Origin of the sequence: Agromyces mediolanus (assembly GCF_014648575.1) — a bacterium.
GTDB lineage: Bacteria > Actinomycetota > Actinomycetes > Actinomycetales > Microbacteriaceae > Agromyces > Agromyces mediolanus.
The window spans coordinates 346,927-402,336 of the sequence record NZ_BMRJ01000001.1; the positions used below are offsets into that span (position 1 = coordinate 346,927).

Below are 55,410 nucleotides of genomic sequence, written 5' to 3' on the forward strand. Positions count from 1 at the left end.
GATTGCCCGGGGGCGGATCCATCCGTGCGGCATGACCCGATTCGAGTGCGGCCGCCAGCAGCGTTCCGCCTCGGCCCCCGCGGGGCATCCGCGGAGCGCGACGACCGGTCCGGTCGCCTGCGCAGGGCGGGCACGAGCCGCCCATAGGCACGAACGAAGGAAACACAGCATGGCAACCGGAACCGTCAAGTGGTTCAACGCCGAAAAGGGCTACGGCTTCATCTCCCCGGACGACGGCAGCGCTGACGTCTTCGCGCACTTCAGCGCGATCGACGGCAACGGCTACCGCTCGCTCGACGAGGGGCAGAAGGTCGAGTTCGACGTCGCGCAGGGTCAGAAGGGCCCGCAGGCGGAGAAGATCCGCGCGATCTGATCTCGGCACCGAACGATCTGGACGCCGCGGGGTGGATTCCCCGCGGCGTTCGTCGTTCCCGGCTGCGACACCCGAGCGCCCCAGCGTCAGCACAGCTTGGGCCAATACGCTCGCGGGAATCGGATCGCCCGGTCCGGCGACACGCACCTGGGAGGAACCAGTCTGATGCAGTGCCCCGTTGACGGCGCCGTGCTCGTGATGAGCGAGCGCAGCGGAATCGAGATCGACTACTGCCCCACCTGCCGCGGCGTCTGGCTCGACCGCGGCGAGCTCGACAAGATCCTCGAGCGCGCTGGCCGCGAACTGGGCGCGCAGGCCGCGCCGCAGCAGGCCCCGCAGCAGCCGGCGCCGCCGCAGCAGCCGCAGTACCAGCAGCCCCAGTACCAGCAGCCCGCCCAGCAAGGCGGCCAGAACCCGATGGACCTGCTGCGCCAGATGACGGGTCAGGGGCAGGGCTACGATCAGCGCGGTTCCGACTACGACCGCCGCGGCTACGAGCAGGGCCACTACCGCAAGAAGAAGAAGGAGAACTGGCTCTCCGAGCTCTTCGACTGAGCCGCTCCAACCCTTCGGCTCCACACCGACGAGAGGGTCGCATTCCGACACTGGGATGCCCAAGATGGGCACCGGATGTCGGAATGCGACCCTTTCGCCGCGGGAGCGCGGGAGCGCGGGAGCGCGGGAGCGGGCGCTACGCCTGCGCGCTGCCCGAGATGTTCACGACCCAGCTGATCCCGAAGCGGTCGACCAGCATGCCGAACGCGTCGCCCCAGGGCGCGACGACGAGCGGCTCGACGACCGTGCCGCCGTCGACGAGCCGGTCGTAGTAGCCGCGGAGCACCGCGTCGTCGTCGCCCGACACGGAGACGGCGAACCCCGCGGCGGGCCGGTACTCCAGGTGCGAGGGCGTGTCGGCGGCCATGATCGTGACGCCGTGGTCGCCGTCGATCTGGCCGTGCATGATCTTGTCGGCATCGGCAGGGTCGGCCTGGCCGAAGTCGGCGAACGTCGAGACGTTCAGCGTGCCGCCGAACACCGAGTGGTAGAACTCGAGCGCCTGCCGCGCGTCGTGGTGAAAGTGCAGATACGGGTTCAGTGTGACGGTCATCACTGCTCCTTCGATCGGATCGGACTTCGCGCCGATTCTGCTCCCCTCGTGGGCCGCGCGCGAGGGGCGCGTGCGAATTCGGTCCGGCGAGTTCGGAAGATCGCTTGACGTGCAGGATGCCTCGGCGTATCTTAATCAACTACAAGGTTGATCAATGAAAAGGTTGATCATGCGAGCTGGACGAACGAGAGGAGGCGCGAGATGATCCTGGACCCGTCGTCCGACGACCGCCTCGACCGCGCTTTCCTCGCCCTCGCCGACCCGGTGCGCCGCCGCATCGTCGCCCGCCTGAGCCGCGGGCCGGCGACGGTCAACGAGCTCGCCGAGCCGTTCTCCATCAGCAAGCAGGCGGTGTCGAAGCACATCCAGGTGCTCGAGCACGCCGGGCTCGTCACGCGCTCGCGCGACGCGCAACGCCGGCCCGTGCACCTCGACCCCGCCGCCCTCGAAGCCCTCACCGCGTGGATCGACCGCTACCGGCTGATCCACGAGCAGCGGTTCCGTTCGCTCGACGCGCTGCTCGCCGACGACTCGCCATCGGGCGGGTCGACTCCACTCACGCGGGATGCCTCGGCCGAGGCATCCGACCAGGGCGCCGGCTCCGCCGGCCCCGCACTTGAATCGAGACCATCATGACGAACCCCGTCACCATCACCGCCCCGGAGGGCCTGCCCTTCATCGACATCGTGCGCGAGTTCGACGCTCCGGTCGAGCGCCTCTTCCGCGCGCACCGCGAGCCCGAGCTCGTGAAGCAGTGGCTCGGACCGAACGGCTACGAGATGCAGATCGAGCAGTGGGACTTCGTGAGCCACGGCGGCTACCGCTACGTGCACGTCGACGGGCAGGGCGAGCGGTACGCGTTCAACGGCAGCTTCCACTCCGTGCGCGAGAACGAGCTCGCCGTGCAGACCTTCGAGTTCGAGGGCTACCCCGACGTCGTCGCCATCGAGACGATCCGGTTCGAGGACCTCGGCGACGGCCGCACCCGGCTCGTCATCCACTCGGTCTACCCGAGCGTCGAGTCCCGCGACGGCATGATCGCGAGCGACATGGAGCGCGGCCTCACCGAGGGCTACGCCCGCCTCGACGGTGTCGTCGCCTGACCCCGTCGGAGCAGCGCCGCTGGGGCCCCTGAAGGGGTCTCAGCGGCGCACTCGTCTCCGCTTCGGCGGTGCCCGGCACCCCCGTTCGCGTCACCCGGCGACCAACCTCGCTCAGGGCATTGCGCGCCGCCCCCCGACGGGGTCATCATGTCCCGGGGAGGGTTGCGATGGGGTGGGACTCGAACGCGGAGCGATCGGCGGTGCGCCTCGTCGGAGCGCCGCCTCCGCCGCCCGGCGAGTTCGACGTCGCAGAGGATGCCTCGGTGTCCGTGCTGGGCCGACTCCCCGTGGATTCCCTCGTCGACGCGCTCGCCGATTCGCCCAGGGTGGTCCCCTGGGAGGCCGACGTGGTCGTCGCGGTCGTCGACGACGAGCGATCGCTGCACGGCCTGCCGGGATGGCTCCGCGAGTGCGGTGTGGTCGCCCCGGTCTGGGTCGTGCACGGCGGCGTGCAGGGCCCGGCGCCCGGTGCCGACGCGGTGCGCGGCGTCATGCGCGACGCCGGCTACGGGGCGCTCGCGGTGAGCCGCGTCACCGCGGCCTGGTCGGCGACGCGCTTCGCGATGCCCGCCTGAGCCCGCCCGGTCGCGTGATCGCGCGCGATCGCATGCGGCGCGCATCCCGTCAAGCCCGTGCGGCGCGGGCGGAGGCGGGGTAGACCGGACGGTGGGGGTCCATCGCCGCGGCTCCCGTGACCGAACGGAGTCGCCGATGACCGGGTTCGACCCAGCGCCCACGGAAGCCTCCGCGTGGACGGCGCCCCCGGCGCCGCGGCTCGGCATCGAGGAGGAGTTCGCCCTCGTCGTGCCACGCACCCTCGAGCCCGCGAACGCCGCGGCGGCCGTCCGCGAGCGGCTGGACGAGGTGAGCCTGCCCGGATCCCCCCGCATCGAGGGGGAGTTCCTCGCGCACCAGCTCGAGTACGCCACCCCGGTCTGCGACGACGCGAGGGCCGCGGCGCCCCTGCTGCTGCGCGCCCGGCGCGAACTCGCCGCCGCGGCCGCCGGACTCGGCCTCGGGGTCGCCTCGAGCGGCACGCTGCTGCACGAGGCGGACTCGCCGGAGCCCGCCGACGGCGCCAGGTACCGCCGCATCGCAGCCGACATCCGCGGCATCCTCGACGACCATCAGGTGTGCGGCATGCACGTCCACCTCGGCTACGACGACCCTGAGCAGCGGGTCGAGGCGCTGAACCGCCTGCGCGGCTGGGTGCCGCTGCTGACCGCGCTCGCCGCGAACTCGCCGTTCTGGCGCGGCCGCGACACCGGCTTCGCCAGCTGGCGCACCATCCTCCTGCGGCGCTGGATCTCGATCGGCGTGCCGGCGCCGTTCGCCGATTTCGCTGACTACACGGGCCGCCGCACGCAGGTGCTCGCCGCCGTCGGCGACGACGACGCGGCCCTCGTCACCTGGACGGTGCGCCTCTCGCACCACCTGCCCACGATCGAGCTGCGCTTCGGCGACGCGCAGCTCGAGGTGCGGGACACGGTCGCGGTCTGCGGCTTCGTCCGGCTCATCGCGGCACGGATGATGCGGATGCCGCAGCCGCCGCCCGCGATCGACTCCGACGTCCTGAACACGGCGGTGTGGACGGCGGCGCGCGACGGGCACGCGGCGCTCGTCCCGCATCCGCTCGGCGAGGGCGTCGCCCCGCTCCCCGCGCTCGTGGAGTGGGCGCTCGACTGGTGCGGATCGCCGGGCTCCGTGGCACGCGACATCCGCTCCCTGCTGGCCCGGGGATCGGGGGCCGAGCGGCAGCGCCGCGCCTACGCCTCCGGCGGGCTGGCCGCGCTCGGCGCGACCGTCGCCGCCCACCACGGGCCGCTTCGCACGTCCGGGCTAGCACCGGCCGCCGATGGGGTCAAGCCCGATGCGGCCGGGGCGGCGGTGGAGTAGCTTCATTCTGCCGAGGGCGGCGTGGGGCGTCGTGCTCGGATCGGGGATCACCACATCGGGGAACAAGGGGAGCGCCATGACCATCGAGGCACCGCAGCCCATCAGCGCGAGACGCGCAGAGCTTCCGACCATCGGCGCGAGGCGCGCCGAGCTTCCACCGATCGGCATCTGGTGGCCGATGCTCGAGCCCACCCTGCAGCGCGAGATCCTGGAGCACCCCAGCGCCCCGCTGCGCCGAGCGGTGGTCCGCCGGATCTACGAGCTCTGCGAGCTCGAACGCTTCCCGATGCGCGACTTCGTGCGACTGAACGAGAACGAGCGCGCCTACCTCGCCGGCTGGACGCACACCGCGGCCTGGGAGTGATGACGGCCCATCCGAGCGGCGCCGGAACCGATCCGGATGTCGACGCTGATCCAGCCGACGGCCGTTCCGAGACGGCCACCGAGCGGTACGACCGCAACTGGAACGAGCTGCTGCAAGAGCTCAGGGCGGTGCAGACGGGGACGCAGATCCTCTCGGGGTTCCTGCTCGCGGTCGCGTTCCAGCCGCGCTTCGAAGAGCTCGACCCGTACGCCCACACGCTCTACCTCTGCCTCGTCATCGCCGCGGGCCTCGCGACGCTGCTGGGGCTCGCGCCCGTGATGCTGCATCGCGCGCTGTTCCGGCAGCACGCGAAGCAGCGCCTCGTGCGCACGGCGAACCGCCTGCTGATCGCCCAGATCGCCGTCGTGTCCTTCATCGCGGCGGGCGTGACGGGGCTCATCTTCGATGTCGCCGCGGGCCGCGAGATCGGGGTGCTCGCGCTCTGCATCGCGGCGGTCGTCGTCGTCGGATTCTGGTCGATCATGACGTGGACGGGATGGCGCGCACGGCTCGACCCGTAGGCTCGGCGTGTGGATGACCCGACGGGACCGGCCGCATGATCGGCGTGCTCACCGGCTTCGTCGTCATCGCGCTCGCGGTCGTCGTCGGCTGGATCACCGCGCGGTCGGGCCTGTTCGGACCCGAGGCCCGGCCGGTGCTCGCGAAGCTCACCTTCAACGTGCTCGCGCCGTTCCTGCTGTTCTCGGTGCTCGCGACCGCGAACATCCAGCAGCTGTTCTCGACCCTGCTGCCGGTCTCCGCGATCGCGGCTGCGACGATGATGCTCCTGTTCGGCCTCGTGTCGATGCTCCTGCTCCGCCGCCGGCTCGCCGACACGGTGATCGGCTCGCTCGCCTCCGGCTACGTCAACGGCAACAACATCGGCATCCCGATCGCGGTGTACATGCTGGGCGACGCGGCGCTCTCGGTGCCGATCGTGCTGCTGCAGCTCCTGCTCTTCGCGCCGGTCGCCCTCGCGGTGCTCGGCGCGGTCGTCGAGCAGCGCACCTCGGTCGCCGCGATCGTGCGGGGCACCCTCACCAACCCGATCATCGTGGGTTCGCTCGCGGGAGTGCTCGTCGCCGTCAGCGGCATCGAGCTGCCGCCGATCGTGCTCGACCCGATCGAGCTCATCGGGCACGCGGCCGTGCCGCTCATGCTCATCTCCTACGGCATGTCGCTGCACGGCCGACGCCTCCTCGCGCCGGGCGGCGCCCGTGTCGAGGTGTTCATCGCGGCCGGGCTGAAGCTCCTCGTCATGCCGGTCGTGGCGTGGGCGCTCGGCCGCTTCGTCTTCGGCCTCGACGACGCCGCCCTCTACGCGGTCACGGTGCTCGCGGCGCTGCCGACCGCGCAGAACGTCTTCAACTACGCGCAGCGCTACGAGACCGCGGAGGTGCTCGCGCGCGACACGATCTTTCTGACCACGGTGGGAGCGGTGCCGGTGCTCACCGTCATCGCGCTGCTGCTCGGCACCTGAGGCTCAGCCGGCCTCGTCGTCGCCCGAGTCTCAGCCCGAGTCTCAGCCCCGCCAGCCGTGGAGCACGCGGGCCCAGAACCGCGACCACGCCGTCGTCGGCGTGAGCAGGCGGCGGCGCGCGGCGAGCTCGTCCTGGTAGGCGGAGCTCGTGAGCGCCCGGCCGATCGTCATCGGCGGCGGCAGCTCGGCGGTCGCGCTCGCGCCCGGGGCGACGCGGCGGGCGGGGACGACCACGGGCGAGGGGGCGAAGCGCGGCTCGGCGATGACGAACGCGGCGACGAGCCCGATGCCGAGCCCCCAGGCCCACAGCGCCGTCGCGGGAAGCGGCGGCGTCGTCCAGGCGGCGATCGCGCACCAGACGGTGACCGCGGCGGCCGCGACGTAGCCGACGCGGGGGAGCGCGGTCAGCACGAGCCACCGCCGCGCCTCCATGGGGCAGCGCTGCCAGACGAGCGAGCGCTGGGTGAGGCCGTTCAGCAGCTGGTTCAGCCAGATCAGCAGGGCCGCGACGAGGGCGGCCGCGATGAGCCACCCCCAGTCCGTCAGCCGGCCGTCGTCGACGAGCCAGGCGAGCGAGCTCAGGGCGTCCTCCGCCGGCGCGCCCGTGAAGACGCCCGCGACGGCGCCGACCGCGAGGGTGACGGTCCGGACGAGCCACGCGAAGGCGGCGGATGCCGCGGGCAGCCCGGGCAGGATCGCGGCCGTGACGAGGGCCGCGAGCAGGTTGGTGCCGAGCGACTTCTTGTCGATCACCGCGAGCCGGTTCTCGAGGTACTCCACCTCGGCGGGCCGGGCGGCGAGCGCGGGGCCGAGCAGGTGCCTGGCGGTCGGATCGACGACCTGCACGACGTTGCGGTAGTACTCGCTGTGATCGAGGAACGGCTGGCTCGTGTTGTGCACCGCGTGCTCCTCGGGGCCGAGCGCGGCGTCGCCCGGTCTGGGGAAGTACGCGGCGCGCCACCGTTCGCGCGCCGCGCGCCGGCTGTCGGCGATCGGCCCGGCGGAGAAGGGGTCCCAGACGGCCCAGTGGTTCGCCCAGGCGACCGGGCGCTCGGGAGATGCGCCGATCCAGTTGGCGACGGGGGCGTAGCGGTCGCTGCGGCCGCGCCAGTTCTCGCGGCCGAGCAGCACGACGGCCGCGCCGACGGTGGTCAGCCGGCGCACGTTGAACGCCGCGGGGTCGAGCTCCTCGAACAGTGCGAACGTCGCCACCGCGGCGCCCTGCGAATGCGCGAAGAGGTGCACGTCCCCGTCGTCGCCGACGAGCTCGCGGGCCCTGGCGAGGGCGTCGCGCACGACGAGCCGCATCGCGGAGGCCCGTACCGGCCGTTCCTTCCACGCCGCCACGTCGCCGATCGAGCCGACCAAGGCGTCGAGCACGCCCTGGGCGAGTTCCTTGAACCAGGGGATCAGCAGCAGCGGGCTGAGCAACGGCAGGACCGGGGTGAGCACCACGCCGAGCAGGACCACGCCGAGCCAGACGGCCGCGAACACCACGGTGAGCACTGCGACCCGGACGACGTCGACGATCGCGGTGAGGGTGCGGCCGAGCAGCAGTCGATCGTGCGGCGGGCGCTGATGTTCGACGAGCGTCAGCCAGGGCAGCATGACGAGGGTCTGCCGGAAGAGCCCGAGCATGCGGGTGAGCGCGCGCCACATGAACGGCACCGCCCAGCGGAACACCTGCGCGCGCGACATCGGCACGAAGGACTCCGACCAGCGCGCCTCGACGATCGCGATGCGGCGCAGGGTGGTCTCGGCATCCACCACGGCGCCGTCCTCGACCCGACCGGTGCCCCGCGTCGGGAACGCGACCGTCGCCGTCACGATCGGCACGTCGCCCGTGAGCTCCGAGTCGACGATCGTCACCCCGTGCTCGTCGCGGCCGCCGATGATCCGGTCGCGGGCGATCCAGTCCATCCGCTCGAGGAGCGGCTCGGCCCACTCGAGCAGGATCTGGCTGGTGTACGCGCTGCCCATGCCGTGCACGACGACGAGCGCGCTGTCGAACGCACCGGGCTCCGGCGACTTCGCCGACTCGCGGCCGGCGTCTTCGGCGATGAGCATCGCGGTCTCCTCTCGGGCAGGCGGGCTGAGCGAACGCTACTGGCGGGGCGGATGAACCGGCAAGCACGTCGTCCCGGGCGCCGCCTCAGGGGCGACTTCAGGGCCACCCCTGAGGCGGTGCGCTCGCGGCCGGCCCTAACGTGTGCACTGGACCGCACCCCGCCGTGACTGCAGGGGGAACTGATTCCGGCGGGTGGTCCGCTGAGAGCCGGCCCGATCGCGACCCGAACCGCGGTCATGGGCCGGCTCCCCCCGTTCCGGCACGGAGGGGGCCAAGCCGGGACGGGGCAGCGCCGTCCGGCCACCGGTCGTCGTGACAGACTCGACGGGTGACCGACGCGCTCCTCGACCTCGTCCCGCGGCCCTACGACGCGGACGCGATGTACGACGCCTTCGTCGGCTGGGCCGAGTCGCGCGGCTTCGCGCTCTACCCCGCGCAGGACGAGGCGGTCATCGAGATCGTGTCCGGCGCGAACGTCATCCTGTCCACGCCCACCGGGACCGGCAAGTCCCTCGTCGCGGTCGCGGCGCATGCGACCGCGGTCGCGAAGGGCGGGCGCAGCTACTACACGGCGCCGATCAAGGCGCTCGTCTCCGAGAAGTTCTTCCAGCTCGTCGAGGTGTTCGGCGCGGCGAACGTCGGCATGGTCACCGGCGACAGCTCGGTGAACGCCGACGCGCCGATCGTGTGCTGCACGGCGGAGATCCTCGCGAACCTCGCGCTCCGCCGCGGCGCGGAGGCCGACGTCGACCAGGTCGTGATGGACGAGTTCCACTACTACGGCGACCCCGAGCGCGGTTGGGCCTGGCAGGTGCCGCTGCTGCTGCTCACGAAGGCGCAGTTCGTGCTCATGTCGGCGACGCTCGGTGATGTCACGGCGATCGCCGAGGACCTGTCGGCGCGCACCGCCCGGCCGACCGCCGAGGTCACCGGCGTCGAGCGTCCGGTGCCGCTCAGCTTCTCGTACGCGAAGACGCCCGTGCAGGAGACGGTCGAGGAGCTGCTCGAGACCCGGCAGGCGCCCGTCTACATCGTGCACTTCTCGCAGGCCCAGGCGATGGAACGGGCGCAGGCGCTGTCGTCGATCCGCGTCGTCACCCGCGAGCAACGGGATGAGATCGCCGAGGCGATCGGCGGCTTCCGCTTCACGACGAGCTTCGGCAAGACGCTGTCGCGGCTCGTGCGATCGGGCATCGGCGTGCACCACGCCGGGATGCTCCCGCGCTATCGCCGCCTCGTCGAGACCCTCGCCCAGCGGGGACTGCTGCGCGTCATCTGCGGCACCGACACCCTCGGCGTCGGCATCAACGTGCCCATTCGCAGCGTGCTCATCACCGCGCTCGCGAAGTACGACGGCCAGCGCATGCGGCACCTGAGCGCCCGCGAGTTCCACCAGATCGCTGGGCGCGCCGGGCGCGCCGGCTACGACACCGCGGGCACCGTCGTCGTCCTCGCGCCCGAGCACGAGATCGAGAACGAGCAGGCCGTGCGCAAGGCCGGCGATGATCCGAAGAAGCTCAAGAAGGTCGTGCGCAAGAAGCCGCCCGCCGGACAGATCAGCTGGGGCGAGGGCGCCTTCGAGCGCCTCGTCGCCGCGCAGCCGGAGCCGCTCGTGCCGCAGCTGCAGCTCACCGCCGCGATGCTCATCAACGTCATCGCCCGTGGGGGCGACGTGGCCGCGAACGTCGCCGCGCTCGTGTTCGACAATCACCAGCCGCGGGCCCGGCGATACGAGCTCGCCCGCCGCGCCCTCGGCATCCTGCGCACCCTGCGGGACGCCGGGGTCGTGACGCTCTCACCGGATCCCGCCGGGACGGCCCTCGGCGTCGAGATCCGCCTCGAGGTGGAACTCCAGCCGAACTTCGCTCTGAACCAGCCCCTCTCGCCGTTCGCGCTCGCCGCGATCGAACTGCTCGACCCCGAGACGAGCGAGCAGGGCACCGGCCACTACGCCCTCGACGTGGTCTCGATCATCGAGTCGACGCTCGACGACCCACGGCCGATCCTCTCCCAGCAGGAGTTCCGCGCGCGCGGCGAGGCCGTCGCGGCGATGAAGCAGGAGGGGATCGAGTACGAGGAGCGGATGGCGCGCCTCGAGGACGTCACCTGGCCGAAGCCGCTCGAGGAGCTGCTCACGCACGCCTTCGAACGCTTCGCGGCGAGCCAGCCCTGGGTGCGCGACTTCGAGCTGCGGCCGAAGACCGTGGTGCGGGACATGTTCGAGCGCAGCATGTCGTTCGGGGAATACGTCGCGCTGTACCAGCTCGCCCGGAGCGAGGGTCTCGTGCTCCGGTACCTCTCCGACGCGTTCCGTGCCATCCGGCAGACCGTGCCGGAGGAGGCGAAGAACGAGGAGCTGCTCGACCTCATCGAATGGCTCGGCGAGCTCGTGCGCCAGGTGGACTCGAGCCTCGTCGACGAGTGGGCCGAGCTGATCGACCCCGCTGCGCACCTGCCCGAGGACGAGGCGCCCGTCGTGCCGCCCGCGCCGCCCTCGGTCGTCACGAACCGGCGGGCGTTCACGGTGCTCGTGCGGAACGAGCTGTTCCGGCGCGTGCAGCTCGCCGCCCTCGATCGGGAGGAGGAGCTCGTCGAGCTCGACCCCGACGCCGGCTGGCCGGACGCCCTCGACGCCTACTACGCCGAGCACGACGCCATCGGCACTGGACCCACCGCGCGCTCGCCTCGACTCGTCACGATCGACGAATCGGATGCCTCGGCCGGGATCTGGCGCGCCGAGCAGACCGTGGACGACCCTGCGGGCCACCACGACTGGCGGATTCGCGCCGTGGTCGACCTCGAGGCGTCGGCCGAAGCAGGCACGGCCGTGCTCGGCGACGTGGAGTTCGTGCGGTTGTAGCCGTGGCGGTCGTGCGTGGGCGTGCGATCGTGCCTGGGGGCGGTCGTCATGGGCGTGCGGTCGTGCCCGGGCGTGCAGCCGTGCCTGCGGCTGAAGCCTTGACTGGACGCGCATCACGGCTTGCCGTTCGCTGCACAGTCCCGCGCTCGCCCTTCCATCCCTCCTTCGCTCGCGCCTAGCGTCAGGACATGGCGCGCATCGACGAACTCCTGAACACGACCCTCCCGCTGCTCGACGTCGTCTGGACCGACGAAGGCGAAGCCGCCGGAATCCCCGACCCGGACAACATCGGCGAGGGGTTCGAGCTCGTCGGCCGACTGACGCAGGCCGAGAGCACGATTCACATGACGCACGTCTGGATCACCGAGGTCGATCAGGAGACGCCGTGGGTGCGCGAGCACGTGCACGACTACGACGAGGTGCTCACTTGGACGGGCAGCGACCCCGGGAACCCCCGGGATCTCGGCGCCGAGATCTATCTCGAGATCGAGGGTGAGCGCCGCATCATCACGACGTCCGGCTCCGCCTTCATCCCCGCGGGCGTCAAGCACTGTCCGCTCGGATTCATCCGCGTCGACCGCCCGTTCACGTTCAGTGCGTTGTCGCTCGCGCCGGAGTACGCCTCGCGCCGGGGGTAGGCGGTGGGCGCGCCCTCCCCTGGGCTCGGCTGGGGGAGTTCTGCATGTTCGGCGCCCTTCTCTCAGCTGTCTGGATGGTGTCCGGGGCGGCGTCGCGCGGTGATCGGTCGCTTCGTCACCCCGGTGCGTGCGAGACAGCCTCGCTGACTCGCTCGCCCGCGCCTAGCCCGAAGTGGCGCGATCTCGAAGTGGCGCGATCGTCGAACAGAGCTTCGAATCTCGTGGCCGGTTTGGGACGATGGAGGCATGACGAACTCCAGCACCGCTCCGGCGGCACTCGCCGCGTTCAGTGCGGCCGCCTCCGCCGTCGAGGCGGTGTGGCAGGGTGCGCTCACGCGTGCGAGCTCGCAGCCCGAGGGCGATGTGCGAGCGATGAGCGACGACGGATTGGTGCGGGTGGCCGCGACGATCGCGGGCCTTTCCCGGCTCGCGGAGTCGCTGCAGGCGAGGGTGGCGGCCGAGCTCGACGATCGCTGCAGCGGCATCGCCGGCGACGACCTCGCGAAGGCGCGAGGCTTCACCACGCCCGAGCGGCTGATCGCACACCTCACTGCTGGTCGATACGTCGAGGCGGCCCGGCTCGTCGCGGTCGGCCGCGCCACGGCGACGCGCTCCTCCTTCACGGCCGAGCTGCTGCCGCCGAAGCGGCCTTCGCTGGCGCGTGCACTTCACGCCGGTGTCGTGGGCATCGAGGCGGCCGACGTGATCCGTCGGTTCCTCGACCGGGTCGAAGTGCGAGCCGACCCCGAGGAGCTCGCGGCATCCGAGGCGTTTCTCGTCGAGCGCGCCCCGGTCGTCGGGGTCGACGGCCTGGGCCTGCTCGTGAAGCGGCTCGAAGCGCGGCTCGATCCCGATGGCGTCAAGCCGCGCGAAGACGAGCTGCGGGCCAGGCGCGGGCTCCGCATCTGGCAGGACCGAGCGGGCATGGTCAACGTGCGCGGCGCATTCGACCCAGTGAACGGCGCCCTCGTGAAGTCTGCGATCGACGCGCTCGTCAGCGCCGAGCTGCACCGCGCGCGCGACGCCCGGGCTCCACGGCCAGCCGAGACGGAGGGCGATCAGGCGACGTCGGAGACACGCACGGTCGCGCAGCTGAATGCCGATGCGCTCACTGATCTCGCCCGCCACGCCCTGGGCTGCTCCAACGTTCCGACGCTCCGCTCCGTGACGGTCGTGGTCCGTGCCGATGCCGAGGCGCTCGCCGCCGGGCGGGGCGCCGCATCCATCGACGGCATCGAGCAGCCGGTCTCATTGGAGACGGTCCGAGAGCTCATCAGCTCGGCGGGCATCTCGCCCATGCTGATCGGTCGAGGGGAACTGCCCCTCAAGCTCGGCCGCTCCGCCAGACTCTTCACACCCGCGCAGAAAGTCGCACTCGCCGAGCGTGACGGCGGATGCGCCTGGCCCGGATGCATGCGGCCGCCGAGCCAGACCGAAGCGCACCACATCGCCTGGTGGAACCGCGACAGCGGACCGACCGACCTCGACAACGGCATCCTGCTCTGCAGCCACCACCATCATCGGGTGCACGACGACGGCTGGATCATCCGAGTCCGCGACGGGCGCAGCTGGTTCGTTCCGCCCGCGCACCTCGACCCCGAACAGCGACCAAGGCCGGGCAATCGCGCAGTGGTCCCTGTGTTCAGTCGCCGTCGGCCACTGCGTGCATCGGCGGCGGCGTGAGATGCGTGCGCGGCTAGCTCGTCCCGGCGGCCGCGGCGGGGAGCGGTGCGAAGACTGCCGGGCGGCGCTGCCACTCGGTCACGATCGGGCGGTACCCGTTCCGCGACCAGAAGGGCCCCGAGCGCGGGTTGGCGACCGCATAGCTGAGCACGACATACGGCGTGTCGGCCGCGTCCAGCGCATCGTGCGCGAGCTGCAGGAACGCCGCGCCGACACCCGCGCCACGCTCGGTCTCGTCGAGGTACATCACGACGAGATACTGTCCGCCGGTCGCGGCGAGGAGCCGCGAATCCGGTTCCGGCGAGTCGGCGTCGGGCACGACGTGGATGAACCCGGCGACCTCGCCGTCCCGTTCGAGCACCCACGTCGTGTCCGGTGCTCGCCGCAGTCGCTCGCGATAGGCGGCCGCGAATCCGGCGCCGGCGTTCTCTCGCATCGTGACGCCGGCGAAGTGCGCGTCGAGGGCGAGCAGTCGAGCGTCGAGCTCGCCGAGGCGGTCGGCATCGTCGAGTCTGGCGAGCCGCACGAGCGCCCCGTCGAGCAGCGCGGGCAGACTCGGGGCCTGCCAGGCGCCGCCATCGGGGCGGAACCGCACCGCACGCACGCCGGTCGGTCCGAAGCCGCGGGCGTAGAGCGCGTTCACGAGGGCGATGTCCCTGGTCGGCAGCGAGATCCTGGCGCTGCTGTCGAAGTCGCCCGGCACCTCAGACGAGGCGATGCGCGCCAACCAGGCGTCGAGCACCTGCTCGACGGCCGCGGTGCGCTCAGCGTCGGGACCGGAGCTCCGCAGCTCGAGCGAGTGCTGCCGCAAGGCGCCCCAGACCGCATCCGGCGAGTCGGCTTCAAGGCTGCTGAAGCGGGCGAGCGCCGCTGCCGACCCGGCTCCGACCGTGGCCGAGAGGGCGCCCGGTGCGGTCGGATCGATCGGCTCGGATGCCGCGAGCGCGGGATCGAGCAGCCGGAGTCGGTCGTCGTGGTCCACCCGGTCAGCGTAGGGGTGGTGGCCGATCCGCGGGTTGACTCTCCGAGCACCGGGCTTGGTCGCGGCGGCACACCGCTGGCCAGGTGCGCATTCGAGCGCCCCATCCGGGGGCCACCGCTCATTTGCGCGCGCGGGCGTGAACGAGACGTGAAATCACTGGGAGCGCCGCATGAAATCAAGCAAGTCGGGGGTGGATCGCCTCTTGGCAGCGTCGCCGGGCGCTCCTAAGCTCTGGTCCAGTGCGTCCCCCGAGCGGGGGCGACTCGGAGGGAGAACTCATGCAACGCCGCACCATCCGCAGGTGGCCGGCTGTCGCGGTCGTCGCCGCCGGCACGCTCGCCACGGGCCTGCTCGCCGCGACACCGGCTCAGGCAGCCGAGATCACGCATTCCATCGCCGAGGTGCAGGGGACCGGCGCCGCCACCCCGCTGCCCTCGAACGCCGATGTCACCGTCGAGGGCGTGATCACCGCCGATCACCGCACCGGTGGCTATCGCGGCATCTACATCCAGACGCAGGGGTCCGGCGGCGTCGACGACGCGACGCCCGGGGCGTCCGACGCCGTCTTCGTGTACCTCGGCAACGCCGCAGCGACGACGCCCGGCGCGATCGGCGACCTCGTGCGCGTCACCGGCAAGCCGAACGAGTTCAGCGGGCAGACGCAGATCTCGGTCGCGAACGCCGCCGCCGTCGAGCTCGTGCAGGCCGGTGTCGGCGTCCCGGAGGCGACCCCGCTGCCCGACGATGTGCGCGGCGCCGCCCGCGAGGCGTACGAGGGCATGTACGTCGCACCGAGCGGCGAGTACCGCCTCGTCTCGAGCCACTCCCTCTACAGCTTCGGCGAGCTCTGGCTGAACGCCGGCGACGAGCTGCCGGTCAAGAGCACTGAGCAGGTCGACGCGACCGACCCGGCCAACGCGACGATCGCACAGGCGAACCGCGACTCGCGGCTCCTGCTCGACGACGGCTGGTCGACGCGCGTCGACAACTCGGCCCACCCGAACGACCAGCCGTACTTCACGGCCGACACCGTCGTGCGCAACGGCGACCGCATCGTCTTCCCCGACACCGGCTACGTGCTCGGCTACGGCTTCAACGAGTGGCGCCTCCAGCCGACGACTCCGATCGACTCGACGAGCGACGCCTCGCTGAAGCCGACCTTCGAGTCGCTGAACCCGCGTCCCGAGACGGCCCCCGAGGTCGGCGGCGACGTGCAGGTCGGGGCGTTCAACGTCTACAACTACTTCACGACCTTCACCTCGGTGAACTCGCAGGCGCGCGGCGCGGCCGACGCCGAGGAGTTCGCGATCCAGAAGTCGAAGATCGTCGCGGCGATCTCGGGTCTCGGCGCCGACGTCGTCGCGCTGCAGGAGATCGAGAACTCCGTCAAGCTCGGCGAGGCGCCCGACGAGGCGCTCGCCGATCTCGTGGCCGGCCTCAACGAGGCCGCGGGCGCCGAGGTCTGGTCGTACGTGCCGACCCCGGCCGCGCTGCACGACGCCGCGATCACCGACTTCATCACGAGTGCGATCATCTACCGCAACGACCTGGTGAGCCCCGTCGGCGACAGCCTCACGGTCGTCGACGAGACGGTGTGGGACATCGCCCGCGAGCCGATCGCCCAGGCGTTCCGCCTCGACAGCGGCAAGGTGTTCTCGGTCGTCGCGAACCACTTCAAGTCGAAGAGCGCGCCCTCGGGCAACCCGCCCGAGCCGGCCGACGGCCAGGGCTTCTTCAACGCCGAGCGCGTCGAGCAGGCGCAGTCGCTCCTCGCCTTCACCGACACGGTGGCCGAGGCATCCGGCAGCGACGCGATGTTCCTCATCGGCGACTTCAACTCCTACGCCCACGAAGACCCGATCGACGTCTTCACCGGCGCCGGCTGGACCGACCTCGTTCCGTCGCAGACCGAGCAGTTCACGTACTCGTTCAACGGTGAGCTCGGCTCGCTCGACCACGTGCTGGCGAGCCCCTCGGTCGCGTCCGAGGTCACGGGCGTCGGGGTGTGGAACATCAACTCGCCCGAGTGGGGCGACCGCGGGTACGCCTTCGGCGCGACCGAGGCCGGCACGCCCTACCGCTCGAGCGACCACGACCCGATCGTGCTCGGCCTCTCGGCCGAGGTCGCCCCGGTGGACATCGACATCGTGACGATCAACGACTTCCACGGTCGCATCGAGCAGTCGGCTCCGGCCGCGGGGGCCGCGGTCCTCGCCGGCGCCGTCGAGCAGGTGCGCGCGGAGAACCCGAACACGATCTTCGCGGCGGCGGGCGACCTCATCGGCGCTTCGACGTTCACCTCCTTCATCCAGGACGACAACCCGACGATCGACGCGCTGAACGCCGCGGGCCTCGACGTGAGCGCCGCCGGCAACCACGAGTTCGACCAGGGCTGGGAAGACCTGCGCGACCGGGTGCAGAACCGGGCCGACTGGGAGTACATCTCGTCCAACGTGTTCCTGAAGGGCAGCGACGACACGGCCCTCGCGCCGTACTACACCGAGACGCTCGACGGCGTGACCGTCGGCTTCATCGGCGCGGTCACCGAGGAGCTCGACTCGCTCGTGAGCCCGGCCGGCATCGCCGACCTCGAGGTCCGCGGCGTCGTCGACTCCGTCAACGCGGTCGCCGAGCAGCTGAAGGACGGCGACCCCGCCAACGGCGAGGCCGACGTGCTCGTGCTGCTCGTGCACGAGGGTGCGACGACGACGGACATCGCGAGCCTCAGCGACGGTTCGGCGTTCGCCAAGATCGTCCAGGGCGTCGACCCCTCGGTCGCGGCCATCGTCTCCGCGCACACCCACCTCCCGTACAACCACGTCGTCGACGGCCGCCCGGTCGTCTCGGCCGGTCAGTACGGCGAGCGCTTCGGGCTGATGAAGCTGCAGGTCGACCCCGTCACCAAGGAGCTGCTCTCGATCTCGAACGAGCTGAAGCCCCTCATGAACGGCACGACGCCGCTGTACCCGGCGGTGCCGGCCGTGCAGTCGATCGTCGATGAGGCCAAGAAGGTCGCCGATCAGCTCGGCAAGCAGAAGGTCGGCGACATCACGGGCGACTTCAACCGGGCTCGCCAGCCCGGCACCGACGCCCAGGGCAACCCGACGCTCGTCGAGAACCGCGGCGGCGAGTCGACGCTCGGCAACTTCGTCGCCGACGTGCAGCTGTGGGCGGCCAAGCAGGACGCCAAGGCCGACATCGCCTTCATGAACCCCGGCGGCCTGCGCACCGACCTCGTCTACAAGGGCACGAGCGCCGAGGACCCCGACGGCAACCTCACCTACAAGGAGGCGGCCGGCGTGCAGCCGTTCGCCAACACGCTGGTGACGCTCGACCTCACAGGCGAGCAGGTCAAGCAGGTCCTCGAGGAGCAGTGGCAGCCCGCGGGCTCGTCGCGGCCGTTCCTGAAGCTCGGCGTCAACAAGGAGCTCCAGGTCGTCTACGACCCGACCGCCGCGGCCGGTTCCCGCGTCACCCAGGTGACGCTGAACGGCACGGCGATCGACCCGTCAGCGACGTACCGGGTGGTGGCGAACTCGTTCCTCGCCTCAGGCGGAGACAACTTCTTCACCCTCGGCAAGGGCGCGAACAAGGCCGACACCGGCCGCGTCGACCTGCAGTCCATGGTCGACTGGTTCGCGGCGAACGGCACGGCGACGCCGGATGCGGCGCAGCGCTCGGTCGGGCTCGTGCTGCCGGCCCCGGCCGACGGGCAGGCCTACGCCCCGGGCGAGTCGCTCAGCCTGCAGCTCAGCTCGCTCGACTTCTCGACGAGCGAGCCCGCGGCCGGCGAGGTCACCGTGTCCCTCGGCGACGCGGTGCTCGGCACCGCCCCGGTCGACCGCACAGTCGTGCCCACGAGCGATGAGGGCGGTCGCGCGACCGTCGACATCGTCATCCCCGAGGGCGTCGAGGGTGCGCAGTCGCTCACGATCGCCGTCGCCGCCACCGGCACGAGCGTCACGGTGCCGATCACGGTGCAGGCGGCCCCCGACCTCGTCGACACGGCGATCGTCGGGCTGCCCTCGAAGCTGCTGTTCAAGTCGAACTCGACGATCCGCTGGGTCGGCCTCGTCGTGACCGGCGACGGCAGCCGCCCGGCGGGCACGGTCACGATCAGCGACGGCCAGACGGTCATCGCCACGGTCGAGATCACCGCGAAGGACCGCGGCCGGGTCGACGTGAAGCTGCCGAAGCTCGGCCGCGGCCTGCACGTGCTGCAGGCCTCGTTCACCGGCGACGGCTACGAGAGCTCCAGCTCCTTCAAGGTGCCGGTGCTGGCCTACTAGCGAGGTGCGTCATCGCGCGGCGTCGAACTCCCGGCGCCGCGCGATGACCTCGTGCGGGTCCCAACCCGGCCCGGGCACGGACGAGACGAGCAGGCGGGTGTACGGGTGCTCCGGCGCCCGGAACACCGCGGACGCCGCGCCCTCCTCGACCACGTCGCCCCGGTAGAGCACGAGCACGCGGTCGGCGATCTCGTCGACGACGGCGAGATCGTGGCTCACGAACAGCACCGCGATGCCCTCATCGCGACGGATCTCGTCGACGAGCTCGAGGATCTGCGCCTGCACCGAGACATCCAGGGCGGAGACCGCCTCGTCGAGCACCAGCAGCGTCGGCGACACCGCGAGCGCCCGGGCGATGGCCACCCGCTGCCGCTGACCGCCGCTCAACTGGTGCGGCCGCAGAGCACCCTGCTCCACGGTGAGCCGCACGCGGTCGAGGAGTTCGCCGGCACGCCGCCGCGCGCCCTCGCGGTCTGCCAGGCCGTGCAGCCGCATCGCGGCGACCAGGGCCTGCTGCACGCTCAACCGGCGGTCGAGTGAGCCGTACGGGTCCTGGAAGACCATCTGCGCCTGCCGGGCCCGGGCCAGCCGGGCCGCTCGGCCGCGAGCCGGGGCGAAGCGATCCGCTCCCGCGATGCGCAGCGACCCGGCGTCCGCGCGCTCCAGGCCGACCAGCATCCGGGCGATCGTCGACTTGCCCGATCCTGACTCGCCGACGAGGCCGAGCACCTCGCCCGCGGCGATCCGGAACGACACGTCGTTCGCGGCGACGACCGGGTCCTGGCCCTTCGGCATCCGGAACGCCCGACGCAGGCCCGCCGCCTCCACGAGGGCCGGCCCGGGCGCCGGCGCGAACGCAGTCGCGGACGCAGTCTCGGGTGTGGACATCGACGCACTCAACGGCGGTGCTCCTCGAGCTTGGGCGCCGCCTGCAGCAGCGAACGAGTGTACGGGTGGGTGGCTCCCGTGAACAGGTCGGCCCCGCCGAGCTCCTCGACGACCTCACCGCGCAGCATCACGAGCACCCGGTCGCAGAACGCCGCCGCGAGGTGCAGGTCGTGCGTGATGAACAGCATGCCGAGCTCGCGCTCCCGCTGCTGATCGCGGAGGATCGCGAGCACCTCGGCCTGCGTCGTCACGTCGAGCGCGCTCGTCGCCTCGTCGGCGAGGATCAGCCGCGGCCGGGTCGTGAGCGCCGCCGCGATGACGACGCGCTGCAGCATCCCGCCCGAGAGCTCGTGCGGGAACTGGCGCAGTCGGTGCTCCGGACGGGTGATGCCGACCGCGCCGAGCAGCTCCACGCCGATGCGGCGGGCTTCGGCCCGAGGCATCCCGTGCACCTTCACGAGCCGCTCGGCGAGCGAGTCGCCGATGCGGCGCACAGGGTTCAGCGCACCGCGCGGGTCCTGCTGGATGAAGCCGACCTCCTCGGCCCGGATGCGTCGGAGCTCGGCGTCGTTCGCGCCGAACACCTCGCGACCGGCGATGCGCACCCGGCCCTGCACGCTGGCCGTCGGCGGCAGCAGCCGCAGGGCGGCGCGCACCGTGCTCGACTTGCCCGAGCCCGACTCGCCGACGAGCCCGACCGTCTCGCCCGGCGCCACCGTCAGAGAGACGCCGTGCAGGATGGCGGACGCGCCGTAGGCGAGGTCCAGGCCGTCGATCGTGAGCAGCTCGGCGGTCATGCGCGGGCCCCCAGCCGTTCGGACAGGCGCACGCCCACGATGTTCACGGCCACGACGACCGCGGCGATCGCGAGGCCCGGCACCAGGGTCGGCGCGAAGTGGCCGAGCACGATGCCGTCCTGTCCCTCCTGCACCATGAGGCCCCATTCCGAGCTCGGTGGCTGCGCGCCGAAGCCGAGGTAACTGAGCGTCGCGAGGCTCATCAGCCCCTCGCCGAAGAGCACGACGAGGTAACCGAGCAGCGCCGGGGTCATGTTCGGCAGCACGCGCCGCACCGCGATGTGCACGGCGGAGGCGCCCTGCACGCGGTACGCGTCGACGTAGGGGCGGGCGAGCTCGGAGAGCGCGATGCTCCGGGTGAACTTCGCGATCACCGGGGCGTACGCGAGCGCGAGGGCGACGACGGCCGTCCACGGCCCCTTGCCGAACACGGCGATCACGAGCACGACGAACAGCAGGCCGGGGAACGCGAACATCACGTCGGTGATGCGCGCGAGCAGCACGTCGACCCAGCCGCCGTTCCACGCCGCGACGAGGCCGATGGCGACGCCGATGACGGTCGCCCCGGCGAGCAGCGCGAGCGGCCCGATCAGGCTCTCCCTGGTGCCGAGCAGGAGCCGCGAGAAGAGGTCGCGGCCCAGCTGGTCGGTGCCGAGCAGGTGCGCCGGGCTCGGCGAGCCCCAGATGGCGGTGAAGTCGATGGCGTCGGGCGGGTACGGCGCGAGCAGCGGAGCGAAGGCCGCGACGAGCACGACGAGGCCGAGGAAGGCGAGCGACACCGCGTACAGCGGGTCGCGGCGCCTGGCGAGGCCGTCGCGGCGCAGCAGCGCGCCGGTGGCGGTGGTGGTCATGAGGTCTTCACCCGGGTTCCGATGCGAGGGTCGAGCAGCGGCAGCAGCAGGTCGACGATGGTCGTCACGACCATGTACGCGACGACCATGTAGAGCAGCACCGCCTGCACGACGGGGAAGTCGTGGGAGTTGATCGCGTCGACGAGCAGCGAGCCGATGCCGCTGATGCCGAAGACGCTCTCGACCACCACGGTGCCGGCGAGCATGCTCGCGATCACGAGGGCGACCATGGTCACGATCGGTCCCCAGGCGTTGCGCAGCACGTGCCGCACGACGACCATCCCGCCGGCCATGCCGGTCGCGCGCGCGGCCTCGACGTGCTCCGAATCGAACTGCTCCGCCATCGACTGCCGCGTCACGCGGCTGACGATCGCGAGGGAGCCGATCGAGAGCGCGATCGCCGGCAGGGTGAGATGGCGGATGCCGTCCACGAAGCCGTCGCCCGCCCCGGCGACCGGGAACCAGCCGAGCTGCACGGAGAAGACCGAGACGAGCACGATGCCGATCACGAAGGAGGGGAACGACGCGGCGAGCGTGGTGGCGCCGACGATCGCGGAGTCCGCCGCGCGGCCCCGGCGCACCGCCGCCCACACGCCGAGCCCGATGCCGACGACCGTGAAGAGCACGGCCGCGTAGGCCACGAGGCCGAGCGTCGCGGGGAGCCGGCTCGCCATGATGCCGGCGACGGGCTGGTGGTACTGGAACGAGGTGCCGAGGTCCCCGCCGAAGACACCGCTCAGCCACAGCCAGTACTGCACGAACAGCGGCTGGTCGAGGTGGTACTCGGCGCGGACGGCGGCGATCCGCTCCGGCGTCAGATTCTCGGGGTTGCCGATGAGGAAGGTCACCGGGTCTCCGGGGGCCGCGTACATGGCCGCGAAGATGATGAACGAGGCCACCACCAGCGTCAGGGCCATGCCCGCGACCCGCCTCAGGGTTGCGAGCACGTCAGCCCTCGGTCGTTCCGAGGTCGGCGGCCCACGGGTAGTACAGGTAGGCGGCCGAGGCGGGGACCCCGGTGAGCTCCGCGCGCAGGGCGACGGTGGACGGGCTCTGCGCGATCGAGATCCACGGCGTGGCCTCGACCCAGCGGCGCTGCAGCTCGATGGCGAGCTCGGCGCGCTCGGCGTCGTCGGTCGCGGCGAACGCCTCCTTCACGAGCGCGTCGTAGTCGGGGTCGCTGAAGCCGACGAAGTTCACGGTCGCGGTCGAGGCGCCGTTCTTGTAGAAGCCGACCGGGTCGTTCTTCGAGATGTAGTACTCGTCCGAGAAGAGGTCGGCCTGGCCGCGCACGGCCTCGTCCGAGTAGAAGTCGCCGTACTGCGCCGAGGGCACCGTGACGATCTCGGCATCCAGGCCGATCTGCTTCGCCGCGGCGACGAGCGCGTTCGAGACGACGTTGCGCACCGAGCCGCCGTCGCTCGCGACGAGGATCGGCTCGTCGGGCGCGCCGGCCTCGGCGACGAGCGCCTTGGCGCGCTCGAGATCGGCGGCGTCCGGGCTCGCCGGGGCGCCCTCGAGCTCGTCGTACGCGGCCTGGAACGCCTCGGTCTCGTAGCCCCAGGCGCCCTGCCCGATGGGCGTCTTCCACGGCTGGGCGAGCCCGCCGAACGCGGCGGTCGTGATGCCGCTGCGGTCGATCGCGAGCGAGAGCGCCTGACGGATGCGCTCGTCGGCGAGCGGGCCGCGCTCGGTGGCGAGCAGCACCCACGCGTTCGTGGACGGGCCCTGCGCGAGCGAGACGTCGGAGACCTGCTGCAGCGGGATCGCCGAGGCGGGGGAGTCGAGGTAGGAGCCGTCGGCCTCGCCCGCGGTCAGGGCGTTCACCACGGCGGACTGGTCGGCCCAGCGGAACACGACCTCGCCGGCGAGCACCTCGCGCGAGTCGTCCCAGTAGTCGGCCGCGCGCTCGATGGTGAGGCTCGAGCCGGGCTTCCATTCCCCGAGCGTGTACGGGCCGGTGCAGGCATCCGGCGTTCCGGGCGAGCCGAATGCGTCGCCCTGGGCCTCGACGACCCGGGGGTTCAGCACCATGCCGCCGTTCCCGGCCATCGCCTGGATGAAGATGGCGTCGCGCTGCGCCATGGTGACGGTGATCTCGCGCTCGCCGGTCTGCTCCATCGAGACGACGTTCGCGTACTCGTCGGACTCGTCGGCGCCCTCGGCGGCGTGCCGCTGCATGCTCCAGAGCACATCGGCCGCGGTCATCGGGCTGCCGTCGTGGAAGGTCACGCCGTCGCGGATGGTGAACACGACGCGCGTGTCGTCGACCCACTCGGCCGACTCGGCGAGGTGCGGCACCGTCGTGAGGTCGGGCTGCACGGCCATCAGCCGCTCGCAGACGTTCGCGAAGACCGTGTTCTCGGCGGCGCCGCTGTCGATGTCGAAGTCGAAGGTCGCCGGCTCCGAGGGGAGCATCCAGGTGACCGAGTCGACCGGCCCGCTTGCGGCGGGGGTGGTGGGGCCGAACGGCAGCTCGACGGCGGGCGCCTCGCTCGTCGACGGCCCGGCGGCGGTGCAGCCGGCCAGCAGGATCGCGGCGGCGCCGGTCGCGAGGGCGGTGCCGGCGAGCCGGCGTCGGGGGAAGGGGGTGTTCATCGGAGTGCCTCCATTGGCGGGGTGTGAACGGGGGTGTGGCGGGACCCTGGTCCGTCGAAGGCGTTCCAGGGGAGCTTCTCATAGGGGTGGTCGCACGGCGTGCCGGCGGTGACGAAGTAGTCGCCGGTGGTGAGGTCGACGCAGCTCGACAGCAGCGTCGACCACTGCCGCACGGCGGGGCGCCGCTCGTCCGGGTGGGTGCACACGGACTCCGGGTAGCCGAGGTGGTCGCTCATGGCGGTACGGATGCCGGCGAGTGCGGCGTCGCGGTCGGCGGCGTGCCGCACGCGCTCGAGCCCGGCCCGGGCCTGGGGCACCCGGAACAGCGAGTCCGCCGAGACGGGCCGGTACCGGCCCGCGAGCTGCGGCGGCACCTGCGCCTGGTAGTGGTTGCCGTGCACGAGGAGTCCGTCGACGGGGTAGACCCAGTCGACGCCGCTCGGGGTGATCTCGAGGTCGATCGAGAAGCCCGAGCGGTCGGTGAGCAGCGCGTTGCTCGCGATGTGCGCCGGCGTGCGCACGAGCGTGTTGATCGCGTCGGGCAGCTCGCTCTGGTTGAGCGTCATGCGGCGGATGAAGGTCTGCGGCAGCCCGACGGCGCCGTCGAAGCGGCCGCCGAGGCCGTTCGCGTTGAGCGCGAGCCCGGCGGAGTTCACGCCGTGCCGGCCGATCTGCCCGGCCTCGAGCTGCATGATCAGCGTCGGCAGCGGGTCCTGCACGACCCGCACGATCACGACGGTGTCGCGGGTGCCGGTGCGCCAGTCCCAGTTCTGGCCGGCGTACTGGTGGCCGTCGCCGGATGCGCCGGCCGTGAGGGAGAAGCTGGTGCAGCCGTCGCTCGCGTCGCGCTCCTCGCTGGGATCCTCGTCGCGCGTCGGGCGGGTGCCGCCCTGGTCGTAGATGATCTCGCCGCGGAGGTTCAGGACCATGAGGTCGAGCAGGTCCCGGCCGGCGCCCGCGGCGATCCCCTCGAGCTCGGCGACGAGCTCGGGCGCCGCCTCGGTGCAGCGCGGCACCCACGTGGCGGCGCGGCGCCTGGCCTCGGCCCAGCCGAGTCCCGCCTGCTGTCCGAACGCCTCCTCGTAGTAGGCGACGGCCACGTCGATGAGGTCGGCGGCCCCCTCGCCGTACTGGCGGCCCCGCTCCGCGGGGGTGCCGCTGATCTCGAGGGTGCGGATGCTGGTGCTCGTCATGGACGGCGTCGTCCTCCCGTGCCGGATACCATGGCACCGGCGTCAGTCTTGGAATGGGTGTTACGAGTTAGGATGCTCGCGGAATGAACGATACACACAACCCGCAGTTCGTAACAAGTGATACACGCAACCCCGGCGTGATCGAGCTGCGCTCGCGCGTCCGCGACGCGTGGGACGGCCTCTCCAAGGCGGAACGCGCGGTCAGCGGACTCCTCGCGGGGAGCACCGCCGAGCGCATCCTCTTCGCGACCGCCGCGGAGCTCGGCAGCGAGACCGGCACGAGCAACGCGACCGTCATCCGCACCCTGCAGAAGCTCGGCTACGCGGGGCTCGCCGAGGTGAAGCGCCAGGTCGCGGCCCCGTTCACCGAGGAGGTCGCCCCCGAGGAGCGCGTCCGGCAGCGCCTGGACCGCGCGGGCGAGGACGTCGGGCGCATCGTCGGCAGCGTCTGGAATGAGGCGAGCGACCAGCTCGAGCTCGCCCGGCACGCGCTCGAGGTCGAGGAGGTCACCGCGGCGGCCTCGCTCCTCGCCCGGGCGGGACGCATCTACTGCTACGGCGTCGGCGCCTCCTCGATCGCGGCCGCCCACCTCGTGCTCCGGCTCGGCCGCGCCGGCCGCGCCGCCACGCACCTCGACGCCGACGGGTTCCGGCTCGCCGACGGGCTGCTGCCGCTCCGCGCGGGCGACGTGGCCGTGATGTTCGCCCCCGGGCGGGTGAACCCCGAGGTCGAGACGATCATCGGCCGCTGCCGGGAGGTCGGCGCCCAGTGCGTCCTCGTCACCGACGAGCTGCACGAGCGGCTCGCGCCGAAGGTCGCCGTGTCGCTGCACGCGCCGCACACCCCGACCGGCCTCACCGCCGAGGTGCTCGCCTCGATCCTCGTCGGCGACGTGCTCGCGCAGGTGGTCTCGGCGATGTCGCCCGAGCTCGCTGTCGAGACCTCGCACGCGCTCACCGTGCTGCGCTCGCGCCTCGGCTACTGACGGCGCGGGGGCGGTGGATGGCCCGGGGCGCCGTCGGCGGCCGCCGGTAGACTCGGGGTGATGACTCAGCACGGCGCGCCCGACGGGATCGAGGAGGTCCCCTGGGACCCCGACGAGTTCCTCCCGCCCGACGACGAGTGGGCCCCGCCGCCCCCGGCCGACGCCCCGCCGTCGGCGCAGCACCGCAGCCGGCCCCAGAGCCCCAGCCAGCCCCAGGGCGGCCGTGCCGCGCCCGCGAAGTTCGACTCGGCGCTCGACGCGCTCCGCACCGTCTTCGGCTACGACGACTTCCGCGGCGACCAGGCCGCGATCATCGAGCAGCTCGCCGGCGGCGGCGACGCCGTGGTGCTCATGCCCACCGGCGGCGGCAAGAGCCTCTGCTACCAGATCCCGGCGCTCCTGCGCGAGGGTACCGGCATCGTCGTCTCCCCGCTGATCGCGCTCATGCACGATCAGGTCGACGCGCTCCAGCGCAACGGCGTCCGGGCCGCGTACCTCAACTCGAGCCAGGCGCCGGCCGAGCGCGCCGAGGTCGAGCGCGCCTACCTCGCGGGCGAGCTCGACCTGCTCTACATCGCCCCCGAGCGGCTGAACAGCGAGGGCGCCAAGCGCTTCCTCGCGCGCGGCAGCATCTCGCTCTTCGCGATCGACGAGGCGCACTGCGTCGCCCAGTGGGGTCACGACTTCCGGCCCGACTACCTCGCCCTCGCCGAGCTCGCCGAGCGCTGGCCCGAGGTGCCGCGCATCGCGCTCACGGCCACCGCGACCGAGGCGACGCACCGCGAGATCACCGAGCGGCTCTCGCTCGGCGACGCGAAGCACTTCGTCGCGAGCTTCGACCGGCCGAACATCCAGTACCGCATCGCCCCCAAGCTCGAGCTGCGCAAGCAGCTGCTCGACTTCGTCCGCACCGAGGGCGTCGACGCCGACGGCCGCCCGGTCGCGGGCATCGTCTACGCGCTGAGCCGGGCGAGCACCGAGAAGATCGCCGCCTTCCTCGCGGCGAACGGCGTCGACGCGATGCCGTACCACGCGGGCCTCGACCCCGAGCTGCGCCGCCGCACGCAAGACCGCTTCCTCCGCGAGGACGGCGTCGTCGTGGTCGCGACGATCGCCTTCGGCATGGGCATCGACAAGCCCGACGTGCGCTTCGTCGCGCACGTCGACTTGCCGAAGTCCGTCGAGGGCTACTACCAGGAGACCGGCCGTGCCGGCCGCGACGGGCTGCCGTCGACGACCTGGCTCGCCTACGGCCTGCAAGACGTGGTGCAGCAGCGCCGCATGATCGACGAGAGCCCGGGCGACCTCGCCCACCGGCGCCGGCTCGCCTCGCACCTCGACGCGATGCTCGCGCTCTGCGAGACGGTGCAGTGCCGGCGCCAGAACCTGCTCGCCTACTTCGGCGAGCAGAGCGAGCCGTGCCGCAACTGTGACACCTGCCTCGAGCCGCCCGCGTCCTGGGACGGCACGGTCGTGGCCCAGAAGTTCCTCTCGACCGTGGTCCGCCTGCAGCGCGAGCGCGGTCAGCGCTACGGCGCCGGGCACCTCATCGACATCCTGCGCGGCAAGCGCACCCCGCGGGTCGAGCAGTACGGCCACGACTCGCTCGCGACCTGGGGCATCGGGCAGGAGCTCAGCGAGCAGCAGTGGCGCGGCGTGGTGCGTCAGCTCCTCGCGCAGGGGCTCGCGCAGACCGTCGGCGAGTACGGCGTGATCGGCCTGAGCGAGGCGTCCGCCGAGGTGCTCGCGGGTGCGCGTCAGGTGCACTTCCGCACCGAGCCCGAGCGCCCCGGCCGCAGCCGCGGCGAACGCCGGGCGGCCCCGGCCGCGGCCGATCTCGAGCCGGCGCAGGCCGAGCTCTTCGAGGCGCTCCGCGCCTGGCGGGCCGGAGTGGCGCGCGAGCAGGGCGTGCCCGCGTACATCGTGTTCGGCGACGCGACGCTCCGCGCGGTCGCCGTCGCGCGGCCCGGCAGCTTGGCAGAACTCGACGGCATCACCGGCATCGGCGCCAAGAAGCGCGAGGCGTACGGGGAGGGGCTCATCCAGGTCGTCCAGGCCGCCTGACAAGGCGGGACTCGAAAACCTAGCGACATTCGGTTTATGCTGGCTGCACCGAGCCCGAGCATGAAGGAGTGCAGGCATGACCGACCAGCAGCAGACGACTCTCAACACCCGCTACCGCGACGCGAGCCTCCCGGTCGCCGAACGAGTTGAGATCCTCCTCGCGCAGATGACGCTCGAGGAGAAGGCCGGGCTCTTCTTCCAGACGATGATCGGCATCGGCGAGGGCGGCACCCTCTCCGAGGGGGATGCGACGTTCGGCCTGCCCGCCACCACGGACTACGTGCTCGACCGCCACATGACCCACTTCAACGTGCTGCAGGCGCCCGCCGACGCGGGCCAGATCGCCGAGTGGCACAACCGCCTCCAGGAGCTCGCCGCCTCGACGCGGCTCGGCATCCCGGTGACCATCTCGACCGACCCCCGCCACTCGTACACCGACAACCCGCTCGCCGGCCTCCTCGCGGGCGCCTTCTCGGTCTGGCCCGAGACGATGGGCCTCGCGGCGATCGGCGACGAGGAACTCGTCGAGCGCTTCGCCGACATCGCCCGCCAGGAGTACACGGCCGTCGGCATCCGCGTCGCCCTGCACCCGCAGATCGACCTCGCCACCGAGCCGCGCTGGTCGCGCGCCCTGCAGACCTTCGGCGAGGACGTCGAGCTCGCGAGCCGCCTCGGCGCCGCCTACATCCGCGGCTTCCAGGGCGAGACGCTCGGGCCGGACTCGGTCGCGACGATGACGAAGCACTTCCCCGGCGGCGGCCCGCAGCTCGACGGCGAGGACCCGCACTTCGCGCACGGTCGCGAGCAGGTCTACCCGGGCGGCGAGTTCGAGCTGCACCTCAAGCCCTTCGAGGCGGCCTTCGAGGCGGGCACGAGCCAGATCATGCCGTACTACGGCATGCCCGTCGGCACCGAGTACGAGGAGGTCGGCTTCGGCTTCAACAAGTCCGTCATCACCGGCCTGCTCCGCGAGCGCTACGGCTTCGACGGCATCGTCTGCACCGACTGGGGCCTCATCAGCGACTCCGAGATCATGGGCGCGCCGTTCCCGGCGCGCGCCTGGGGGGTCGAGCACCTCGCGCCGCGCGAGCGGATGAAGAAAGTCATCGACGCCGGCTGCGACCAGTTCGGCGGCGAGGCGGTGCCCGAGCTCCTCGTCTCGCTCGTGCGCGACGGCGAGCTCAGCGAGGAACGGCTGGATGTCTCGGCCCGCCGTCTGCTGCGGGAGAAGTTCGTGCTCGGCCTGTTCGATCGGCCGTTCGTCGACGTCGACCGCGCCCGCGAGCTCGTCGGCCGCGCCGACTTCGTCGCGGCGGGCGAGGCGGCCCAGCGCGCGGCGATCGCGCTGCTCGTGAACCGCGAGCGCGAGCTCCGCGGGGCGCCGGCCGCCCCCGTGCTGCCGTTCGCGCGCGGACTGAAGCTCTACGTCGAGGGCATCGACGCCGAGATCGCGGGGGAGTACGGCACGGTCGTGGCGAGCCCCGCCGAGGCCGACGTCGCGGTGCTCCGCCTGCAGGCGCCCTACGAGGAGCGCCCCACCTTCTTCGAGAACTTCTTCCACTCCGGCTCGCTTGACTTCCCCGCCGACGTCGTCGCGCACGTGCGCGAGGTCGCGGCGGCGGTGCCGACGGTGGTCGACGTCTTCCTCGACCGACCGGCCATCCTCACCCCCTTCGTCGACGAACTCGCGGCGCTCACCGGCAACTGGGGCGCGAGCCCGCGCGCCGTGCTCGACGTGCTGACGGGGGCCGCCGAGCCCAAGGGCCGGCTGCCGTTCGACCTGCCGTCGAGCATGGCGGCGGTCGAGGCGAACCGGCCCGACGTGCCCTTCGACACGGCCGACCCGCTGTTCCGTCACGGCCACGGTCTCGCCTACTGACCGGTCTCGTCGCTACGATCGGGGCCAGGCGCCGCATCGGGCGGCGGGATCCGGGGGGATCGACATGGGACAGGTCAAACGGCCCGGCGGGGTCACGCTCGTCGCGGTGCTGACGTGGATCTCGGGGTTGCTCGACATCATCGGCGGCACGCTGCTGCTCTTCCAGACGAGCGTGGTCGCGACCACCGACGCCTTCGGCGGCGCGAGCGGCCTCATCGCCTCGGCGATCGTGTCGATCCTCATCGGCGCCATCGTGATCGTCGTCGCGAACGGGCTGCTTCGCGGCAGCGCGGTCTCGCGCATGGTGATCACGGTGATCGAGGTGCTCTCGATCATCGCGTCGATCTTCTTCGCGATCGCCTATCCGGCGGGCGCCATCGGCGAGTACTTCTCGGCGGCGATCGCGGTGATCGTCATCGCGCTGCTCTGGACCGGGCGGGCGAACGCCTTCTTCCGCGGCTGAGCGAGTCGGCACCGCGGCGCTTGTCGAACATCCAACGGGCGCGGATGCCTCGTTTGTAGACACTGCACAGCAGCCGACGACGCTCGGCCGGGCCCGCTTGTCGCCGGTCGACCGAGCGTTTCGGGTGCCGCGGGGCCGGTCGTAGCGTGAGGGGACACCCACGAAGCGAAGTCGGAGGCGAGACCGAAGATGGTTGACACTGCAGCGCGCACCGAGGCGAAGCCCGCCACCCCTGCCGCCCGTTCCGCCGGGGGGCCGAAGGTCGACGTCGCCGCCCTCGGCCGGCAGCTGCTCGGCACCTGGGCCGACATCCGCCTCGCCTCCCGCGAGCGCGCGGCGATGCCGGAGCTGCAGCGCATCGAGGGCCAGACGATGGCCGAGCACCGCGAGCGCGTGCTGGGGCAGCTGAAGCTGCTCGTCGAGCAGGGGGCCGTGCACCGCGCCTTCCCGAAGGCGCTCGGCGGCGAGGACGACCACGGCGGCAACATCGCCGCCTTCGAGGAGCTCGTCATCGCCGACCCGAGCCTCCAGATCAAGTCGGGCGTGCAGTGGGGCCTCTTCGGCGCCGCGGTGCTGCACCTCGGCACGAAGCCGCACCACGAGAAGTTCCTGCCGGCGATCATGTCGCTCGAGGTGCCCGGCGCCTTCGCGATGACCGAGATCGGCCACGGCTCCGACGTCGCGGCGATCGCGACGACCGCCACCTACGACCCCGAGACCGAGGAGTTCGTCATCCACACGCCGTTCCGCGCGGCGTGGAAGGAGTACCTCGGCAACGCGGGCCTGCACGGCAAGCACGCGACGGTCTTCGCGCAGCTCATCACGAACGGCGTGAACCACGGCGTGCACTGCTTCTACGTGCCGATCCGCGACGACGAGGGCAACTTCCTGCCCGGCGTCGGCGGCGAGGACGACGGGCTGAAGGGCGGCCTGAACGGCATCGACAACGGCCGCCTGCACTTCACGAACGTGCGGATCCCGCGCGAGAACCTGCTGAACCGCTACGGCGACGTGGCCGCCGACGGCAGCTACTCCTCGCCCATCCAGAGCCCGGGCCGTCGCTTCTTCACGATGCTCGGCACCCTCGTGCAGGGCCGGGTCTCGCTCGACGGCGCCGCGACCGTCGCGAGCGCGATGGGCCTCACCATCGCGATCACCTACGGCAACCAGCGCCGCCAGTTCACCGCCTCGAGCGACACCGAGGAAGAGGTGCTGCTCGACTACCAGCGCCACCAGCGCCGGCTGCTGCCGCGGCTCGCGACGACGTACGCGCAGTACTTCGCGCACGACGAGTTCCTCGTGAAGTTCGACGCCGTGTTCAGCGGCGCCGCCGACAGCGACGACGACCGTCAGGACCTCGAGACCATCGCGGCCGCGCTGAAGCCGCTGTCGACCTGGCACGCCCTCGACACGCTGCAGGAGGCGCGCGAGGCGTGCGGCGGCGCCGGCTTCATCGCCGAGAACCGCATCACGGGCCTGCGCCACGACCTCGACATCTACGTCACCTTCGAGGGCGACAACAACGTGCTGCTGCAGCTCGTCGCGAAGCGCCTGCTCACCGACTTCTCGAAGCAGTTCAAGAACGCCGACGCGGGCGCCATGGCCCGCTACGTCGTCTCGCAGACGGCCGAGCGCGCGTACCACGGCACCGGCCTGCGCCGCCTCGGTCAGACCATCGCGGACTTCGGCTCGACGGCGCGCTCGGTCAGCGAGCTCCGCGACGAGGCATCCCAGCGCGAGCTCCTCACCGACCGCGTCGAGACGATGATCGCCGAGATCGCCGGCCGCCTGCGCGACGCGCGCAAGCTGCCGAAGGCCGACGCGGCCGCCGCGTTCAACCGCAACCAGAACGAGCTCATCGAGGCGGCGCGCGCCCACGGCGAGCTGCTGCAGTGGGAGGCCTTCACGCGGGCGCTCGCCCGCGTGGAAGACGAGGGCACGAAGCAGGTGCTCACCTGGGTGCGCGACCTGTTCGGTCTCGGCCTGCTGGAGAAGCACCTCGCCTGGTACCTGATGCACGGCCGGCTCTCGCCGCAGCGGGGGCAGGCGGTCGGCGCGTACATCGACCGCCTCGTGGAGCGCCTGCGGCCCCACGCGCAGGACCTCGTCGACGCCTTCGGCTTCCGACCCGAGCACCTGCGCGCCACGATCGCGACGGGCATCGAGCAGGAGCGGCAGGACGAGGCGCGCGCCTGGTTCGAGGAGCAGCGCCGGGCCGGCACCCTGCCCGTGCCGGAGAAGTCCGCCAAGAAGTAGCGCTCGAGACGTAGGCTTCGGGCATGCGCCGACTCGTCCGGATCCTCGTCTCGATCGTCGGGGTCCTCGCCCTGCTCGGCGTGCTGTTCCTCGCCTACGCGCACACGGTCATGCAGGGCGAGCGCCCCGCGGCACTCGCGGCGTGGCAGGACGACGCCGTCACGATCACCTCCGCCGAGGCGGGCATCGTGATCGAGCCGGCCGAGCCGGGCACCGGGCCCGCGAGCGGCCAGGGCCTCGTCTTCATCCCGGGCGCGAAGGTCGACCCCTACGCGTACCTCTTCAAGCTCTCCGGCGTCGTCGAGGAGACCGGGCTCACGGTCGTCATCACGAAGCCGACGCTGAACCTCGCCTTCTTCGACACCCGGCCGCTCGCGACCTTCACGGCGCTCGCGCCCGGCATCGACGCCTGGTGGGTGGGCGGGCACTCGCTCGGCGGCGTGCGCGCCTGCCAGCTCGCCGGCGACGCGGATGCCTCGGGCGACGCCGAGGTGCTCGGCGTCATGCTGTTCGGCTCCTACTGCGCGAACGACCTCTCGGGTTCCGAGCTCGCGGCGCTCAGCGTCTCGGGCTCGAACGACGGCCTCTCGACGCCGGCGAAGATCGAGGGCGCGAGCGGGCTGCTGCCGCCCGGCGCCGAGTTCGTCGAGCTCGAGGGCGTCAACCACGCCGACTTCGGCGACTACGGCGTGCAGCCGGGCGACGGCGAGTCGACCGTCGACGATGCGGAGGTGCGGCGCGAGCTCGCCGCGGCGGTGGCGGCGTTCAGTCGTTCGGCGGGCGCATGACCGCGCCGGTGGCGAGGCCCACGAGGAGCCCCGCGGGCAGCCACAGCCAGAAGCCGGTCCAGAGGCTCACGCCGACGCCGACGAGCGCCCCCACGATGATGCCGACGATGAGCTGCTTGCGGCGGGCGGGGGAGAGCGGAGCGCGATCGGCCATGCTGCCAGCCTAGGCGGCGCGGGGCGGGTCTGGTGGGCGGCGCCCGGCGCCGCTAGGTTCAGTTCGATCAGCGTTCGGGGCGGATCGGTGAGGAGGACCGCGATGGTCGAGATCGTGCGGATGCCGCCGCGGCTCGTGATCGGCGTGCCGGTACTGGCGGGCTTCGAACGGCTCTCCGCGCTCGTGCCGGAGGCGTGGGAGACCGCGTTCGCCGAGTTCGCCGGCGACGGCCGCCCCTTCGCCGAGGCGAGCACGCGGGTGGGCGGGCGGTACCACGAGGTCGTCGGCGTGCTCGCGGCGCCGGACGCTCGGCGCGACGGCTTCGTGCACGCACTCGTCCCCGGCGGCGAGTACGCCTACCTGGAGCACCGTGGCCCGCGGAGCGGGATCGCCACGGCGTTCGGCGAGATCGAGGGATGGCTGCGGGAGCGCGGTCGCGCCGTGGGTGCCGCGAAGCTCGACATCGGCTACCGCGCGGACGGCACGGACGAGACGCACGAGCTGTTCGTCTCGATCGCTCCCTGAAGGAGGGGGTTCTGCGCGAGCGGGTCTCGCGCGGGCGCGCTCAGATCAGGCCGAGCGAGCGCACCTGCTCGCGCTCGTCGACGAGTTCGGCGACGGAGGCGTCGATGCGGTGCCGGGCGAACTCGTCGATCGCGAGGCCCTGCACGATGCGCCAGCCCCCGTCGACCGACTCCACCGGGAACGAGGAGACGAGCCCCTCCGGCACCCCGTAGGAGCCGTCGGACACGACCGCCGCGCTCGTCCAGCCGTCGGGGGTGCCCTGCACCCAGTCGCGGACGTGGTCGATCGTGGCCGCCGCGGCCGAGGCGACCGAGGAGGAGCCGCGCACCTCGATGATCTCCGCGCCGCGCTTGGCGACCCGGGGGATGAACTCGCCCGCGAGCCACTCCCGGTACCCCTCGTGCCCGAGCCGGGCGGAGAGCAGCGCGGGGATCGCGTCGCCCGCCGCCGTGGCGTGCGCGAGGTCGGGGAACTGCGAGGCCGAATGGTTCCCCCAGATGGTGACGCCGCGGATGTCGGCGACGGGGGTGTCGGTCGCGACCGCGAGCTGGCCGAGCGCGCGGTTGTGGTCGAGGCGGGTGAGCGCGGTGAAGCGCTCGGCCGGCACGTCGGGCGCGTGCGCCGAGGCGATGAGCGCGTTCGTGTTGGCCGGGTTGCCGACCACGACGACGCGGATGTCGTCGGCCGCCGCCGCGTTGATGGCCGCCCCCTGCGGTCCGAAGATGCCGCCGTTGGCCTGCAGCAGCTCGGCGCGCTCCATGCCCGCCGTCCGCGGCCGCGCGCCGACGAGCAGGCCGAGGTTCGCGCCGGAGAACGCGGCGTGCGCGTCGTCGGTGACCTCGACGCCGGCGAGCAGCGGGAACGCCGAGTCCTGCAGCTCGAGCGCGGCGCCCTCGGCCGCCCGGAGCCCCTGGGGGATCTCGAGCAGGTGCAGGCGCACCGGCGTCTCGGGCCCGAGCAGGGCGCCGGAGGCGATGCGGAACAGGAGGGCGTATCCGATCTGGCCGCCGGCCCCGGTGAGGGTGACGGTGACCGGCTTCTTCGCTGCCATGCCTCGAGCCTACGCCCGCCGCGCGGCTGGCATCCTGAGCAACGCTCGTCGTCGGGCGGGTTCAATCGGTCAGACCAATCGGCGCGGCGCGCGCGCGAGGCATCCCGACGCGGATACCGTGGCCCCATGCGTGAGTTGTACCCGGAGATCGAACCGCTCGAGACCGGCATGCTCGATGTCGGCGACGGTCATCACATCTACTGGGAGGTCTCGGGCAACCGGGCCGGCAAGCCCGTGGTGTTCCTGCACGGCGGTCCGGGCGGCGCCACCAAGCCGGCGCACCGGCGCCTCTTCGACCCCGAGAAGTACCGCATCGTGCTCTTCGACCAGCGCGGCTGCGGGCTGTCGATCCCGCACGCCTCGGAGCCCGACGCGAGCCTCGCGACGAACACCACCTGGCACCTCATCGCCGACATCGAGCGGCTGCGCGCGCACCTCGGCATCGACCGCTGGCAGGTCTTCGGCGGCTCCTGGGGGAGCGCGCTCGGCCTCGCGTACGCCGAGACCCATCCTGAGCGGGTGACCGAGCTCGTGCTGCGCGGCATCTTCACGCTCCGCCGCGCGGAGCTCGACTGGTTCTACGAGGGCGGCGCGGCGGCGCTGCTGCCCGACCGCTGGCGCGAGTTCGTCGAGCCCGTGCCGTACGGCGAGCGCTCGCACCTCATCGAGGCCTACGGGCGGCTGCTCAGCGACCCCGACCCCGCCGTGCACCAGCCGGCCGCGATCGCCTGGGCGCGCTGGGAGGCCGCCGCGATCACCCTGCTGCCGCAGCCCGAGAATCTGGAGGCCTACGGCTCGCCCGAATTCGCGACCGCCTTCGCCCGCATCGAGAACCACTACTTCCGGCACGGCGGCTGGTGGGAGGAGGGCCAGCTCATCCGCGACGCGGTGCGCCTTCGGGACATCCCCGCCGTGATCGTGCAGGGCCGCTACGACCTGTGCACGCCCATGATGACCGCGTGGGACCTGCACGTCGCGTGGCCGGAGGCGGAGCTGCGGATCATCGACGACGCCGGCCACGCCTTCGACGAGCCCGGCATCCTCGACGCGCTCATCGAAGCGACCGACCGCTTCGCCGCCGACGTCGAGTGGGAGGAGCCGGTCGACGACGACGCGGATGAGACCGACGCAGACGACGTCGTCGACGACGACGCCACTGACGAGACCGACGCCGACGACAGCAGCGAGCTCGACGACCCGGACATCGAGACGGGACGCCCCGAGGCGGAGTAGCGTCGCAGCATGACCTTCGACCCGAACGCCGACATCAGCGGCGGCAAGGCCTCCAAGCGGGGCCGGACCACCGGCATCGCGGTCGCCGGCGGCGGCGGCGTGCTCATCGTCCTCTTCCTCGTCTCGCAGCTGCTCGGCGTCGACCTCACGGGCCTCGCGGGCGGCGCGGGCGGAGCCGGGCAGCAGCAGGAGGTCGTCGAGGACTCGAGCCTCGACACCTGCCTCACCGGGCAGGACGCGAACGAGCGGGTCGAGTGCCGGATGAAGGGCGCTTCGGCCTCGCTCGAGACGTACTGGGAGGCGGAGGCCCCCGAGCTCGGCGTCGCCTACCGCGCGCCGAACGACTTCGTGATGTTCGACCAGGCGGTCTCGACGGCGTGCGGCCAGGCGTCCTCGGCGACGGGGCCGTTCTACTGCCCGCCCGACGAGACGATCTACCTCGACGTCACCTTCTACGACGAGCTGCGCACCCGCTTCGGCGCGCAGGGCGGCCCGCTCGCCGAGATGTACGTCATCGCCCACGAGTGGGGCCACCACGTGCAGAACCTCGCCGGCGTGCTCGAGTCGACTCGCGACGGCCAGACCGGGCCGAGCTCGAACGCGGTGCGCGTCGAGCTGCAGGCGGACTGCTTCGCCGGCGCCTGGGCGGCCGCGGCGTCGAGCACGAAGGACGACGACGGGGTCGCGTTCCTGAAGCCGATCACGCCCGCCGAGTACCGCTCCGCCCTCGATGCGGCGGCCGCGGTCGGCGACGACCACATCCAGCAGTCGATGCAGGGCCAGGTCATGCCGCACACCTTCACCCACGGCACGAGCGAGCAGCGCATCCGCTGGTTCGAGACGGGCTTCGACGGCGGCGCGGGCGCCTGCAACACCTTCGACGTCGCGGGCGGCTCGCTCTAGTCCCGGGGCGTCGCCGTGGATTTCGTGCGACCCGCGTCATGATCCGCCCCGGCCCGCGTCTCTTCCATGACGGCCGACAGGTCGTCAGCGTGAGCGATTGGGATGGGACATGCGACGACGCACGCCACCGGTGCAGCACCGGGAGTTCTTCCGGGCCGTGAATTCCGAGGAGGTCATCGCCTGCCTGTGCACCTGCACGCGGGCGGCCGACCACTGGTACGGGGCGCCGATCGGCGCTCCGGCGCTGACCGCCGAGGAGCTCCTCGGCACGGTCGATCGCGAGCCGGTCGGCGAGGCCGCGGCGCGCGCCTGAGCGTCGGGCGGCGGGACGGGACGGTGTCCCGGCCGCGCCGTCCCGCCACCCGGGCATATTGTTACACAATCTGCGGGAGGCGGCGAGCCCCCGCTCAGCCGCCCGAGCGGGCGTCCCCGACCGCGGTGACCACGGCGTCGACGTCGTGCTCGGTGGCGGGCAGGCCCGCCTGCTCCAGGCGCTCGGCCACCATCCGCCGCACGTCGTCGACGTTGCCGAGCAGCGCGTCGCCCCGCACCTGCTCGATCACGCCCTCGAGCTTCCGGCCGCGGTCGGCGTCGTCGTGACCCTCCTGGATCGGTTCGGACTGGGTGTGCTGCTCGTCTCGTGCGTCCATGGCCCGATGATCGCACCCGTGCCGGGCCCGCCCCAGGGCCTTGACACGCGCCGCGCACCCCTCGCGCCGAGCGGCGGCGCTGTGCCAGACTCGACCCCGTCGGCCGGGGCCCCACGGCCGGGGGATCGGGGGATGCGGTGGACGACGCGACGCGACTCGGGGCCACGCAGCTCGGCGCCACCGACCCCGTCGGCGGCCTGAGCCGGGCCGAGGCCGCGCGCCGCGCCGCGGCGGGGCTCGCGAACATCGCGACGGATGCCTCGAGCCGGAGCCTCTGGAGCATCCTCCGCGCGAACGTCTTCACCCTCTTCAACGGCATCGTCGTCGGTGGCTTCGCCCTGCTCTTCGCGCTCGGCCGCTGGCAGGACGCCCTATTCGGCTTCGCCGCGATCGCGAACGCCGCGATCGGCGTCACCCAGGAGTACCGCGCCAAGCGGGCGCTCGACCGCCTCGCCCTCCTGCACGCGCCGAAGGCGCGGGTCGTCCGCGACGGCGAGGAGCAGGAGCTCGCCGTGCGCGAGGTCGTGCTCGGCGACCTCCTCGTGCTCCGCGCCGGCGACCAGGTCACCGCCGACGGCGTCGTGCTCGACGGGCTCCGCCTCGAGGCCGACGAGTCGCTCCTCACCGGCGAGTCCGACCCCGTCGACAAGCTGCCGGGCGACCGCGTGCTCTCGGGCTCGATCATCGTCGCGGGCCAGGGCTCGGTCGAGGTCACGGCGGTCGGCGACCAGGCGTTCGCGGCGACGCTGACCGCCGAGGCGAAGCGGTTCTCCCTCGTCGCCTCCGAGCTGCGCAGCTCCGTCGACCGCATCCTGAAGTGGATCACCTGGGCGATCTTCCCGATCATGATCGTCGTCGTGAACGCGAACATGCAGGCCGCGGGCGGCTGGCAGCACGCGATCGAGAGCGGGGCGTGGCGGGATGCCGCGACGGCCTCGGTCGCGGCGGTGATCGCGATGATCCCGCTCGGCCTGGTGCTGATGACGAGCATCGCCTTCGCGGTGGGCGCCGTGAAGCTCGGCTCGCACAAAGTGCTCGTGCAGGAGCTGCCCGCGGTCGAGGGCCTCGCCCGCGTCGACCTCATCTGCCTCGACAAGACCGGCACGATCACGACGGGCGACGTGCGCTTCGACGGGGTGCACGAGCTCGGCGAAGCCCGGCCCGCCCACTGGGAGCGCGTGCTCGCCTGGCACGGCGCGGAGCCCGAGGCGAACGCGACGGCCCGCTGCCTGGCCGAGCGCTTCCCCGACGACGAGGGGCTCGCCCCGGCGGAGCGCATCGAGTTCTCCTCCGGGCGCAAGTGGAGCGCGGTGTCCTTCGCCGACGGCGCCGCGGGCACCTGGGTGTTCGGCGCCCCGGAGTTCGTGCTGGCCGACGGCGCCGGGCCCGAGCGCGGTGCGGCCCTGGCGCAGGGGCGCGAGCTCGCCGCGAGCGGTCGGCGCACGCTGCTGCTCGCGCACGCGCCCGAGCCGCTCGACGCCGGCCTCGTCGAGCAGGCCGCGCTGCCGGGCGGACTCGTGCCGGTCGCCCTGCTCACCTTCCGCGAGGTGGTGCGCGACGACGCGGCATCCACGCTCCGCTACTTCGGGAAGGAGGGCGTCGAGGTCCGCGTGATCTCCGGCGACAGCCCGCTCACCGTCGCCGCCGTCGCCCGCGAGGTCGGCCTCGACGCCGGCGAGGGCTTCGACGCCCGCGAGCTGCCGGACGACCCGGCCGAGCTCGGCCGGGTGCTCGACGAGCACCGCGTGTTCGGCCGGGTGACTCCGGTGCAGAAGCGGGCGATGGTGCACGCGCTGAAGGAGCGCGGCCACACCGTCGCGATGACCGGCGACGGCGTGAACGACGCGCTCGCGATCAAGGACGCCGACATGGGCATCGCGATGGAGTCGGGCTCCGCCGCGACCAAGGCGGTCGCCCGCATCGTGCTCCTCGACAACCGCTTCTCCCACCTGCCGGGCGTCGTCGCGGAGGGACGGCGGGTCATCGCGAACATCGAGCGGGTGTCGATGCTCTTCCTCTCGAAGACCTCGTACGCGATCACGATGTCGGTGCTGTTCGGCATCCTGCTCTGGGCGTTCCCGCTGCTGCCGCGCCAGCTCTCCGTGACCGACGGCCTCACCATCGGCATCCCCGCCTTCCTGCTCGCGCTGCTGCCGAACTCCCGGCGCTACGTGCCCGGCTTCCTGCGCCGCTCGCTGTCGTTCGCGATCCCGGCGGGGCTCGTGGTCGCGGCGGCGATCACCGCGGTCTCCGGGATCGCTCGCGCGACGGGGGACGCCGAGGACGCCGTGCGCACGGCGTCGATGGTGACGCTCGCGCTCATCGGGCTGTGGATCCTCGGCGTCCTGTCGCGCCCGTTCACCTGGATCAAGGCGGGCGTGGTGCTCGCGATGGTGGCCGGGCTCGCGCTCGTGCTCGTGGTGCCGATCGCGCAGCAGTTCCTCGAGCTCGCCATGCCGGGGCGGGAGACGCTCACCGCGATGGCCTGGGCGGTGCCAGTCGCCTGGGTGCTGATCGAGGGGATCGGCTTCTGGCACCGCCGCCGGTTCGGCGCGGCCTCCGAGATCGAGGTGAAGCGGGTCAGGCGCCGGAGCTGAGCTCCGCCGCCTCCGGCTGCTCCGCTCCGGCAGGGCCGCGGCCCCGTCCGCGCAGGAACAGCACCGCCGCGAGGAAGCCGACCGCCGCGACGATCGCGGCCCCGAGGAACGCCGCCGCGTAGCCCGAGGTCAGCCCCGCGGCATCCGTCCCGCTCGTCGCCGCGGCGCCGACCGCGGTGAGGATCGCGAGGCCGACCGCCGAGCCGATCTGGTAGCTCGTGTTCACGAGGCCGGAGGCGACACCCGCCTCCTCCGGGCGGGCGGCGCTGATCGCGGTGCCGAGCGACGGCACGAAGGCGAGCGCCATGCCGAACGCCGCGACGAGCGAGGCCGGCAGCACGTCGACCGCGTACGCGCCGTCCGGGCGCACGAGGGCGAGCCAGCCGAGCCCGACGGCGAGCAGCACGAAGCCCCACACGATGAGCGGCTTCGCCCCGAACCGCGCCTGCAGCCGCGGCGCGAGCGCCACCATGACGACGACGATGAGGGCGGTCATCGGCAGGAGCGCCGCGCCCGAGGCGAACGCGCCGGCGCCGAGCACCTGCTGCAGGTACAGGTTCAGGAAGAACCACATCGGCACCCACGCGGCGCCGAGGAGGAGCTGCGCGAGGTTCGCGCCGCCGAGCTGCGGGGCGCGGAAGATGCCGAGGCGGAGCAGCGGCGTGCGCCGGCGGGCCTGGATGACGAAGAAGAGGGCGAGGAGCACGGCGCCGACGATGAGGCCGACGATCGTCTCGGGCCCGCCCCAGCCCGCTTCGGGCGCGCGGACGACGGCGTACACGATCGCCGCGAGGCCGAGCGTCGCCGTGATCGCCCCGCCGACGTCGACCGAGCCGCGTCCGCCGGGCACGGCGGGCAGCGCCGCGGGCGTGAGCGCGATGACGAGGATGGCGATCGGCACCGTGACGTAGAAGACCCAGGGCCAGCTCGCGTACTCGGTGAGCACGCCGCCGAGGAAGACGCCCGCGGTGCCGCCGATGGGGGCGGCCGCTCCGTAGACGGCGAAGGCGCGGGGGAGCTCCGGCGTGCCGCCGAAGAGCGCCATCAGCAGCGAGAGTGCGGCCGGGGCGATGAGCGCAGCTCCCGCGCCCTGCACGGCGCGGCCGACGATCTCGGTCACCGCGTCGGGGGCGGCGCCGGCGAGGATCGAGCCGATCGCGAGGATGACCCAGCCGGCGATGAAGACGCGGCGGGCGCCGAGCACGTCGGCGAGGCGTCCGCCGAGGAGGAGCAGGCCGCCGAAGGCGACGACGTAGGCGTTGAACACCCACGACAGCGACTCGGGGGAGAAGCCGAGGGCGGCCTGCATGTCGGGCAGGGCGACCCCGATGATCGAGGTGTCCATGATGACGACGAACTGGGCCGCGGCGATGAGCGCGAGGCCGAGGCCGCGGCGCCCGCCGGATCTGCTGCTGGGTGACATCGTTCTGCTCCGTTTCGGATGAGGCTCGGGGCATTCGGTTGTTAATACCCCTAGGGGGTATAGATATAGTGGAGGGTGGCTGCGGCGTCAAGTCGCGTGACCTCGTTAGCATGGCGGGAGAGAGACGGGAGCCTCGATGACGGACGCGCACGGCCAGCAGATCGCCCCTGGGTGGTACCCCGACCCCGCCGGCGGCGGCGGACAGCGATGGTGGGACGGGATCGGCTGGACCGAGCACGTCGCGCCGGCGACGGCGCCGGCAGCCCCGGCAGCCCCGGCAGCCCCGGCGGCCCCGGCAGCCCCCGTCGCGCCGGCCGGCCCCGCGCCGTACCAGCCGTACGGCACGCCGGTCCACCGCGTCCCGGACGGCACGCCCACCGGCACCGTCTGGATCTGGCTCGTCGTGCTCCTGCCGCTCGTGCCGCTCGTGGCGCTCTTCTTCTGGGACGTGCGCGGCTATCTCGAGGCCTCGATGGCGAACCCCTACGGGGGGACGACCGCGATGTTCCTCGACCCGGGGTACCTCGCCCTGATGGTGCTCGGCTGGGTCACCTACGGCCTGTCCGTGTGGTTCTCGTACCTCGACTACGCCGCCCTCGGCAAGCTCGGCTACGCGCGCCGATTCCACTGGGCGTGGACCTTCCTCTCCGCCCTCGTCTACGTCATCGGGCGGTCGGTGTTCGTGCGCCGTGAGGCCGGCGGCCGCGGCATGGCCCCGCTCTGGGTCGTCATCGCCGTGAACGCGACGAGCTTCGTCGTGGTGATGATCTGGACGGTCTGGCTCATCACGCAGGTCATCGACTTCGCGCGCTCCGTGCCCATGGCGGGCTACTGAGATGCGCGGGACGGCGCGGATCGACGGCGCGGCGGTCGGGCGGTGGAGCCTCCGCCTGGACGCCCTCTACTGCGCCGTGCTCGGCGCTGCCGTGGCGCTCTTCGCGGGCCCCATCGCGGAGTCGCTCCGCCTCCCGATCCCGCTCGTCGCGGCGATCGGCGTCGCCGTCGTGGTCTGGGCCGGCCTCGTCGCGTGGATGCTCGCGCGGCTCCCGCTGCGCCGCGCCCTGCGCTTCGTGATGTTCGCGAACGTGGGCGCCGCGCTCGCCGTGGGGGCCGTCTCACTCGCCGCCGCGACCGTGTTCGTCGTGCTCGCGGTGCTCGCGGTCGCCGTCGACGTCGCCCTCTTCGCGGTCAGTCAGGCGGTGGCGCTGCGGGGGCTCCCCGCGGCCGGGTAGCCCGCCGCTCGCTCAGCGGTTCACGACGCCCCCGCATCCGATCCGGATGCGGGGGCGTTCGCGTGCCCCCAGGCGCCGGCTCGTAACGGTTTGAAAACGTCACTAGGAAATCATGTTGTGCGTTTCAATAACTCCCCCTAGGCTCGCAGACGTTCACGCCGACGGCCTCGCCGCGGCACCCGCGACGGGGCGACGGATGCCTCGGTGACACAAGGATGTGCGCAGTGACAGCACCGACCCTCAAGCGCTCGCTCGGCATGTGGGCCATCGTCGGACTCGGCCTCGGCTACATGGCCCCGGTGACCGTGTTCGACACCTTCGGCATCGTGAGCGAGGAGACGGACGGCGTGGTGCCCTTGGCCTACCTCGTCGGCCTCGTGGTGCTGCTGTTCACCGCCGTCAGCTACGGCGCGATGGTGCGCGCGTTCCCGGCCGCCGGCTCCGCGTACACCTACACGCGCGAGGCGATCCATCCGGCGCTCGGCTTCCTCGTCGGCTGGGCCTCGCTGCTCGACTACCTGCTGCTGCCCGTCGTGAACGCGGTGATCATCCGGCTCTACATGGAGCAGTTCTTCCCCGAGGTGCCCGGGGCGGTCTGGGTGGTCGGGGTCGCGGCCCTGCTCATCGGCCTCAACGTCGTGAGCGTGAAGGCGACGTCGCGGGTGAACGGCGTGCTGCTCATCGCCGCGCTCGCCGGCATCGCGGCGTTCCTCGTGCTCGCGGGGCTGCAGATCTCGAAGGGCATGGGCACCGGCACGCTGTTCTCGCTGCAGCCCATCTGGCACGACGGGGTGCAGCTGTCGGCCGTGCTGGCCGGCACCACGATCGTGGCGTTCTCCTTCATCGGCTTCGACGCGGTCACCATGTACGCCGAGGAGGCGAAGCACCCGAACGCGGTGCCGCGGGCCGTCATGCTGACCGTGCTGATCGGCGGGGCGATCTTCTTCGCCGGGGCCTGGTTCGCGCAGTCCGCGTTCCCGACGCTCGACGCCTTCGAGTACACCGACGACACGCTGCCCGAGCTCGCGCTCTTCGTCGGCGGCCAGGCCTTCCAGCTCCTCTTCGTGGCCGTCGCCTTCGCCGCGGCCGTCGCCTCGGGGCTGTCATCGCACGCGAGCGTCTCGCGGCTGCTCTACGTGATGGGCCGCAACGGCGTGCTCGCCCCGAAGCGCTGGTTCGGCTCGGTGAGCCCGCGCTTCCGCACGCCGGTGTTCACGACCGTGCTCGCGGGCCTCGTCGTGCTGCTCGCGATCACGCCCACGCTCGACCTCATCTCCTCGGTCATCAACTTCGGCGCGCTCATCGCCTTCACCTTCGTGAACCTCGCCGTCATCGCCCACTACGCGATCCGCCTGGGCCGCCGGCGCACGCCCGCCGACATCGTCCGCTTCATCGTGCTGCCGATCCTCGGCGCGGCCGGCACGGGGCTGCTCTGGGTGCACCTGAGCGCGGACGCGATGATCCTCGGCACCGTCTGGACCGCCGTCGGCCTCGTCATCCTCTTCGCCGTTACCCGCGGCTTCCGCCGCCCCGTCGCCGAGCTCGGCATCGACGAGGCCGACGCCACCGACGGGCCGGATGCCGACGAGGCATCCGAACCCGAGGTGCCGACCGTGCCGACGCGCTAGCCCTCCGGGCGCGTCCGACCCCACCCATCCACCCCCAGAAAGGAACGCGAATGCGCAACCCCACCCGCACCAGGCGTCTCGTGGCGATCGGCACCGCGGCCGTCGTCACCGGGCTCCTCGCCGCGTGCACCCCGGCCGCCCCGGCCTCCGACGCGGACGCCGCCGACACCGTGCTGACGAACGGCTTCGTCTGGACCGTCGACGCCGAGAACAGCGTGCAGCAGGCCGTCGCCATCACCGACGGCGAGATCGTCTACGTCGGCGACGACGCCGGCGCGAAGCAGCTCATCGGCGAACGCACCGAGGTGATCGACCTCGACGGCAAGATGGTCATGCCGGGCATGCAGGACGCCCACGTGCACACCTTCCTCGGCGGCGACAAGCTCACGGCCTGCAACCTGAACTTCGAGTCGCTCACGATCCCGCAGTTCCAGGACAAGATCCAGGGATGCCTCGACGAGGAGGGCGACACCGACAAGCCCCTCATCGTCGAGACCTGGTACCGCCAGGCGATGCAGCCGCAGGGCGTCACGGTCGACAAGAGCGTGCTCGACGCGCTCGACACCGACCGCGCCGTGCTCGTCTACACGACCGACGGGCACTCGGTGCTGCTGAACTCCACGGCGCTCGAGGCCGCGGGCATCACCTCGGAGCACTCCGGCCCGCCGCACATCGAGGTCGACGCGAACGGGGTGCCCAACGGCATCCTCGAGGAGGGCGCGGCGTTCATGGCGCGCGGCAAGATCGTGCCGCCGCGCACCCTCGACGAGAGCGTGGCCTCGGCGTCCGCCGCGATGTCGGCGCTCTCCGCCGTCGGCGTCACCGCGTACATGGACCAGCTCTCGGGCGAGGACGTCGCCTCGGCGATGACCGAGCTGCGCGAGCGCGGCGAGCTCACGACGCGCGTGTTCCTCGCGCCGAACGTCTCCGCCGAGCTCGGCAAGGCCGACCCGCGGGCAGCGGTCGACGAGGTGCTCGCCTACCGCGAGCAGTGGGCGACGGATGCCTCGGCCCAGGAGCCGGGCATCGCGGTGAACAACGTCGCCGAGTTCGGCCTCGACGGCGTGCTGCAGGCGCCCGCGCTGACCGCGTCCTTCCTCGAGCCGTACTACGTGAACGTCGGCACCGAGGAGGCGCCCGACTGGCAGCCCGGCACCGACGCGGGACCCGAGCCGACGTACACGGCCGAGCAGATGGGCGCGATCGTCGCGCTGCTCCTCGACGAGGACATCACCCCGGAGCCGCACGCGATCGGCGACCGCGCGGTGCGCACGGCCCTCGACGCCTTCGAGATCGCCCGCGCCCAGTCCGACTCGGACACGCCGCTCGCGATCGCGCACGCGGAGTCGGTGCATCCCGACGATCTGGCGCGCTTCGCCGAGCTCGACGTGCTGCCCGCGATGGGCCTGCAGTGGGCGAAGCCCGCGTTCGACTCGATCGACGCCGCGCAGGACACCCTCGGCCCGGAGCGCTTCGCCCGCACCGAGCCCATCGGCAGCCTCGCCGACGCGGGCGCGCAGGTCGCGAACGGCAGCGACTGGCCGGTCGACCCGCTGAACCCCTTCGCCTCGCTGCAGATCTCGATGACGCGCGAGAACCCCGAGGGCGGCGACCGCTTCCCCGGCAAGCTCGGCGAGGACCGCGGTCTGACCGTCGAGGAGGCGATCCGCGCGATGACGATCAACCCGGCCCGCATCATGCACGGCGACGCCACGAGCGGCTCGATCGAGGTCGGCAAGTACGCGGATCTCATCGTGCTCGACCGCAACCTCACCGAGATCCCGGCGGACGAGATCGTCGACACGAAGGTCGAGCTCACCCTGCTCGGCGGCAAGGCGGTCTACGGCAAGCTCTGAGCCGCCTGATCACGCCCTGATCGCGCCCGCCGGATCGTCGACAGCACCACGTCGAGGGTCCGGCGGGCGTCGTCCGGGGAGATCAGGCCCGCGAGCCAGCGCTGGCTGAGCCCCTCGACCAGCGCGGTGAGGAGCTCGGCCACGGCCTGCGGCGCCGCGGCCGTCACGATCGAGCCGTCGGCGAGGCCGCGCAGGATGCCGATGGTGACCTGCTCGTTCCACCGCTCGGTCGCCCGCCGCACCGCCTCGGCGAGCTCAGGGTCCTCGATGGGCAGCGCGGTCACCTCGTTCCAGATGAGGTTGAGGTCGCGCACCTCGGGGGAGTCGTCGAACTCGGCGTGCAGCGCGCCGCGCAGCGCCTCGTAGCCGCTCGCCTCGCGGTCGAGGTGCAGCAGGTTCACCGAGGGCGCGCGCTCCGCGGCGTACTGGAACACCCCGCGCACGAGCGCCTGCCGGTTCGGGAAGTGGTAGTAGGTCAGCTGCGGGGTGACGCCGGCGAGCGCCGTGATGTCCTTGACCACGAAGGCGTCGAGGCCGCGCTCGCCGATCACCTGCGCCGCGGCGGCGAGGATGCGGTCCCGCTTCGAGGCGGGCTTCTGCGTCTCAGTCGGCATCCGACGCCCCGCCCTCGAGGACCGCGCCCGTGGCGAGACCGAGCAGCTCGAGCCCGCGCTCGGCCGGCAGCAGCGAGGAGCGGACCCGCTGCTGCAGCCCGTCGACGAGGGCGGTGAGGGCCGTCGCCGCCTCGGCCGCAGCCTCCGGGTGCGTCTCGGCGAGGCCCGGCACGGCCGCGGTGACGAGGCGGGTCATGCCGCCGTTCCAGCCGGTGAGCGTCTGGGCCAGGGCCGGGCGGATGGCGGGATCGAACGCGGCCGCCCGCATCGCCTCGGCATACACGCGGTCCTGCCTGGCGGCCTCCGCGTCGACGCCGATGTGCTGGCTCAGCGCCGCGCGCAGCCGCTCGGCCGGCGGCAGCTCCGTCGAGGGGCGACGGTACGCGTAGTTGGCGAGGGCCTCCGCGAGCGCCGCCCGGATCAGATCCTGCCGGTTCTCGAAGTGGTAGTAGAGGAGGCCGAGCGACACGTCGGCGGACTCCGCGACCGCCTCGACCGTCACACCGCGCACCCCGTGCTCGCTCAGCAGCTCGGTCGCCGCTCCGAGGATCGCGGCACGCGTCGACGCGGCCTTCGAGGGCTTCGGCGCCGTCGGCGTCTGCGTCGACGCCGGGGGCTGCTGGGCTGCGGGCACGAGTCTGATTCTACGGGCGTGGTGCGGACGGCGGATGCCGGGAGGGCCCCCGCTCGCTCAGGCGAACAGCAGCGACACGAGGACCGGAACCACAATCGCGACGATCGGCGCTGCGGCGAACATGACGATGGTCGCGACGAGCGCGAACCGGGCGTCCGAGCGGCCGAGGCCACCGAGGCGGCCGGCGCCGGCGAGCCCCCTCACGGCGAACACGATCGTGGTGATGGTGATCGCCAGATACGGGAGGAACCCCATCCAGACGACGATCAGCCCGATCGTTTGCAAGGTCGGCGACGGGACGAACGTGAGGGCGATCGGCACGAGCCAGAACACGGCTCCGACCGCGATCGTCCACGGCGCGAGCCTTCTCGCGGTCGCCGCGGCACGGTTGGACGGCGGGGCCCAGGCGGCCTGCGGAGTCGCGGTCATGCTCGACCCGACCGTTCGAGCTTCCGGGTGCGGGCACTGCCCAGCGCCCAGCCGGCGGCGAACGCGCCCAGCGCCACCGCGACCACGAGCAGCGCGATGCCCCAGCTGCGCGCGGGCGGCACCGGCGACAAGCCGCCGACGAAGCCGAAGTCGCGGCTGGGCTGATAGGCGAACCACCCGAACGAGGCGCTCGAAGCCGGGAGCAGAATGAGCACGACCCCGACTATGGCGAGGACTGCCGCGCCGACACCCATCGCTACGAGACCGATCTTCATCGCTGCTCCTTCACGCGTGGCGGATCCTGGACAGCGTAGCCGGGGCCGATTCGCGGCGGGGGAGCACACGAAGCGAAGGCGCAAACTCCTGCGCCTGATGTTTGGAGGGATGATCTCGGGACGCTGCGCCGGATCGCCTCGACAGAACGGCAGTTCGTAGGAGTTTCGCGCTCTCGTCACCTCAGTCTCCTTTCTCGTGGCCGTGAACTGCCCGTAGCGTGGGAGCGGAGATCATCGGAGGATCCCAATGAGCACCATCAGCACTAGCGGAACCGAGAATTTCCCGACCACGAGGGCAGGCCTGCTCGCCGGGGCTGGCATTGTCGCCCTCATCCTGTTCATCTCAGCGGCGCAGGCCGCGGGTACGTGGTTCCTCGGGACTTCGGTGACATTCGTCCTCTTCGTCGTGCTGCTCCTCATGCTGCCGAGGCTGTTCAAGCCGCGGGGGAGCCGACTCCGCGCGCCAGTCACGCAACGGCAGTCGGGGTGGATCTACATGGGCACGATCGCGTTTGGTGCCATCTTCGTCACGACGACGCTGATCACCGGACAGCCGCTCTGGGCTCTCGTAGCCGGTATCGCAGTCACCGTCGCGACGCTCGCCGCGCTGATCGCGCTTGCGACTCGTCGTGGCGGGGAAGTGGCGCTCGACAACCAGCGGCAGAGCGAATAGGGACCGCGCCGAAGGGGTGACCCTCCAGACGGGGAGTCACCCTTTCGGTGCGTTCGTTCGCCCTCTCGGGACGAACTGGGTGCGGCCTGCGACACTCAGGACGTGGACGGGCGGCGAGATGCCTCCTTCACCGCCGCTGGGGCGAGTGATCACCCCGACTCGCGGTGGACTCCTGTCGAGTTGCTTCCTTCGGGGGAGGGCGTCCTGGTACGGGAGGTCCTCGTCAGACTGGTCTCCGCTATGCGGCAGTGTGGTCGACACCAAGGGATCGGCTACCTGAGCTGACTCGGTGCGAGCGAAGGGTGGGGACTCGCACGGCCTCCCCACCGAAACAAAAACCCCCGCTCTCGCGGGGGTTTCGCTGTGGCTCCGACCGGCATCGATCCGGTGACCTTTCGATTTTCAGTCGAACGCTCTACCAACTGAGCTACAGAGCCTCGGGGCATCCGATGAAACGGTGCCTCGATAAGGAGAAAGCCCCTTCTCTCGAAAGGGAAAGGGCTTGTCGCCTGAGCGACCCTGACGGGACTTGAACCCGCGACCTCCGCCGTGACAGGGCGGCACGCTAACCAACTGCGCCACAGGGCCTCGTAATGAGACTATTCAATTGTAAAACCTTCGAGAGTGACCCCAACGGGATTCGAACCCGTGCTGCCGCCGTGAAAGGGCGGTGTCCTAGGCCACTAAACGATGGGGCCGGGTGGGAGTGCTTGCGCTCTCCCGCCGACAGCCAAGCATACGGGTTTCCCGCCGAGATTCCAAAACGAGGCCGGCGGTGGTTCCAGAGGCCCGTCATCGCCGCTTGGACATGCCCGCCGAAATGCCGTTCGCCCCGGGAATCCATGCCTATCGTGGCTCTGATCGCCTCAAGCTGAGCTTGAACCAGAAGCTCGACCCAGAAGCTCGAACACATTACGGCGCGGGGGCCCGAGCCCGCGTGGACGGGGAACCATGTACCGAACCACAGTCAACCGCCCGACGACGACCCGCCGACGCCCGGCGCGGCTGCGCCGTGCCCTCGCGACCCTGCTCGCGGCGGGCCTCGCGGTGACCGGCACGGTCATCGGCGCGAGCCCGGCGGCCGCGGCCGACTACCCGACCTGGGACGAACTGCAGGCCGCGAAGGCCGACACGGCCGCCGCGGCATCCGCCGTCGACCAGATCACGGCGCTCATCGCGCAGCTGGAGCAGAACGTCGCCGCGACGCGCGCGGAGGCGGAGAAGCGGATGGGCGAGTTCCTCGACGCCCAGCAGCGCTACGACGACGCCGCCCGCAAGGCCGGCGAGATCGAGGCCCTCGCCGAGCAGACCGCGGCCGAGGCGGCCGAGGCGAAGAAGAACGCCGGCCAGGTGGCGGCGCAGCTCTACCGCTCTGGCGGCGGCGACCTCAGCGTCGATCTGTTCCTCGAGTCGGGGGACGAGGTCGCGACCGACGCCCTGCTCTCGAAGCTCGGCAACATGGAGAAGATGGTCGAGCGCACCTCCGAGGTCTACCGGAGCGCGCAGTCCAAGTCGAACGACGCCGACTCGCTCGGACAGCAGGCCGAGGTCGCCCGGGCCGAGCGCGAGAAGCTCCGCATCGCCGCCGAGGAGGCGCTCGCCGCCGCCCAGGCCGCGCAGGCGGCCGCGGAGGCCGCGCTCTCCGAGTCCGAGGCGAAGAAGGTCGAGCTCGACCAGCAGCTGAAGTTCATGAAGGACGCGGAGGCGAAGACCACCGCCGCGTACCAGGAGGGCGAGCGGATCCGCAAGGAAGAGGAGGAGAAGCGTCGTCGCGAGGCGATGGCGGCCGGCGCGCCCGGCACCGTCGCGAGCTCCGGCTGGGCCCGCCCCGCCTCCGGCTACATCTCCGACGGCTACGGCGCCCGCCCGATCATCTGCGGCGGCGGCTACTGCTCGAGCGGCTTCCACTACGCCTACGACATCGCCACCGGCTGCGGCGCCCCCATCTACGCGGCGAACAGCGGCACCGTCTCGGTCGCCGGCTGGAGCGGCAGCTACGGCAACTACGTGAAGATCAACCACGGCGGCGGCATCTCGACCGGCTACGCGCACATCCGCGAGGGTGGCATCCTCGTCGGCTCCGGCCAGTGGGTCGAGGCGGGCCAGCAGATCGCGTGGAGCGGCACGACCGGCGCATCGACCGGCTGCCACCTGCACTTCGAGGTCTGGGACGGCTGGGACCGCATCAACCCGGGTCCGTTCATGTCCGCACGAGGAGTCTCCCTTGGCTGAGAATCGCACCCGCCCGGTCTCCCGGGTGAAGCCCGCGACCGTGTTCTCCGCGGTCGCCGTCGGCGCCGTGACCGCCTCCATCGGCGTGTCCGGCGCCCCGGCGTTCGCCGTCGACTACCCCTCCTGGGGCGAGATCGAGCAGGCGAAGCAGAACGAGCAGACGAAGCAGGCGGAGATCGCCCGTCTCGGTGAACTGCTCGCCGGCCTCCAGGCCTCGGCCGACGCGGCGATGCGCGACTCCCAGATCGCCGCCGAGGCGTACCGGCAGACGGTCGTGAAGCGCGACGAGGCGGTCGACCGGGAGGCGTCGCTCGGCAAGCAGGCCGACGCCGCCGAAGCGGTCGCCGAGATCTCCAAGATGCGCGCGGGGCTCATCGCCGCGCACCTCGCGAAGTCCGCCGGCAACGACCTGACGACCTCCCTCGTGTTCTCGGGCGACAGCGCCGAACTGCTGAAGCAGCTCGGCATGGCTTCGAAGCTCGGTGAGCAGTCGACCTCCGTGTACGAGCAGGCGCTCGCCGACCGCAACGCGGCCGACTCGCTGCGCGAGCAGGCCGACGCCGCCGCGAAGGAGCGGAAGAAGCTCGCCGACGAGGCGAAGAGCCAGTACGACGAAGCGCAGGCCAAGGCGGATGCCGCGGCCGCCGTGCTGGCGGAGCAGGAGACCCGTTCGGCGGAGCTGTACGCGCAGCTCGCCCGCCTGAAGGACACCACCGCGGAGCTCGAGCGCGAACGCGCGGAGGGCGTCGCCCGCGAGGCGGCCGAACAGGCGACCCGTCCGCAGCAGCCGTCCCCAGGCGGCGGGAACCCGGGCGGCGGGAACCCCGGCGGGGGCAACCCGGGCGGCGGGAACCCCGGCGGCGGCAACCCCGGAGGCGGCAACCCTGGCGGGGGCAACCCCGGCGGCGGCACCACCAACCCGCCGAACACGAGCGCCGTCGAATCGGCGATCTGGTACGCGCAGCAGCAGCTGGGCGAGCCCTACGACCTCGGTGGCGCGGGCCCGGACCGCTGGGACTGCTCCGGCCTCACGAAGATGGCCTACGGCTACGCGGGGATCTACATCGGCACCCACTCGGCGACCAACCAGTACTACACGCTCGCGAACCAGGGGAAGGCGGTCTCGCTCGGCAGCATCCAGCGCGGCGACCTGCTCTTCTGGGGATCCGGCGGCGACTACTACCACGTCGCGATCTACCTCGGCGGCGGACGCATCCTGGAAGCCCCCGACTACGGCAAGAACGTGCGCGAGTGGCCGATCTGGGGCAGCCCCTCGGCCGCCGCGCGCCCGACCGGCTGACCGCCGGGCGCCACGAGAGACGCGAGAAGGGGGCGAGCCGTGCGGCTCGCCCCCTTCGTCGTCAGGCTCGGCTCAGTGGCCGGGGAAGGCCTCGATCGCCTTCTGGATGAGCGCCTCGGCCTCGGCCGCGTTCGCCCAGCCCTCGGTCTTGACCCACTTGCCGGGCTCGAGGTCCTTGTAGTGCTCGAAGAAGTGCTCGATCTCCTTCTTCGTGTACTCGGGGATGGTGTCGACGTCCTGGATGTGGTTCCAGCGCGGGTCGCCCGCGGGCACCGCGATGACCTTCGCGTCGCCGCCGCCGTCGTCGGTCATGTGGAAGACGCCGACCGGGCGCACCTTCACGCCGACGCCCGGGAACAGCGGGTACTCGAGCAGCACGAGCACGTCCAGCGGGTCGCCGTCGTCGCCCAGGGTGTTCTCGAAGAAGCCGTAGTCGGTGGGGTAGACGAAGCCCGTGTAGAGCACGCGGTCGAGGAAGACCCGGCCCGTCTCGTGGTCGACCTCGTACTTGTTGCGGCTCCCCTTGGGGATCTCGATGACGGCGTTGTACTCGCCCATGTGCTCTCCTTGTGTGAAGTCCCGCCGGGCACGTGGCGCGCGGCGGAATAAGGTTACCTCGATGCCTTCAGACGACCGCACGGCGGAGCGCCGGCCCCGCCTCACCCCGCCGATCGCCGACGCCCGCCGCGCCGTGCGCGCCGTGCTCGAGCCCGTCGATCCCGCCGAGACGGGCGGGGTCGCGCCGCTCGCGCTCGTCGCGCTCTCCGGCGGTGCGGACTCCCTGGCGCTCGCGGCGGCGACCGCCTTCGAGGCGCCGCGGGCGGGATGGCTCGCCGGCGCCGTCGTCGTCGACCACGGCCTGCAGGCGGGCTCCGCCGAGGTCGCCGAGCGTGCGGCGGCCCAGGCCCGGGAGCTCGGGCTCGATCCCGTGCTCGTACGCCGGGTCGAGGTGCCGGCCGGCGGGGACGGCCCCGAGGCATCCGCCCGCGCCGCCCGCTACGCTGCGCTCGATGAAGCCGCCGCGGAGACCGGGGCGGCCGTCGTGCTGCTCGGCCACACCCTCGACGACCAGGCCGAGACGGTGCTGCTGGGCCTCGCCCGCGGCGCCGGGGGAGCGAGCCTCATGGGCATGCCGCAGCGCGCCGGCCGCTACGTGCGCCCGCTGCTGGGCCTCCGCCGCCAGGCGACGCGGCAGGCCTGCCTCGACGCGGGGCTCGACGTCTGGGACGACCCGCACAACACCGACCCCGGTTACGCCCGGGTGCGGGTGCGCGAGCGCGTGCTGCCCGTGCTCGAGGCCGAGCTCGGACCGGGCATCGCCGAGGCGCTCGCCCGCACCGCCGAGCAGCTCCGCGAGGACGAGGCGGCCTTCGACGAGCAGCTCGAGGAGTTCATCGAGGAGATCTGCGAGCCCGCCGAGGCCGGCATCGCCGTCTCCGCCGCGGTGCTCGCCGCCAATCCCGCCGCCCTCCGGCAGCGCATCATCCGGCACGTCGTCGGCAGCGAGTTCGGCGTCGCGCTCAGCCGGGTGCAGACGCTCGAGGTCGCCCGGCTCGTCACCGACTGGCACGGCCAGGGTCCGGTCGCCCTGCCCGGCGGGGCCGTCGCCACCCGCGCGGGGGCGCACGTCGTGTTCTCGGCGACCGGGGCGACCGAGATCCTGCCGCACGATCACTGATCGGGGCGCGGATCGGGGCCCCGCGTCGCCTAGGATCGTTCCATGCACGCGAGCGACATCGAGGGCGACCTCACCGAAGTCCTGGTGACCGAATCCGAGATCCACGCGAAGCTCGCTGAGCTCGCCCGGCGCATCGAGGCCGACTACGAGGGGCGCGACCTGCTCCTCGTCGGCGTGCTGAAGGGCGCGGTCATGGTCATGGCCGACCTCGCGCGCGAGCTGCGCCCGCACCTGAACATGGACTGGATGGCCGTGTCGAGCTACGGCACCGGCACCCAGTCCTCGGGCGTCGTGAAGATCCTGAAGGACCTCGACACCGACCTCACCGGCCGCGACGTGCTCATCGTCGAGGACATCATCGACTCGGGCCTCACGCTCAGCTGGCTGCTCGAGAACCTCCGGTCGCGCGGCGCCGCGTCCGTCGAGGTCTGCGCCCTGCTGCGCAAGCCCGACGCCGCCAAGGTCGAGGTCGACGTGCGCTACCTCGGCTTCGACATCCCGAACCAGTTCGTCGTCGGCTACGGCCTCGACTACGCCGAGCGCTACCGCAACCTGCGCGACGTCGCGATCCTCGCGCCGCACGTCTACAGCTAGGGCGAGCACTGCTGCGCAGCCCTCAGCGGCAGCACCCGCCGGTCCGCTTCGGGACTGCTGCGCAGCCCTCAGCGAACACACATCCAGCGATCAGCGGGTGAACGGTAGCCTGGCAGCACCAT

General features: G+C 72.1%; 52 protein-coding genes and 3 tRNA genes (1 of these 55 only partly in view). 34 read left to right on the forward strand and 21 right to left on the reverse strand.

Features of this window, described 5'->3' with window-relative positions; genetic code table 11:
* Positions 1-169 precede the first annotated feature (169 nt).
* Both cspE and IEY71_RS01515 read left to right on the forward strand, forming a co-directional pair.
* A complete protein-coding gene (gene cspE, locus IEY71_RS01510; protein WP_189083548.1) occupies positions 170-373 on the forward strand; it encodes a transcription antiterminator/RNA stability regulator CspE in 204 nt (67 codons plus the stop codon).
* 165 nt (positions 374-538) lie between these two features.
* Positions 539-928 carry a TFIIB-type zinc ribbon-containing protein gene (locus IEY71_RS01515; protein WP_189083549.1) on the forward strand — a complete coding sequence of 130 codons (390 nt, stop codon included), beginning with the start codon at positions 539-541 and terminating at the stop codon, positions 926-928.
* Between the two features lie 136 nt (positions 929-1,064).
* Here the strand turns inward: IEY71_RS01515 and IEY71_RS01520 are convergent, their stop codons facing one another.
* Positions 1,065-1,481 carry a VOC family protein gene (locus tag IEY71_RS01520; RefSeq protein ID WP_189083550.1) on the reverse strand — a complete coding sequence of 139 codons (417 nt, stop codon included), beginning with the start codon at positions 1,479-1,481 and terminating at the stop codon, positions 1,065-1,067.
* A gap of 201 nt (positions 1,482-1,682) precedes the next feature.
* On the opposite strand from IEY71_RS01520, the gene IEY71_RS01525 reads away from it, so the two are divergent.
* The 7 genes from IEY71_RS01525 to IEY71_RS01555 all read left to right on the forward strand — a co-directional run bounded on the left by IEY71_RS01525 (position 1,683) and on the right by IEY71_RS01555 (position 6,324).
* Positions 1,683-2,117 carry an ArsR/SmtB family transcription factor gene (locus tag IEY71_RS01525; protein WP_189083551.1) on the forward strand — a complete coding sequence of 145 codons (435 nt, stop codon included), beginning with the start codon at positions 1,683-1,685 and terminating at the stop codon, positions 2,115-2,117.
* The gene (locus tag IEY71_RS01530; RefSeq protein ID WP_189083552.1) at positions 2,114-2,584 is read left to right on the forward strand and encodes an SRPBCC family protein; all 471 of its coding nucleotides are present in this window, start codon (positions 2,114-2,116) and stop codon (positions 2,582-2,584) included. The genes IEY71_RS01525 and IEY71_RS01530 overlap by 4 nt, the downstream gene beginning before the upstream one ends.
* Positions 2,585-2,751: 167 nt before the next feature.
* A complete protein-coding gene (locus IEY71_RS01535) occupies positions 2,752-3,159 on the forward strand; it encodes a hypothetical protein (RefSeq protein WP_189083553.1) in 408 nt (135 codons plus the stop codon).
* A gap of 136 nt (positions 3,160-3,295) precedes the next feature.
* Positions 3,296-4,480: a carboxylate-amine ligase gene (locus IEY71_RS01540; RefSeq protein ID WP_189083554.1), complete on the forward strand. Its 1,185-nt coding sequence runs from the start codon at positions 3,296-3,298 to the stop codon at positions 4,478-4,480.
* A gap of 76 nt (positions 4,481-4,556) precedes the next feature.
* Positions 4,557-4,844 (forward strand): hypothetical protein, encoded by a 288-nt coding sequence (locus IEY71_RS01545; RefSeq protein ID WP_189083555.1) that lies wholly within the window; start codon positions 4,557-4,559, stop codon positions 4,842-4,844.
* A complete protein-coding gene (locus IEY71_RS01550) occupies positions 4,844-5,365 on the forward strand; it encodes a DUF6328 family protein (protein WP_189083556.1) in 522 nt (173 codons plus the stop codon). Before IEY71_RS01545 ends, IEY71_RS01550 begins: the two co-directional genes overlap by 1 nt.
* A gap of 35 nt (positions 5,366-5,400) precedes the next feature.
* Positions 5,401-6,324, forward strand: coding sequence for an AEC family transporter (locus tag IEY71_RS01555; protein WP_189083557.1), 924 nt, complete (start codon positions 5,401-5,403; stop codon positions 6,322-6,324).
* Between the two features lie 42 nt (positions 6,325-6,366).
* On the opposite strand, the gene IEY71_RS01560 is transcribed toward IEY71_RS01555, so the two are convergent.
* Positions 6,367-8,391 (reverse strand): hypothetical protein, encoded by a 2,025-nt coding sequence (locus tag IEY71_RS01560; RefSeq protein WP_189083558.1) that lies wholly within the window; start codon positions 8,389-8,391, stop codon positions 6,367-6,369.
* A gap of 380 nt (positions 8,392-8,771) precedes the next feature.
* Here IEY71_RS01560 and IEY71_RS01565 point away from each other — a divergent pair, with 380 nt between their 5' ends.
* The 3 genes from IEY71_RS01565 to IEY71_RS01575 all read left to right on the forward strand — a co-directional run bounded on the left by IEY71_RS01565 (position 8,772) and on the right by IEY71_RS01575 (position 13,573).
* Positions 8,772-11,252, forward strand: coding sequence for a DEAD/DEAH box helicase (locus tag IEY71_RS01565; protein WP_189085025.1), 2,481 nt, complete (start codon positions 8,772-8,774; stop codon positions 11,250-11,252).
* A 188-nt stretch (positions 11,253-11,440) separates the two neighbouring features.
* On the forward strand, positions 11,441-11,890 hold the full coding sequence (locus tag IEY71_RS01570; protein ID WP_189083559.1) for a hypothetical protein: 450 nt from the start codon (positions 11,441-11,443) through the stop codon (positions 11,888-11,890).
* Between the two features lie 246 nt (positions 11,891-12,136).
* Complete coding sequence (locus IEY71_RS01575; protein ID WP_189083560.1) at positions 12,137-13,573, forward strand: HNH endonuclease signature motif containing protein; 1,437 nt, start codon at positions 12,137-12,139, stop codon at positions 13,571-13,573.
* 13 nt (positions 13,574-13,586) lie between these two features.
* Here IEY71_RS01575 and IEY71_RS01580 read toward each other — a convergent pair whose 3' ends face one another.
* On the reverse strand, positions 13,587-14,555 hold the full coding sequence (locus IEY71_RS01580; protein WP_189083561.1) for a GNAT family N-acetyltransferase: 969 nt from the start codon (positions 14,553-14,555) through the stop codon (positions 13,587-13,589).
* A 278-nt stretch (positions 14,556-14,833) separates the two neighbouring features.
* Here IEY71_RS01580 and IEY71_RS01585 point away from each other — a divergent pair, with 278 nt between their 5' ends.
* The gene (locus IEY71_RS01585; protein ID WP_189083562.1) at positions 14,834-18,844 is read left to right on the forward strand and encodes an ExeM/NucH family extracellular endonuclease; all 4,011 of its coding nucleotides are present in this window, start codon (positions 14,834-14,836) and stop codon (positions 18,842-18,844) included.
* 9 nt (positions 18,845-18,853) lie between these two features.
* On the opposite strand, the gene IEY71_RS01590 is transcribed toward IEY71_RS01585, so the two are convergent.
* From IEY71_RS01590 to IEY71_RS01615, 6 genes are read right to left on the reverse strand one after another with little or no spacing between them, the layout of a single operon-like run.
* Positions 18,854-19,732, reverse strand: coding sequence for an ABC transporter ATP-binding protein (locus IEY71_RS01590; RefSeq protein WP_189083563.1), 879 nt, complete (start codon positions 19,730-19,732; stop codon positions 18,854-18,856).
* Between the two features lie 8 nt (positions 19,733-19,740).
* On the reverse strand, positions 19,741-20,529 hold the full coding sequence (locus tag IEY71_RS01595) for an ABC transporter ATP-binding protein (protein ID WP_189083564.1): 789 nt from the start codon (positions 20,527-20,529) through the stop codon (positions 19,741-19,743).
* Positions 20,526-21,380 carry an ABC transporter permease gene (locus IEY71_RS01600; protein ID WP_189083565.1) on the reverse strand — a complete coding sequence of 285 codons (855 nt, stop codon included), beginning with the start codon at positions 21,378-21,380 and terminating at the stop codon, positions 20,526-20,528. Before IEY71_RS01600 ends, IEY71_RS01595 begins: the two co-directional genes overlap by 4 nt.
* A complete protein-coding gene (locus IEY71_RS01605; RefSeq protein ID WP_268243550.1) occupies positions 21,377-22,327 on the reverse strand; it encodes an ABC transporter permease in 951 nt (316 codons plus the stop codon). The genes IEY71_RS01600 and IEY71_RS01605 overlap by 4 nt, the downstream gene beginning before the upstream one ends.
* 1 nt (position 22,328) lies before the next feature.
* Positions 22,329-23,978 carry an ABC transporter substrate-binding protein gene (locus IEY71_RS01610; RefSeq protein ID WP_189083567.1) on the reverse strand — a complete coding sequence of 550 codons (1,650 nt, stop codon included), beginning with the start codon at positions 23,976-23,978 and terminating at the stop codon, positions 22,329-22,331.
* Positions 23,975-25,171 carry a C45 family autoproteolytic acyltransferase/hydrolase gene (locus IEY71_RS01615; protein WP_189083568.1) on the reverse strand — a complete coding sequence of 399 codons (1,197 nt, stop codon included), beginning with the start codon at positions 25,169-25,171 and terminating at the stop codon, positions 23,975-23,977. Before IEY71_RS01615 ends, IEY71_RS01610 begins: the two co-directional genes overlap by 4 nt.
* An 83-nt stretch (positions 25,172-25,254) precedes the next feature.
* On the opposite strand from IEY71_RS01615, the gene IEY71_RS01620 reads away from it, so the two are divergent.
* From IEY71_RS01620 to IEY71_RS01645, 6 genes are all read left to right on the forward strand, one after another.
* A complete protein-coding gene (locus IEY71_RS01620) occupies positions 25,255-26,157 on the forward strand; it encodes a MurR/RpiR family transcriptional regulator (RefSeq protein ID WP_189083569.1) in 903 nt (300 codons plus the stop codon).
* 60 nt (positions 26,158-26,217) lie between these two features.
* Positions 26,218-28,221: a DNA helicase RecQ gene (recQ, locus tag IEY71_RS01625; protein ID WP_189083570.1), complete on the forward strand. Its 2,004-nt coding sequence runs from the start codon at positions 26,218-26,220 to the stop codon at positions 28,219-28,221.
* A 76-nt stretch (positions 28,222-28,297) separates the two neighbouring features.
* On the forward strand, positions 28,298-30,100 hold the full coding sequence (locus IEY71_RS01630; RefSeq protein ID WP_189083571.1) for a glycoside hydrolase family 3 protein: 1,803 nt from the start codon (positions 28,298-28,300) through the stop codon (positions 30,098-30,100).
* Between the two features lie 64 nt (positions 30,101-30,164).
* Positions 30,165-30,563, forward strand: a complete 399-nt coding sequence (locus IEY71_RS01635; protein ID WP_189083572.1) for a DUF7144 family membrane protein — start codon at positions 30,165-30,167, stop codon at positions 30,561-30,563.
* Positions 30,564-30,752: 189 nt separating this feature from the next.
* The gene (locus IEY71_RS01640) at positions 30,753-32,819 is read left to right on the forward strand and encodes an acyl-CoA dehydrogenase family protein (protein WP_189083573.1); all 2,067 of its coding nucleotides are present in this window, start codon (positions 30,753-30,755) and stop codon (positions 32,817-32,819) included.
* A 23-nt stretch (positions 32,820-32,842) separates the two neighbouring features.
* Entirely contained in the window at positions 32,843-33,607 is a 765-nt protein-coding gene (locus tag IEY71_RS01645) for an alpha/beta hydrolase (RefSeq protein ID WP_189083574.1), read from the forward strand.
* On the opposite strand, the gene IEY71_RS01650 is transcribed toward IEY71_RS01645, so the two are convergent.
* Complete coding sequence (locus IEY71_RS01650; protein WP_189083575.1) at positions 33,585-33,761, reverse strand: HPP family protein; 177 nt, start codon at positions 33,759-33,761, stop codon at positions 33,585-33,587. The two genes, IEY71_RS01645 and IEY71_RS01650, sit on opposite strands and share 23 nt — an antisense overlap.
* Before the next feature lie 102 nt (positions 33,762-33,863).
* On the opposite strand from IEY71_RS01650, the gene IEY71_RS01655 reads away from it, so the two are divergent.
* A complete protein-coding gene (locus IEY71_RS01655; protein ID WP_189083576.1) occupies positions 33,864-34,286 on the forward strand; it encodes a GyrI-like domain-containing protein in 423 nt (140 codons plus the stop codon).
* 40 nt (positions 34,287-34,326) lie between these two features.
* Here IEY71_RS01655 and IEY71_RS01660 read toward each other — a convergent pair whose 3' ends face one another.
* Positions 34,327-35,337, reverse strand: coding sequence for a malate dehydrogenase (locus tag IEY71_RS01660; protein WP_189083577.1), 1,011 nt, complete (start codon positions 35,335-35,337; stop codon positions 34,327-34,329).
* A 126-nt stretch (positions 35,338-35,463) separates the two neighbouring features.
* Here IEY71_RS01660 and pip point away from each other — a divergent pair, with 126 nt between their 5' ends.
* The 3 genes from pip (at position 35,464) to IEY71_RS01675 (ending at position 37,786) form a co-directional block, all read left to right on the forward strand.
* Positions 35,464-36,570, forward strand: a complete 1,107-nt coding sequence (gene pip / locus IEY71_RS01665; protein WP_189083578.1) for a prolyl aminopeptidase — start codon at positions 35,464-35,466, stop codon at positions 36,568-36,570.
* A 9-nt stretch (positions 36,571-36,579) separates the two neighbouring features.
* Positions 36,580-37,473 carry a KPN_02809 family neutral zinc metallopeptidase gene (ypfJ, locus tag IEY71_RS01670; protein WP_189083579.1) on the forward strand — a complete coding sequence of 298 codons (894 nt, stop codon included), beginning with the start codon at positions 36,580-36,582 and terminating at the stop codon, positions 37,471-37,473.
* Positions 37,474-37,582: 109 nt separating this feature from the next.
* Positions 37,583-37,786, forward strand: a complete 204-nt coding sequence (locus IEY71_RS01675; RefSeq protein WP_189083580.1) for a hypothetical protein — start codon at positions 37,583-37,585, stop codon at positions 37,784-37,786.
* 94 nt (positions 37,787-37,880) lie between these two features.
* Here the strand turns inward: IEY71_RS01675 and IEY71_RS01680 are convergent, their stop codons facing one another.
* Positions 37,881-38,123, reverse strand: a complete 243-nt coding sequence (locus IEY71_RS01680) for a hypothetical protein (protein WP_189083581.1) — start codon at positions 38,121-38,123, stop codon at positions 37,881-37,883.
* 137 nt (positions 38,124-38,260) lie between these two features.
* Here IEY71_RS01680 and IEY71_RS01685 point away from each other — a divergent pair, with 137 nt between their 5' ends.
* Positions 38,261-40,720: an HAD-IC family P-type ATPase gene (locus IEY71_RS01685; RefSeq protein WP_189083582.1), complete on the forward strand. Its 2,460-nt coding sequence runs from the start codon at positions 38,261-38,263 to the stop codon at positions 40,718-40,720.
* Here IEY71_RS01685 and IEY71_RS01690 read toward each other — a convergent pair.
* Complete coding sequence (locus IEY71_RS01690; RefSeq protein ID WP_189083583.1) at positions 40,704-42,143, reverse strand: MFS transporter; 1,440 nt, start codon at positions 42,141-42,143, stop codon at positions 40,704-40,706. The two genes, IEY71_RS01685 and IEY71_RS01690, sit on opposite strands and share 17 nt — an antisense overlap.
* Before the next feature lie 136 nt (positions 42,144-42,279).
* Between IEY71_RS01690 and IEY71_RS01695 the strand changes: the two genes are divergently transcribed.
* The 4 genes from IEY71_RS01695 (at position 42,280) to IEY71_RS01710 (ending at position 46,859) form a co-directional block, all read left to right on the forward strand.
* On the forward strand, positions 42,280-42,978 hold the full coding sequence (locus tag IEY71_RS01695) for a DUF2510 domain-containing protein (protein ID WP_189083584.1): 699 nt from the start codon (positions 42,280-42,282) through the stop codon (positions 42,976-42,978).
* Between the two features lies 1 nt (position 42,979).
* Positions 42,980-43,375: a hypothetical protein gene (locus IEY71_RS01700; RefSeq protein ID WP_189083585.1), complete on the forward strand. Its 396-nt coding sequence runs from the start codon at positions 42,980-42,982 to the stop codon at positions 43,373-43,375.
* A gap of 215 nt (positions 43,376-43,590) precedes the next feature.
* A complete protein-coding gene (locus IEY71_RS01705; protein WP_189083586.1) occupies positions 43,591-45,003 on the forward strand; it encodes an APC family permease in 1,413 nt (470 codons plus the stop codon).
* 50 nt (positions 45,004-45,053) lie between these two features.
* Complete coding sequence (locus IEY71_RS01710) at positions 45,054-46,859, forward strand: amidohydrolase (RefSeq protein ID WP_189083587.1); 1,806 nt, start codon at positions 45,054-45,056, stop codon at positions 46,857-46,859.
* Here the strand turns inward: IEY71_RS01710 and IEY71_RS01715 are convergent.
* From IEY71_RS01715 to IEY71_RS01730, 4 genes are read right to left on the reverse strand one after another with little or no spacing between them, the layout of a single operon-like run.
* Positions 46,844-47,473 carry a TetR/AcrR family transcriptional regulator gene (locus tag IEY71_RS01715; protein ID WP_189083588.1) on the reverse strand — a complete coding sequence of 210 codons (630 nt, stop codon included), beginning with the start codon at positions 47,471-47,473 and terminating at the stop codon, positions 46,844-46,846. The genes IEY71_RS01710 and IEY71_RS01715 overlap by 16 nt on opposite strands.
* Positions 47,463-48,107, reverse strand: coding sequence for a TetR/AcrR family transcriptional regulator (locus tag IEY71_RS01720; protein ID WP_189083589.1), 645 nt, complete (start codon positions 48,105-48,107; stop codon positions 47,463-47,465). Before IEY71_RS01720 ends, IEY71_RS01715 begins: the two co-directional genes overlap by 11 nt.
* Before the next feature lie 57 nt (positions 48,108-48,164).
* Positions 48,165-48,536, reverse strand: a complete 372-nt coding sequence (locus tag IEY71_RS01725) for a hypothetical protein (protein ID WP_189083590.1) — start codon at positions 48,534-48,536, stop codon at positions 48,165-48,167.
* Positions 48,533-48,811, reverse strand: a complete 279-nt coding sequence (locus IEY71_RS01730; RefSeq protein WP_189083591.1) for a hypothetical protein — start codon at positions 48,809-48,811, stop codon at positions 48,533-48,535. The genes IEY71_RS01725 and IEY71_RS01730 overlap by 4 nt, the downstream gene beginning before the upstream one ends.
* A 247-nt stretch (positions 48,812-49,058) precedes the next feature.
* Between IEY71_RS01730 and IEY71_RS01735 the strand changes: the two genes are divergently transcribed.
* Positions 49,059-49,484, forward strand: a complete 426-nt coding sequence (locus IEY71_RS01735; RefSeq protein ID WP_189083592.1) for a hypothetical protein — start codon at positions 49,059-49,061, stop codon at positions 49,482-49,484.
* 364 nt (positions 49,485-49,848) lie between these two features.
* Here IEY71_RS01735 and IEY71_RS01740 read toward each other — a convergent pair.
* From IEY71_RS01740 to IEY71_RS01750, 3 genes are all read right to left on the reverse strand, one after another.
* Positions 49,849-49,921: transfer RNA gene (locus IEY71_RS01740), tRNA-Phe, on the reverse strand.
* Positions 49,922-49,998: 77 nt separating this feature from the next.
* A tRNA-Asp gene (locus IEY71_RS01745) sits at positions 49,999-50,072 on the reverse strand.
* Positions 50,073-50,109: 37 nt separating this feature from the next.
* Positions 50,110-50,182: transfer RNA gene (locus IEY71_RS01750), tRNA-Glu, on the reverse strand.
* Between the two features lie 253 nt (positions 50,183-50,435).
* Here IEY71_RS01750 and IEY71_RS01755 point away from each other — a divergent pair.
* Positions 50,436-51,716, forward strand: a complete 1,281-nt coding sequence (locus IEY71_RS01755; protein WP_189083593.1) for a M23 family metallopeptidase — start codon at positions 50,436-50,438, stop codon at positions 51,714-51,716.
* Entirely contained in the window at positions 51,709-53,016 is a 1,308-nt protein-coding gene (locus IEY71_RS01760) for a C40 family peptidase (RefSeq protein ID WP_229781483.1), read from the forward strand. The genes IEY71_RS01755 and IEY71_RS01760 overlap by 8 nt, the downstream gene beginning before the upstream one ends.
* 72 nt (positions 53,017-53,088) lie before the next feature.
* Here the strand turns inward: IEY71_RS01760 and ppa are convergent, their stop codons facing one another.
* Positions 53,089-53,574, reverse strand: coding sequence for an inorganic diphosphatase (gene ppa, locus IEY71_RS01765; RefSeq protein ID WP_189083594.1), 486 nt, complete (start codon positions 53,572-53,574; stop codon positions 53,089-53,091).
* 61 nt (positions 53,575-53,635) lie between these two features.
* Between ppa and tilS the strand changes: the two genes are divergently transcribed.
* The 3 genes from tilS to ftsH all read left to right on the forward strand — a co-directional run.
* Complete coding sequence (gene tilS, locus IEY71_RS01770) at positions 53,636-54,694, forward strand: tRNA lysidine(34) synthetase TilS (RefSeq protein WP_189083595.1); 1,059 nt, start codon at positions 53,636-53,638, stop codon at positions 54,692-54,694.
* A gap of 42 nt (positions 54,695-54,736) precedes the next feature.
* On the forward strand, positions 54,737-55,288 hold the full coding sequence (hpt, locus tag IEY71_RS01775) for a hypoxanthine phosphoribosyltransferase (protein WP_189083596.1): 552 nt from the start codon (positions 54,737-54,739) through the stop codon (positions 55,286-55,288).
* 120 nt (positions 55,289-55,408) lie between these two features.
* Positions 55,409-55,410, forward strand: partial view of an ATP-dependent zinc metalloprotease FtsH gene (gene ftsH, locus IEY71_RS01780; RefSeq protein WP_189083597.1) — a 2-nt sliver only. Its footprint extends 2,017 nt past the window's final position; only 2 of the gene's 2,019 nt are visible here; the start codon is cut by the window's right edge — 2 of its three bases fall inside, at positions 55,409-55,410; its stop codon lies off the right edge, out of view.

Coding starts and splice junctions, on each gene's coding strand:
- IEY71_RS01575 (WP_189083560.1), top strand. CDS start 12,137: ATGACGAACTCCAGCACCGCTCCGGCGGCACTCGCCGCGTTCAGTGCG.
- IEY71_RS01620 (WP_189083569.1), top strand. CDS start 25,255: ATGAACGATACACACAACCCGCAGTTCGTAACAAGTGATACACGCAAC.
- IEY71_RS01700 (WP_189083585.1), top strand. CDS start 42,980: ATGCGCGGGACGGCGCGGATCGACGGCGCGGCGGTCGGGCGGTGGAGC.
- IEY71_RS01635 (WP_189083572.1), top strand. CDS start 30,165: ATGGGACAGGTCAAACGGCCCGGCGGGGTCACGCTCGTCGCGGTGCTG.
- IEY71_RS01660 (WP_189083577.1), bottom strand. CDS start 35,337: ATGGCAGCGAAGAAGCCGGTCACCGTCACCCTCACCGGGGCCGGCGGC.
- IEY71_RS01715 (WP_189083588.1), bottom strand. CDS start 47,473: ATGCCGACTGAGACGCAGAAGCCCGCCTCGAAGCGGGACCGCATCCTC.
- IEY71_RS01560 (WP_189083558.1), bottom strand. CDS start 8,391: ATGCTCATCGCCGAAGACGCCGGCCGCGAGTCGGCGAAGTCGCCGGAG.
- pip (WP_189083578.1), top strand. CDS start 35,464: ATGCGTGAGTTGTACCCGGAGATCGAACCGCTCGAGACCGGCATGCTC.
- IEY71_RS01530 (WP_189083552.1), top strand. CDS start 2,114: ATGACGAACCCCGTCACCATCACCGCCCCGGAGGGCCTGCCCTTCATC.
- IEY71_RS01710 (WP_189083587.1), top strand. CDS start 45,054: ATGCGCAACCCCACCCGCACCAGGCGTCTCGTGGCGATCGGCACCGCG.
- IEY71_RS01725 (WP_189083590.1), bottom strand. CDS start 48,536: ATGACCGCGACTCCGCAGGCCGCCTGGGCCCCGCCGTCCAACCGTGCC.
- IEY71_RS01555 (WP_189083557.1), top strand. CDS start 5,401: ATGATCGGCGTGCTCACCGGCTTCGTCGTCATCGCGCTCGCGGTCGTC.
- IEY71_RS01570 (WP_189083559.1), top strand. CDS start 11,441: ATGGCGCGCATCGACGAACTCCTGAACACGACCCTCCCGCTGCTCGAC.
- IEY71_RS01630 (WP_189083571.1), top strand. CDS start 28,298: ATGACCGACCAGCAGCAGACGACTCTCAACACCCGCTACCGCGACGCG.
- IEY71_RS01525 (WP_189083551.1), top strand. CDS start 1,683: ATGATCCTGGACCCGTCGTCCGACGACCGCCTCGACCGCGCTTTCCTC.
- IEY71_RS01600 (WP_189083565.1), bottom strand. CDS start 21,380: ATGACCACCACCGCCACCGGCGCGCTGCTGCGCCGCGACGGCCTCGCC.
- IEY71_RS01705 (WP_189083586.1), top strand. CDS start 43,591: ATGTGCGCAGTGACAGCACCGACCCTCAAGCGCTCGCTCGGCATGTGG.
- IEY71_RS01755 (WP_189083593.1), top strand. CDS start 50,436: ATGTACCGAACCACAGTCAACCGCCCGACGACGACCCGCCGACGCCCG.
- IEY71_RS01690 (WP_189083583.1), bottom strand. CDS start 42,143: ATGTCACCCAGCAGCAGATCCGGCGGGCGCCGCGGCCTCGGCCTCGCG.
- IEY71_RS01610 (WP_189083567.1), bottom strand. CDS start 23,978: ATGAACACCCCCTTCCCCCGACGCCGGCTCGCCGGCACCGCCCTCGCG.
- IEY71_RS01590 (WP_189083563.1), bottom strand. CDS start 19,732: ATGTCCACACCCGAGACTGCGTCCGCGACTGCGTTCGCGCCGGCGCCC.
- IEY71_RS01655 (WP_189083576.1), top strand. CDS start 33,864: ATGGTCGAGATCGTGCGGATGCCGCCGCGGCTCGTGATCGGCGTGCCG.
- IEY71_RS01650 (WP_189083575.1), bottom strand. CDS start 33,761: ATGGCCGATCGCGCTCCGCTCTCCCCCGCCCGCCGCAAGCAGCTCATC.
- recQ (WP_189083570.1), top strand. CDS start 26,218: ATGACTCAGCACGGCGCGCCCGACGGGATCGAGGAGGTCCCCTGGGAC.
- IEY71_RS01730 (WP_189083591.1), bottom strand. CDS start 48,811: ATGAAGATCGGTCTCGTAGCGATGGGTGTCGGCGCGGCAGTCCTCGCC.
- IEY71_RS01595 (WP_189083564.1), bottom strand. CDS start 20,529: ATGACCGCCGAGCTGCTCACGATCGACGGCCTGGACCTCGCCTACGGC.
- cspE (WP_189083548.1), top strand. CDS start 170: ATGGCAACCGGAACCGTCAAGTGGTTCAACGCCGAAAAGGGCTACGGC.
- IEY71_RS01645 (WP_189083574.1), top strand. CDS start 32,843: ATGCGCCGACTCGTCCGGATCCTCGTCTCGATCGTCGGGGTCCTCGCC.
- IEY71_RS01520 (WP_189083550.1), bottom strand. CDS start 1,481: ATGACCGTCACACTGAACCCGTATCTGCACTTTCACCACGACGCGCGG.
- IEY71_RS01535 (WP_189083553.1), top strand. CDS start 2,752: ATGGGGTGGGACTCGAACGCGGAGCGATCGGCGGTGCGCCTCGTCGGA.
- IEY71_RS01550 (WP_189083556.1), top strand. CDS start 4,844: ATGACGGCCCATCCGAGCGGCGCCGGAACCGATCCGGATGTCGACGCT.
- IEY71_RS01585 (WP_189083562.1), top strand. CDS start 14,834: ATGCAACGCCGCACCATCCGCAGGTGGCCGGCTGTCGCGGTCGTCGCC.
- ypfJ (WP_189083579.1), top strand. CDS start 36,580: ATGACCTTCGACCCGAACGCCGACATCAGCGGCGGCAAGGCCTCCAAG.
- IEY71_RS01675 (WP_189083580.1), top strand. CDS start 37,583: ATGCGACGACGCACGCCACCGGTGCAGCACCGGGAGTTCTTCCGGGCC.
- IEY71_RS01545 (WP_189083555.1), top strand. CDS start 4,557: ATGACCATCGAGGCACCGCAGCCCATCAGCGCGAGACGCGCAGAGCTT.
- IEY71_RS01515 (WP_189083549.1), top strand. CDS start 539: ATGCAGTGCCCCGTTGACGGCGCCGTGCTCGTGATGAGCGAGCGCAGC.
- IEY71_RS01735 (WP_189083592.1), top strand. CDS start 49,059: ATGAGCACCATCAGCACTAGCGGAACCGAGAATTTCCCGACCACGAGG.
- ppa (WP_189083594.1), bottom strand. CDS start 53,574: ATGGGCGAGTACAACGCCGTCATCGAGATCCCCAAGGGGAGCCGCAAC.
- IEY71_RS01565 (WP_189085025.1), top strand. CDS start 8,772: ATGTACGACGCCTTCGTCGGCTGGGCCGAGTCGCGCGGCTTCGCGCTC.
- IEY71_RS01695 (WP_189083584.1), top strand. CDS start 42,280: ATGACGGACGCGCACGGCCAGCAGATCGCCCCTGGGTGGTACCCCGAC.
- IEY71_RS01615 (WP_189083568.1), bottom strand. CDS start 25,171: ATGACGAGCACCAGCATCCGCACCCTCGAGATCAGCGGCACCCCCGCG.
- IEY71_RS01640 (WP_189083573.1), top strand. CDS start 30,753: ATGGTTGACACTGCAGCGCGCACCGAGGCGAAGCCCGCCACCCCTGCC.
- IEY71_RS01540 (WP_189083554.1), top strand. CDS start 3,296: ATGACCGGGTTCGACCCAGCGCCCACGGAAGCCTCCGCGTGGACGGCG.
- tilS (WP_189083595.1), top strand. CDS start 53,636: ATGCCTTCAGACGACCGCACGGCGGAGCGCCGGCCCCGCCTCACCCCG.
- hpt (WP_189083596.1), top strand. CDS start 54,737: ATGCACGCGAGCGACATCGAGGGCGACCTCACCGAAGTCCTGGTGACC.
- IEY71_RS01680 (WP_189083581.1), bottom strand. CDS start 38,123: ATGGACGCACGAGACGAGCAGCACACCCAGTCCGAACCGATCCAGGAG.